General features: G+C 42.0%; 60 protein-coding genes, 2 tRNA genes and 1 riboswitch (2 of these 63 running past the window's edge). Of the genes, 45 read left to right on the forward strand and 17 right to left on the reverse strand.

The window, feature by feature from the left end:
- The 24 genes from ehaB to glnA all read left to right on the forward strand — a co-directional run.
- Positions 1–28, forward strand: the 3' end of a protein-coding gene (gene ehaB / locus MTTB_RS07560; protein ID WP_248564394.1) for a [NiFe]-hydrogenase-3-type subunit EhaB. The gene continues 473 nt to the left of window position 1, outside the view; the window shows 28 of its 501 coding nt (coding positions 474–501); its start codon lies beyond the left edge, outside the window; its stop codon occupies positions 26–28.
- Between the two features lie 5 nt (positions 29–33).
- Positions 34–285, forward strand: coding sequence for a DUF2109 domain-containing protein (locus MTTB_RS07565; RefSeq protein ID WP_248564395.1), 252 nt, complete (start codon positions 34–36; stop codon positions 283–285).
- A complete protein-coding gene (locus MTTB_RS07570; protein ID WP_248564396.1) occupies positions 275–532 on the forward strand; it encodes an EhaD family protein in 258 nt (85 codons plus the stop codon). The genes MTTB_RS07565 and MTTB_RS07570 overlap by 11 nt, the downstream gene beginning before the upstream one ends.
- Positions 529–810, forward strand: a complete 282-nt coding sequence (locus MTTB_RS07575; protein WP_248564397.1) for an EhaE family protein — start codon at positions 529–531, stop codon at positions 808–810. The genes MTTB_RS07570 and MTTB_RS07575 overlap by 4 nt, the downstream gene beginning before the upstream one ends.
- A complete protein-coding gene (locus MTTB_RS07580; RefSeq protein WP_248564398.1) occupies positions 807–1304 on the forward strand; it encodes an EhaF family protein in 498 nt (165 codons plus the stop codon). Before MTTB_RS07575 ends, MTTB_RS07580 begins: the two co-directional genes overlap by 4 nt.
- A gap of 4 nt (positions 1305–1308) precedes the next feature.
- Entirely contained in the window at positions 1309–1986 is a 678-nt protein-coding gene (locus MTTB_RS07585) for an EhaG family protein (protein WP_248564399.1), read from the forward strand.
- A 13-nt stretch (positions 1987–1999) separates the two neighbouring features.
- On the forward strand, positions 2000–2671 hold the full coding sequence (locus MTTB_RS07590) for a hypothetical protein (RefSeq protein ID WP_248564400.1): 672 nt from the start codon (positions 2000–2002) through the stop codon (positions 2669–2671).
- Positions 2672–2677: 6 nt separating this feature from the next.
- Entirely contained in the window at positions 2678–2893 is a 216-nt protein-coding gene (locus MTTB_RS07595; protein ID WP_248564401.1) for a hypothetical protein, read from the forward strand.
- A gap of 15 nt (positions 2894–2908) precedes the next feature.
- Entirely contained in the window at positions 2909–3781 is an 873-nt protein-coding gene (locus MTTB_RS07600) for a respiratory chain complex I subunit 1 family protein (RefSeq protein ID WP_248564402.1), read from the forward strand.
- Positions 3782–3790: 9 nt separating this feature from the next.
- Positions 3791–4030, forward strand: coding sequence for a hypothetical protein (locus MTTB_RS07605; RefSeq protein ID WP_248564403.1), 240 nt, complete (start codon positions 3791–3793; stop codon positions 4028–4030).
- A 1-nt stretch (position 4031) separates the two neighbouring features.
- Positions 4032–4310: an energy-converting hydrogenase subunit EhaL family protein gene (locus MTTB_RS07610; RefSeq protein ID WP_248564404.1), complete on the forward strand. Its 279-nt coding sequence runs from the start codon at positions 4032–4034 to the stop codon at positions 4308–4310.
- Positions 4307–4708 (forward strand): EhaM family protein, encoded by a 402-nt coding sequence (locus MTTB_RS07615; protein WP_248564405.1) that lies wholly within the window; start codon positions 4307–4309, stop codon positions 4706–4708. Before MTTB_RS07610 ends, MTTB_RS07615 begins: the two co-directional genes overlap by 4 nt.
- Positions 4705–5136, forward strand: a complete 432-nt coding sequence (locus tag MTTB_RS07620) for an NADH-quinone oxidoreductase subunit B family protein (RefSeq protein WP_248564406.1) — start codon at positions 4705–4707, stop codon at positions 5134–5136. The genes MTTB_RS07615 and MTTB_RS07620 overlap by 4 nt, the downstream gene beginning before the upstream one ends.
- Before the next feature lie 20 nt (positions 5137–5156).
- Entirely contained in the window at positions 5157–6320 is a 1164-nt protein-coding gene (locus MTTB_RS07625) for a hydrogenase large subunit (protein WP_248564407.1), read from the forward strand.
- 3 nt (positions 6321–6323) lie between these two features.
- Complete coding sequence (locus MTTB_RS07630; RefSeq protein WP_248564408.1) at positions 6324–7331, forward strand: 4Fe-4S binding protein; 1008 nt, start codon at positions 6324–6326, stop codon at positions 7329–7331.
- Positions 7332–7395: 64 nt separating this feature from the next.
- The gene (locus tag MTTB_RS07635; protein WP_428343380.1) at positions 7396–8685 is read left to right on the forward strand and encodes a 4Fe-4S binding protein; all 1290 of its coding nucleotides are present in this window, start codon (positions 7396–7398) and stop codon (positions 8683–8685) included.
- A 2-nt stretch (positions 8686–8687) separates the two neighbouring features.
- On the forward strand, positions 8688–9446 hold the full coding sequence (locus tag MTTB_RS07640; protein WP_248564409.1) for a 4Fe-4S binding protein: 759 nt from the start codon (positions 8688–8690) through the stop codon (positions 9444–9446).
- Entirely contained in the window at positions 9436–10071 is a 636-nt protein-coding gene (locus MTTB_RS07645) for a CBS domain-containing protein (protein ID WP_248564410.1), read from the forward strand. Before MTTB_RS07640 ends, MTTB_RS07645 begins: the two co-directional genes overlap by 11 nt.
- Before the next feature lie 178 nt (positions 10072–10249).
- Complete coding sequence (gene cbiM / locus MTTB_RS07650; protein WP_248564411.1) at positions 10250–10903, forward strand: cobalt transporter CbiM; 654 nt, start codon at positions 10250–10252, stop codon at positions 10901–10903.
- Positions 10900–11184, forward strand: coding sequence for a PDGLE domain-containing protein (locus MTTB_RS07655; protein WP_248564412.1), 285 nt, complete (start codon positions 10900–10902; stop codon positions 11182–11184). The genes cbiM and MTTB_RS07655 overlap by 4 nt, the downstream gene beginning before the upstream one ends.
- A gap of 38 nt (positions 11185–11222) precedes the next feature.
- Positions 11223–12011: a cobalt ECF transporter T component CbiQ gene (gene cbiQ, locus MTTB_RS07660; RefSeq protein WP_248564413.1), complete on the forward strand. Its 789-nt coding sequence runs from the start codon at positions 11223–11225 to the stop codon at positions 12009–12011.
- A gap of 269 nt (positions 12012–12280) precedes the next feature.
- A tRNA-Met gene (locus MTTB_RS07665) sits at positions 12281–12391 on the forward strand.
- 100 nt (positions 12392–12491) lie between these two features.
- On the forward strand, positions 12492–13244 hold the full coding sequence (locus MTTB_RS07670; RefSeq protein WP_248564414.1) for a HesA/MoeB/ThiF family protein: 753 nt from the start codon (positions 12492–12494) through the stop codon (positions 13242–13244).
- Between the two features lie 54 nt (positions 13245–13298).
- Positions 13299–14627, forward strand: a complete 1329-nt coding sequence (glnA, locus tag MTTB_RS07675) for a type I glutamate--ammonia ligase (RefSeq protein WP_248564415.1) — start codon at positions 13299–13301, stop codon at positions 14625–14627.
- Between the two features lie 23 nt (positions 14628–14650).
- Here glnA and MTTB_RS07680 read toward each other — a convergent pair whose 3' ends face one another.
- From MTTB_RS07680 to MTTB_RS08415, 5 genes are all read right to left on the reverse strand, one after another.
- Positions 14651–15775, reverse strand: a complete 1125-nt coding sequence (locus MTTB_RS07680) for an ABC transporter permease (protein WP_248564416.1) — start codon at positions 15773–15775, stop codon at positions 14651–14653.
- On the reverse strand, positions 15738–16526 hold the full coding sequence (locus tag MTTB_RS07685) for an ABC transporter permease (RefSeq protein WP_248564417.1): 789 nt from the start codon (positions 16524–16526) through the stop codon (positions 15738–15740). The genes MTTB_RS07680 and MTTB_RS07685 overlap by 38 nt, the downstream gene beginning before the upstream one ends.
- 46 nt (positions 16527–16572) lie before the next feature.
- Complete coding sequence (locus tag MTTB_RS07690) at positions 16573–16740, reverse strand: hypothetical protein (RefSeq protein WP_248564418.1); 168 nt, start codon at positions 16738–16740, stop codon at positions 16573–16575.
- Positions 16741–16862: 122 nt separating this feature from the next.
- Entirely contained in the window at positions 16863–17579 is a 717-nt protein-coding gene (locus MTTB_RS07695; protein ID WP_345894003.1) for an ABC transporter ATP-binding protein, read from the reverse strand.
- 10 nt (positions 17580–17589) lie between these two features.
- Positions 17590–17766, reverse strand: coding sequence for an ATP-binding cassette domain-containing protein (locus tag MTTB_RS08415; RefSeq protein WP_345894004.1), 177 nt, complete (start codon positions 17764–17766; stop codon positions 17590–17592).
- A gap of 79 nt (positions 17767–17845) precedes the next feature.
- Here MTTB_RS08415 and MTTB_RS07700 point away from each other — a divergent pair, with 79 nt between their 5' ends.
- Both MTTB_RS07700 and MTTB_RS07705 read left to right on the forward strand, forming a co-directional pair.
- Positions 17846–19060: a molybdopterin molybdotransferase MoeA gene (locus MTTB_RS07700; RefSeq protein ID WP_248564419.1), complete on the forward strand. Its 1215-nt coding sequence runs from the start codon at positions 17846–17848 to the stop codon at positions 19058–19060.
- A 15-nt stretch (positions 19061–19075) separates the two neighbouring features.
- Positions 19076–20233: a site-2 protease family protein gene (locus MTTB_RS07705; RefSeq protein WP_248564420.1), complete on the forward strand. Its 1158-nt coding sequence runs from the start codon at positions 19076–19078 to the stop codon at positions 20231–20233.
- Between the two features lie 227 nt (positions 20234–20460).
- Here the strand turns inward: MTTB_RS07705 and MTTB_RS07710 are convergent, their stop codons facing one another.
- Positions 20461–21087, reverse strand: a complete 627-nt coding sequence (locus MTTB_RS07710; RefSeq protein WP_248564421.1) for a cobalt-precorrin-7 (C(5))-methyltransferase — start codon at positions 21085–21087, stop codon at positions 20461–20463.
- A gap of 94 nt (positions 21088–21181) precedes the next feature.
- Between MTTB_RS07710 and MTTB_RS07715 the strand changes: the two genes are divergently transcribed.
- The 3 genes from MTTB_RS07715 to MTTB_RS07725 all read left to right on the forward strand — a co-directional run bounded on the left by MTTB_RS07715 (position 21182) and on the right by MTTB_RS07725 (position 27105).
- Positions 21182–22369, forward strand: a complete 1188-nt coding sequence (locus MTTB_RS07715; protein WP_248564422.1) for a redox-regulated ATPase YchF — start codon at positions 21182–21184, stop codon at positions 22367–22369.
- Positions 22370–22411: 42 nt separating this feature from the next.
- Positions 22412–25141 (forward strand): cation-translocating P-type ATPase, encoded by a 2730-nt coding sequence (locus MTTB_RS07720; RefSeq protein ID WP_248564423.1) that lies wholly within the window; start codon positions 22412–22414, stop codon positions 25139–25141.
- 323 nt (positions 25142–25464) lie between these two features.
- Positions 25465–27105: a pseudomurein-binding repeat-containing protein gene (locus tag MTTB_RS07725; protein WP_248564424.1), complete on the forward strand. Its 1641-nt coding sequence runs from the start codon at positions 25465–25467 to the stop codon at positions 27103–27105.
- 98 nt (positions 27106–27203) lie between these two features.
- Here MTTB_RS07725 and sfsA read toward each other — a convergent pair whose 3' ends face one another.
- Positions 27204–27902, reverse strand: a complete 699-nt coding sequence (gene sfsA / locus MTTB_RS07730; RefSeq protein WP_248564425.1) for a DNA/RNA nuclease SfsA — start codon at positions 27900–27902, stop codon at positions 27204–27206.
- Positions 27903–27967: 65 nt separating this feature from the next.
- Here sfsA and cfbD point away from each other — a divergent pair, with 65 nt between their 5' ends.
- The 8 genes from cfbD to MTTB_RS07770 all read left to right on the forward strand — a co-directional run bounded on the left by cfbD (position 27968) and on the right by MTTB_RS07770 (position 38446).
- Entirely contained in the window at positions 27968–29041 is a 1074-nt protein-coding gene (cfbD, locus tag MTTB_RS07735) for a Ni-sirohydrochlorin a,c-diamide reductive cyclase catalytic subunit (RefSeq protein ID WP_248564426.1), read from the forward strand.
- Positions 29034–30041, forward strand: a complete 1008-nt coding sequence (locus tag MTTB_RS07740; RefSeq protein WP_248564427.1) for a sugar phosphate nucleotidyltransferase — start codon at positions 29034–29036, stop codon at positions 30039–30041. The genes cfbD and MTTB_RS07740 overlap by 8 nt, the downstream gene beginning before the upstream one ends.
- A complete protein-coding gene (gene hisH / locus MTTB_RS07745) occupies positions 30041–30637 on the forward strand; it encodes an imidazole glycerol phosphate synthase subunit HisH (protein ID WP_248564428.1) in 597 nt (198 codons plus the stop codon). Before MTTB_RS07740 ends, hisH begins: the two co-directional genes overlap by 1 nt.
- Positions 30638–30649: 12 nt before the next feature.
- On the forward strand, positions 30650–32005 hold the full coding sequence (locus tag MTTB_RS07750) for an AIR synthase-related protein (protein ID WP_248564429.1): 1356 nt from the start codon (positions 30650–30652) through the stop codon (positions 32003–32005).
- Positions 31995–32423, forward strand: coding sequence for a hypothetical protein (locus MTTB_RS07755; protein ID WP_248564430.1), 429 nt, complete (start codon positions 31995–31997; stop codon positions 32421–32423). The genes MTTB_RS07750 and MTTB_RS07755 overlap by 11 nt, the downstream gene beginning before the upstream one ends.
- Before the next feature lie 390 nt (positions 32424–32813).
- A complete protein-coding gene (locus MTTB_RS07760; protein ID WP_248564431.1) occupies positions 32814–33251 on the forward strand; it encodes a hypothetical protein in 438 nt (145 codons plus the stop codon).
- 117 nt (positions 33252–33368) lie between these two features.
- A complete protein-coding gene (locus MTTB_RS07765; protein ID WP_248564432.1) occupies positions 33369–34529 on the forward strand; it encodes a cobaltochelatase subunit CobN in 1161 nt (386 codons plus the stop codon).
- 77 nt (positions 34530–34606) lie between these two features.
- Positions 34607–38446 (forward strand): cobaltochelatase subunit CobN, encoded by a 3840-nt coding sequence (locus MTTB_RS07770; protein WP_248565317.1) that lies wholly within the window; start codon positions 34607–34609, stop codon positions 38444–38446.
- 846 nt (positions 38447–39292) lie between these two features.
- On the opposite strand, the gene MTTB_RS07775 is transcribed toward MTTB_RS07770, so the two are convergent.
- The gene (locus MTTB_RS07775) at positions 39293–39607 is read right to left on the reverse strand and encodes a nucleotidyltransferase domain-containing protein (protein WP_248564433.1); all 315 of its coding nucleotides are present in this window, start codon (positions 39605–39607) and stop codon (positions 39293–39295) included.
- Positions 39580–39963: a HEPN domain-containing protein gene (locus MTTB_RS07780; RefSeq protein WP_248564434.1), complete on the reverse strand. Its 384-nt coding sequence runs from the start codon at positions 39961–39963 to the stop codon at positions 39580–39582. Before MTTB_RS07780 ends, MTTB_RS07775 begins: the two co-directional genes overlap by 28 nt.
- 845 nt (positions 39964–40808) lie before the next feature.
- Positions 40809–40871, forward strand: a riboswitch (Fluoride riboswitch).
- A 17-nt stretch (positions 40872–40888) separates the two neighbouring features.
- Between MTTB_RS07780 and MTTB_RS07785 the strand changes: the two genes are divergently transcribed.
- The 3 genes from MTTB_RS07785 to MTTB_RS07790 are packed head-to-tail and all read left to right on the forward strand — an operon-like array spanning position 40889 to position 42176.
- Positions 40889–41026 (forward strand): hypothetical protein, encoded by a 138-nt coding sequence (locus MTTB_RS07785; protein ID WP_248564435.1) that lies wholly within the window; start codon positions 40889–40891, stop codon positions 41024–41026.
- A complete protein-coding gene (locus MTTB_RS08390) occupies positions 41023–41370 on the forward strand; it encodes a cation:proton antiporter domain-containing protein (RefSeq protein WP_282570355.1) in 348 nt (115 codons plus the stop codon). Before MTTB_RS07785 ends, MTTB_RS08390 begins: the two co-directional genes overlap by 4 nt.
- Complete coding sequence (locus MTTB_RS07790; protein WP_282570356.1) at positions 41358–42176, forward strand: cation:proton antiporter domain-containing protein; 819 nt, start codon at positions 41358–41360, stop codon at positions 42174–42176. The genes MTTB_RS08390 and MTTB_RS07790 overlap by 13 nt, the downstream gene beginning before the upstream one ends.
- 140 nt (positions 42177–42316) lie before the next feature.
- Here MTTB_RS07790 and polC read toward each other — a convergent pair whose 3' ends face one another.
- Positions 42317–45607 (reverse strand): DNA polymerase II large subunit, encoded by a 3291-nt coding sequence (gene polC, locus MTTB_RS07795; RefSeq protein ID WP_248565318.1) that lies wholly within the window; start codon positions 45605–45607, stop codon positions 42317–42319.
- Positions 45608–45705: 98 nt separating this feature from the next.
- On the opposite strand from polC, the gene MTTB_RS07800 reads away from it, so the two are divergent.
- On the forward strand, positions 45706–45864 hold the full coding sequence (locus MTTB_RS07800; protein ID WP_112094508.1) for a preprotein translocase subunit Sec61beta: 159 nt from the start codon (positions 45706–45708) through the stop codon (positions 45862–45864).
- Between the two features lie 17 nt (positions 45865–45881).
- Entirely contained in the window at positions 45882–47231 is a 1350-nt protein-coding gene (gene purB, locus MTTB_RS07805; RefSeq protein WP_248564436.1) for an adenylosuccinate lyase, read from the forward strand.
- A 12-nt stretch (positions 47232–47243) separates the two neighbouring features.
- On the opposite strand, the gene MTTB_RS07810 is transcribed toward purB, so the two are convergent.
- The 5 genes from MTTB_RS07810 to MTTB_RS07830 form a co-directional block, all read right to left on the reverse strand.
- Positions 47244–49622, reverse strand: a complete 2379-nt coding sequence (locus MTTB_RS07810; RefSeq protein ID WP_248564437.1) for a heavy metal translocating P-type ATPase — start codon at positions 49620–49622, stop codon at positions 47244–47246.
- Positions 49619–50839 (reverse strand): metal-dependent hydrolase family protein, encoded by a 1221-nt coding sequence (locus tag MTTB_RS07815; RefSeq protein WP_248564438.1) that lies wholly within the window; start codon positions 50837–50839, stop codon positions 49619–49621. Before MTTB_RS07815 ends, MTTB_RS07810 begins: the two co-directional genes overlap by 4 nt.
- A 79-nt stretch (positions 50840–50918) precedes the next feature.
- The gene (locus MTTB_RS07820; RefSeq protein WP_248564439.1) at positions 50919–51320 is read right to left on the reverse strand and encodes a DUF126 domain-containing protein; all 402 of its coding nucleotides are present in this window, start codon (positions 51318–51320) and stop codon (positions 50919–50921) included.
- Positions 51321–51328: 8 nt separating this feature from the next.
- The gene (gene truD / locus MTTB_RS07825; RefSeq protein WP_248564440.1) at positions 51329–52570 is read right to left on the reverse strand and encodes a tRNA pseudouridine(13) synthase TruD; all 1242 of its coding nucleotides are present in this window, start codon (positions 52568–52570) and stop codon (positions 51329–51331) included.
- A gap of 175 nt (positions 52571–52745) precedes the next feature.
- Positions 52746–53093: a hypothetical protein gene (locus tag MTTB_RS07830; protein WP_248564441.1), complete on the reverse strand. Its 348-nt coding sequence runs from the start codon at positions 53091–53093 to the stop codon at positions 52746–52748.
- A 322-nt stretch (positions 53094–53415) separates the two neighbouring features.
- On the opposite strand from MTTB_RS07830, the gene MTTB_RS07835 reads away from it, so the two are divergent.
- Together MTTB_RS07835 and MTTB_RS07840 are read left to right on the forward strand one after the other, a co-directional pair.
- Complete coding sequence (locus tag MTTB_RS07835; RefSeq protein ID WP_248564442.1) at positions 53416–54531, forward strand: pseudomurein-binding repeat-containing protein; 1116 nt, start codon at positions 53416–53418, stop codon at positions 54529–54531.
- A 35-nt stretch (positions 54532–54566) separates the two neighbouring features.
- Entirely contained in the window at positions 54567–54734 is a 168-nt protein-coding gene (locus MTTB_RS07840) for a hypothetical protein (protein ID WP_248564443.1), read from the forward strand.
- A gap of 121 nt (positions 54735–54855) precedes the next feature.
- Here the strand turns inward: MTTB_RS07840 and ftsA are convergent, their stop codons facing one another.
- Positions 54856–56103, reverse strand: a complete 1248-nt coding sequence (gene ftsA, locus MTTB_RS07845) for a coenzyme F390 synthetase (protein ID WP_248564444.1) — start codon at positions 56101–56103, stop codon at positions 54856–54858.
- Positions 56104–56130: 27 nt separating this feature from the next.
- A tRNA-Arg gene (locus tag MTTB_RS07850) sits at positions 56131–56202 on the reverse strand.
- A 266-nt stretch (positions 56203–56468) separates the two neighbouring features.
- Here MTTB_RS07850 and MTTB_RS07855 point away from each other — a divergent pair.
- On the forward strand, positions 56469–57671 hold the 5' portion of the coding sequence (locus MTTB_RS07855) for a pseudomurein-binding repeat-containing protein (protein ID WP_248564445.1). It continues 555 nt past the right edge of the window; the window shows 1203 of its 1758 coding nt (coding positions 1–1203); its start codon is at positions 56469–56471; the stop codon falls past the right edge of the window.

Raw genomic sequence — 57671 nt, forward strand, 5'->3', positions numbered from 1 at the left:
GAAGATGAATAGAAAAGTCATCAAGTGATAAATATGATAGAAGAGACGATAATATCCTGTATAGTAATATATATGGTTTTAAGACTCTTCATAACCCAGAATAGGCTGGAAAGGATGCCATACCTTAACGTTATAAACTTTGGCGTGGCAGCAGTTATAACACTTAAAAATCCGTCGCCACTAGGCGCCATAGCATCTATGGTATATTTTATACTCGCAACCGTAGGCGCAAATGCCATAGCATTCACCATAAGTAAGGTAAAGGAGATAGAACATGGTGATTGAATTCGTATATGCCGCGGCCATACTCATGATAGTCGGAGCCCTAGGGGGTGTGCTCCAGACAAGACCCATAGACAAATTCCTAATGTTAGCAGTCCTAGGGGATGGTCTGATTAGTATCGTGGCAACCTTCGGCTACCTTGACGTGGCAATGGCATCATCATTCATGACATTCGTGGGGATAATTATAATGATGATAGGACTAGTTAGAGTGCTTGAAATCAGAAAAATGCGAGGCGAACTAGGATGATATCAGCCACTGGGACGCTCCCATTAATATCATTCTACCTCGGATTAACCCTAGTATTAATCGGTGGTTTAGGTGTTGTATTCGGGCCTAAAACCTCAACAGAGCCCATAGTTAGGATAATAAACTTTACAGTCCCCTCCACCGGAGTGGCGTTGATCTTTTTAAGTTATAATTATACCCTTGCAATGCTAACATTCCTAAGCGTGAACCCAATCCTCTACATTATAATGATAAGGGCCATTATAAGATTAGAAGAAATGGGAGGCTTTACAAGTTGATAGGGAGAATCTTAAATTCCCTAGCCGAGCCTAGGGTTGTCCCGAAGATATTCGCATTGGCCATAGCAATAGTATTAGTTTTTAGTTTGCCTCTCCCATTCCACCTCAACCCAGAACAAGTCTATCCTAAACCCACGCCACAACTCCAGATAGAGTTGGCCAAGAAAAATGTTGATATAAGCTATAACCTCGCCCCCTATAATCGTGGCGGATTACCAGTAGACCCCAACAATAAGGGTATAGTGAAATCACAGTACAGGAGCCCACATGAGGGTTGGATAACAGCCTATCTAACACCATTCTCCCAGTGGATGAAGGATATCTCATACCATCTAGGCACCACCATCGTAGCGCACCCCGGGGGGATACTAGATGAAATACTATACTATACAAGGGGATTAGACACTATACTCGAATCATCCATACTATTCACCGCTTTCACAATAGCATCCTGGGTTATATTAAACAGGACCAGAAAAATGATGGGAGAATAATAAAATGGATCCTAGTTCAATAGTCCCTAATCTCGTGCCCCAGATAATCATAAACTTTTACCCCATAGCAATTATAATCGCCATCTTAACAGCCACCATAGGACTCTCAGGGGTTATAATAGAAAGGGACGATTTCCAAAAGATCCTAATAATCCAGATAGTCACCTATGCCATGCTAATAATCGTGGCAGCTGTGGGAACAGACCTAGCCGAGGCCCTCATCCTCCCAGGGTTAGTTGTATCACTAGCCGAGATACTAGCAGTAACAGAAGTGCTAATCTTCAGAGAATATACAAAAAGGGGAACCAGCTACCCCAAGTTGAAAAAATATAAACCCATCGAAATGGAAATTATAAAAACAGCCATCCCCATAACCTCACTCCTCTGCGTCATATATGGCACCATCCTAACAGGATTTACAGGGGGTGCAGTCGCAGGGGCTGGTATACTCATCTACCTCTTCATAGGAGAACCAAAAGGCCTATCACATGATTTCTGGGAGGAAATGTCAGGAGTCTCAGGACTTGCATGGTGCCTATGGCTTCTAGGATTCCTATTATACTTCCTAAACCCAAGATTATGGCTCGTGGCACTTTTCATGTCAGGTGGTGGGATCATAATCAAAGTAGCCCTGAAATTCGGACTTCTAGGAATACTAAACCGGGAAGAATTCAACAAATAAAGGCGGTTCAACAATGAACGAGATAACCAACCTAAACGGTCCAATAATAGGACACATCCCATTCATGGACATAGTATTATATATAAGCCCATTTTCACTAGCCCTAGTAGCGGTTATAGTAACCTTCACAATATTCCTGGCACTAAGCAAACCAGAACTAAGATCAGTAACAAGATTTGGAGAAGACATAGTAAGAACGACAACCGTAGAGAGAAAAGAAGCCAAGTTCAGGAGATTCATGACAATACTCTGTGGTATCGCATTAACAGGCGTCGTAACCACCGGGGACTTGTTCAATTTCGCATTATTCGTATCACTAACCGGCATCACCAACATGGGAATATTCGCAGGAGTGAAGGACACACACGTCCTCGATGCAACATTCCATTATGGTCTCGTCCTCATGATCTGCACGCTACCCCTATTCGGTGGAGTGGCCATGATACTAGCAAACACAGGCACACTAAGCATGGGCATCCTAGCAAACATCCCCACAAACCCCATATTGAATATGAGCAGGACACTACTCCTCATAGGGGCTATAGGAGAAGGGGCCCTGGCACCGTTCTTCGCAACCAAAGTAGAGATGATAAGAGCAAAGGGAGCCCCCTATATAAATATGATGCACTTAAGCTCCCTAATGGTCTTCACAAGAGTAATAGAAGTCCTATTAATCCTGGGGTGATCCAAGATGAAAAAAGAGACAAAAAATAGTATACTCGCAATAGTCACCAGCCTACCCATCATACTCGGACTTATAACACCCCCATCATTGGCTGTTTCAATCGTGATTTTAACCATATTCATCCCATTATCAGCATATTATATCGGCCTCGTGTTAATGGCACGTGCAAAGACCAAGAAAGATGAGAAAGAGCGCACAAAGGTGACATTCACAGGCTACTAGACTCGGGTGATAAAGATGAACTACCTCTCAACCATCAATTTACCCTACATGCTATTAGAGATAATCACAGCATTCATAATAGGAGGACTGCTATTAGGACTCCAGAGAAAGATTATAGCGAGGATCCAGGGCAGGCCAGGACCACCCATAATACAACATCTCCTCCACACATTCAAATTCTATATAAAGGAGCTTTCAATCCCCAGAACCTCCAGCATGCCATTATACGTGGCGATAGTAATGGCATTAGATGGTCTATGGGTTCTCGCCCTTATCATAGGCCCCATCCTACATGGTCCACTCGGCATTGTAATATTATGTTATGCCATACACAAGGTCTCAGAACATGGGATAGGCCTAGCCTCCGGGTCTCCCTATACAAAAATGGGAAGCTGCAGGGCTGTTCTCTCTGCTACCGCTGAAATGCCCCTAATGGCAGTCATGGCACTAGTATACTTCAAAACCCACACCCTAATCATAAGTGGTATAATCAACTATCAGCTCAACCACGGACCCCTCATCACACAATTACCATTATGTGCATTGGCCGTGTTCATACTATTAGTCTCAAAGGCCCCTTATAGTCCATTTGGGATCGTCTGGGGTAAAGACATAGTATCAGGTTACAAGACTGAACATTTTGGGGTTATAAGAGGCGTTCTAATGATGGGTGAAATCATAGGATACTTTGTACTCCTATGGTGCTTCTTAACCCTCTTCCTCGGGAGTATAATAAACACGCCACTAGAGTATATCATAGGAATGTCCGTCATTACAATCATCTTAGGGTTTATCTGTGCCTTGACGCCAATGGTGGCACCATACCATTCCGTGATGATACAATGGATATTCGCAGTACTGGCCCTCGTAAATGCTGTCCTTGTGTGAGGTGGAATAATGGAAAGATCATATATAATCCTGTCACTGGCGATGATCGGCATCCTTGTCATGGTAATCATCGCAGCTAGTATCATGCAACTAAGGGTCGCGATACTAGCAGCCATAATATTCACAGTACTTGTCTCATTTTTCTTCCTAGGTGAAAGAGTGGAGAAAATTGAAACCATAGCATTCTGGTTTATTATCATCATGTTCATAATCACAGCAGCCTTCATATTCAAGGAGGGGGGCTTCTAGGATGCCATACTTCACCTACCTTCCACATTTGGTCATGTTCGCCATTGGACTGCTAATAGGATTAGAGGTAAGTTATAAGTGGCACGGCGAACCCTTCGTAAAAAAAAGGATAGAACCCATACCCCTTATAGTCGCCTTAATAGGGGGAGGGCTCATGATCATCTACGCACCCCTTGGATTATTCCTCATAGGATTCGTGATCGGGATGAGACCAGGATATGGCGTTTATGAGAGTATAATAGGGATCCTACTCGCATTAATATTATGGGTGACCCTATGACCGACGAGACAATAAAAAAGATAAAACTGTGGAAACTTGAAAGTTACGCCTACAAAGACCAAGTACTGAAGAAACTCGCAGAAACCCTGAAGATCCCAACAGAAAAAGTGGAGGAATTACTAGCCAAGAACCTAGACATGGCAAGGATAGAATCATCCCACTCATCAATGGAACAGGCAATACTTTTCAGACTTGAAAAACAAATAGAACTAGACCTAGGACTAGACTACCTATACCACCTAGAACTCCTAGATAAAGAACAAGTAAAATCCATAAAAGAGGAAATCATAAAAGAATTGGAAGTTTCCGGGAAACTAGAAATCAACCCGGAAGAGTATGAAAAACTGATAGAAGAGGCCAGGAAGAAGATAATAAAAATCCTAGAGGGGAGTGGATGATAAAAGACTTCATAAGGAAAAGATCCATTCACGTTTGCCTAATCTGCACCGGAGGATGCAACGGATGCGACATAGAAGTAGCAGCCCTACTATCAAAAAGATACGACATCGAACAATACGGCATATACCTCCATAACAACCCACGTGAATGCGACGCACTCCTAGTCACAGGCCATGTGGCCAAACAATGGCAAGAAAAACTCATAGAATTATACAACAAGGTCCCGGAGCCAAAGGCAGTCCTTGCAATAGGAGCATGCGCCCTAACCGGGGGAATATTCCAACAAGAAACCGACAAAACAGGAGCCCCAGTAAGCAACTTCATCCCAGTAGACGCCGAAGTACCAGGATGCCCACCAAGACCAGCAGAGATAGCCACAGCCATACTAAAATACGTACCAGCAGTCCTGGCCAGCTACTCAAAATAACCATTATAAGGAGGATAAGGATGACCTATGTACCCATCGGACCAATCCACCCCGGTATAAAAGAACCACTAAGGATAAAACTCAAAACAGAAGGAGAACGGGTAGTGGCCGCCGAAGTCGACCTGGGCTATTTCTATCGTGGCGCGGAACAAATAGCCAAGGGCAAACCATGGCAAAAAGTAGTCTACCTTTCAGAGAGAGTCTGCGGCATATGCTCCCACTTCCACCCAGTAACATTCATCGAAGGCCTAGAGAAAATCGCGGACTGCGAACCCCCACTCAGAGCACAATACCTACGAGTAATAGTAGGTGAACTCAACCGTATACAAAGTCACCTAATCGCCAATGCATTATATTTCCTGGCAATAGAACATGAAACCCTCGCCATATACCTACTAAACACCCGAGAAAAGATAATGGACCTCACAGAGATGATAACAGGCAACAGAGTACACTACGCCTGGAACATAGTCGGCGGGGTTAGAATGGACATAAAAGAATCCCAAAAAAAGAAAATATTAGAAAACCTGGATATCGTGGAACCAGCAGTATACCGCTACAGGAAAATGTTCAAAACAGGACTATTCCTAGGTTTAAGGTCCAAGGATATAGGGAAAATGAGCAAAGAAGATGCAATAGATGTAAGGGCAGTAGGACCCACAGCAAGGGGCTCAGGGGTCAAATTTGACTGGAGACAAAAACATCCAACCTTCACAGACTACTTCGACTTCAAACCAGTCTGGAGAAAAGAAGGTGACAACTATGCAAGGATGATGGTAAGATTCGACGAAATACTAGAATCCATAAAAATCATAAGAAGAGCCATTGACGAACTCCCAGAAGGGCCCATAAGGAAAGAATACAAAATACCCGAGGGTTCAGTTGATAACAGATATGAAGCCCCAAGAGGCGAAGTCACATACATATTTGAAACAGCAAAAAATGGTATTATAAAGGATATAACCATAAGAACCCCGACTATAATGAACCTTGAAGCCTGTGTAAAGCACATGTTCAAGGATTCGCCTACAATAGCAGATGCAGTTGCCATATACCAGAGTATAGATCCTTGCATCGCCTGCACCGAACGTGTAACAATAATCGATGAACACGGACACAAAAAAGACTTTATGGGCATGAACAAGCTTAAGAACATACACCCCCAGGGGGGAGATGAGGGGTAAATAATGTCCTCTGTAATATGGTACATATACGAATTCGCGAGGAAAAAATGGATTAAAAGATTCCTAGATGCTAAAACAGACCCCGAGATAGTTGAGTCACCATCAAGGTTCAGAGATTTCCCACAAGTCCAAAAAGAATTATGCATTTCCTGCGGGGCCTGCGTAGCCTCCTGCCCATCCCCAGGGGCTATAAAATTAGTGAGAGACGATGAAATGGAAATGGCTTATCCGGTCATAAACGAATCAGCTTGTATAAGATGCGGATTCTGCGTGGAAGTGTGCCCAACAGAACCAAAAACCCTCAAAACAGGCGAAAATTATCTTATAAAAGAAGAATATCGGATATTGCCAAAGGAGACCATCTATGTAATCGACGACTACCTCTGCATACGCTGCGAAAAATGCAAAGACGCTTGCAAAGTAGGAGCCATATCATCAACAGATAATATAATCACCATAGACCAGTCAAAATGCGTATCATGTGGGGATTGCGCCAAAGCATGCCCAATAAAAGGGGCCATAAAAGAAGTTTTCATTACAAACATCGACGAACAAAAAGAAATAATTAAAATATTAGTCGAAAGTTTAGAAGAGGCAATAAACCTGGAAGTTGAAAGGGTCAGAAAATTGCCAGATTACGAACCTGAAAAGATTATAAAATTGGAATTCCCCCTATCCAAAATCGTGGAAAAAGCCCTGGGGATACTCCCAGACAAGGAAAAAGTAACCAAGATAATAGAAAATATAACAGACAGACTTAAAATCAACGTAATAACCTGGGATGAAGAAAAATGCAAAGGCTGTAGATTATGCATAGACGAATGTCCAACAGGCGCCCTAACCTACAACAAAGAGAAAGGCATCACTGAAAGAGACCCTGAAAAGTGTCTAAGGTGCAGCATATGCTACCAAACATGCCCATTCGGAGTCCCAGGATTATACACTGCAAGATTCCTCCTAAGAGACGATAAGATTCTCATAACCTTGAAACCATCCCAGATAAGGGGCTGATAAAATCCCAATAATCATTGAAAAAACATACAAGCCAATAAGGGAAGTAGAAGTCCAATATGAGATAGACGACAAAAAATGCAAAGAATGCAAAGATAGGCCCTGCCTCAAAGTCTGCCCAGTGGATGCCATACATGAAATACCACCAGACAACCACATCGAAATAGACGAAAAATGTATAGGATGCATACTATGCAGAGAAGCATGCCCATATGACGCCATAAAAATGAAAACCATCCTATCAGAGCCTATAAGAGAACCAATACCAACCATAAACCCAAAACTTTGCCTAAACTGTGGAGCATGCGTTGCAACTTGTAAAACCGGGGCCATAGAACTCGTAGCCTCTGGTAAAGAGGAAATACACCCAGTGATAGACGAAGAAAAATGTGTGAGATGTGGCTACTGCGCCCGCTCATGCCCCTCAGAGGCCATAAAATATGGTGAAATCCTACCAAGAGCCGTGGCCACAGGAAAAGCCCTAGTCATAGACCCTAAACAGTGCATAGGCTGCATGACATGCACTAGAGTCTGCCCATCCAAAGGGGCTATAAAAGTCGGTAAAGTAAGCAAATTACCCTACATAGACCCTGCATATTGTGCAAGATGCGAAAAATGCATGGACGTATGCCCCTCAACCGCCATCAAATACACCACAAGGACCGCAGCCTCCAGAAAGTTCAATAGGATACATACCACAGAGATCGTCTCAGAAGTTCTAGAAAAAGAAACAGAAAAAATAGCGGAAGCCACAAGCAAAATAAATTCCATCCTAGAAGATATTGCCAATAATATCATCAAAGAACATGACGAAAAAGAGTTTGAAATAGATGTAACAGACCAGATAAAAGAAGAAATCAAGGAAATCATGGATGGAGAAATAGAAATAGATGAAATAGTGGAAATAATCGAAAAAACTAAACCACATAGGGAGATAAAAAGTTTAGAGGAGAAATGTGTTGGTTGCGGGGCTTGCGTCGACGAATGCCCAGTAAAATGCATAGAACTCGAAATGCCAGCCCCAATAAGCATAGGAGAAGAATGTGTATACTGTGGAAAATGCGTGCAAGTTTGTCCAGTAAAGGCAATAAAAATCAGAGAAGAATTCTTCACAGTCAAAGATGACAAGATACTATTTAAAAGAAGGGAAATCAAGGAACCCAAAAGCGGAAAAGTCATCCACGATGATATGATCTGCCAAGCATGTGGCATCTGCGTGAACAAATGCCCAGTAAATGCCCTAAGCCTCAAAGACGATAAGATCATAATTGACCAGGAAACGTGTATCAGCTGTGGCGAATGTGAAAACATATGCCCAGTAAACGCCATCAAACTAATCGAAAATGGTGCATAAAGATGGATATAACATTTAAAAAGAGTAAAAACGCGCTTAAAAAGGACATACAAAGAAGATACATGGAATTAGAGGCCATGGAAGGCCAAAGTCTAGATATTGGAAAATGTAAAATGGAAGGTAAATTCATAACAATCTCTCCAGAGTGTGTGAGATGTAATCTATGCGCTGAGGAATGTCCAGTTGATGCCATAGCCGATGCAAAGGCTACTAGACCTGCTAGATTACTTGAAAATTGTGTGAAATGTGAAATATGCGCCCAGACTTGTCCCATAAGGTGCATAAACGTGGTTGAGAGCGCAGCAACAATAGACGATGAAGTGAAATACCATCTCAAAGACATGAAAATACCCCACAGAACCCTAAAGATGAAAAACATAAAAGTAGACAGTGAAAAGTGTAAAGGTTGCGGTACATGTGTCAGATTCTGTCCAACCGGCGCCATAAGACTCGAAGATGAAACTGCGACCATAGACGCCAGTATATGTATCGGCTGCGGGGCTTGTGCAAATGTGTGTGAAGAAGGCGCGATAAAACTTGAAAGAGAACTCGGACCCGTGATAAAGACAAAAGAACTTCTAATAGACCAAGAAGCTTGTGTCGCATGCCAAATATGTGAAGAAAATTGTCCAACAGACGCCATAAGACTCGAAGACGAGAAACTCATATTTTCAGAAGATAAATGTATATTATGTGAAGTATGCTCTACCAAATGCCCAGTAGGCGCACTAAAATTAAAGAGGTTATCCCATGAAAGTTAAAGAGCTTATGGATAAAAAATTTATAGTAGTAGGCCCGGACGCCGACTTGGATGAAGTATCAGAAAAAATGGAAACATATAAAAGATTCACCATACCCGTGGTAGACGAGGAAAAGAAGCTTATAGGATGGATAACATCCCTTAACGTTATCAGGGGCCTTAGAGAGGGTAAAAAGAGGGTATCTGAGATCATGCACATACCAGAGGAGATCATACACGTCCATGAAAATGACCCGGCAAGACTAGCAGTCCTGGAAATCTCAAAACATAAAGTTGTTAACCTGCCGGTACTAGATGATGAAGGTGTCATTGTCGGAATCGTAAGGGCATTAGACATAGTTAAAACACTTTCCAGTTTATATGAGATCAAAGTTTACAAGATCTTTGAGGCCATGTCCCATGAATTGAAGGGTATAAGCTGGGATGAACTCATGGAAGCTGCTGCCATAATCACAAGAAGAAGAACAGGGGAAAGGATAACAGCAGCAGAATATGAGGAGAGGATAAAAAAGGCAACCTTTGGAGAGGCTATCTGGGCAACTGGTGGGCTTGAAAAATTCTTCGTCGGACTTATAGCAATCGGGGAATTAGTCATAGCCAGAAAGGTTGCAAGGGCCAGGAAATAATCTCCAAAGCACCCATTTTTTAATTTTGAATCTGAGGCGTTTATTCCCATCCCCTTTTTTAAGAAAACTATTATTACCTATTATATAAACGATACAACCGATAGTAATACTAAGGGTAATGTTTATATTATATCACGTATCACATGATCATGTAGAAAATAATGAGGAGGTAGATAATTTGCATATACCAGATGGTTTCATACCAATTTCCCAGTGTATCGTCTACTGGATAATAGCACTAGTAGCCTTGTATTTCAGTGTTAGATGGGCCAGCCAAAAACTCGATGAAAGACAAATTCCACTCTTCGCAGTCTTAGCAGCCGGTATATTCGCGATACAAGCAATGAACATCCCCATCCCATGGGGTACTAGTGGGCACATGGTTGGCGCGGCACTCGTCGCCATAGTATTTGCCAGTCCATGGGCTGCGGTCCTATTGTTATCAATCGTACTTATACTACAAGGTCTAATATTCGGTGATGGTGGAATAACAGCATTAGGGGCTAACATCCTCAACATGGGTATCATCGGAGGATTTGTAGGATACTACCTATTCAAGGGCACAAAGAGCCTAGGAGAAATACCCGCAGTTTTCATAGCAGCATGGGCCTCAATATTCCTAGCAGCGATAGCATGTGCAATAGAAATGTGGATCGCCGGAACATTCCCATTAGATAAAGGACTTGCAATGATGGGATTATACCATGCAGTCATAGGGGTCATAGAAGGAGTCCTAACCGTAGTAATAGTACTAGCAGTTCAAAGCGCCCGCCCAGACCTGTTCTCATTTAAGGATTGGGGTAAAGAAAAGGCCGAGGTGTTATCTAAATGAAGAGCCGAGACAAGAAATTACTTATTGGTGGGGTTATCATAGCCCTCATAATAGCAGCATTAGCACCATTCCTAGCATCTTCAAACCCTGATGGGCTAGAAAGTACTGCTGAGAAGGTTATGCCAAACCCTGAGACCGAACCATTCATAGAATCGCCCCTACCCGATTATACCATCCCAGGACTCGGCAAGGAAGGGGAGATACTCGCATTAGTCGTAGGTACGATAATTGTCCTGATCATAGCCTATGGTATAAGTGCAGCGCTTAAAGCTGGGAAATAACCACCCCCACTTCTTCTATATTTTTTTGAGGGTTTTTTATGGAAGATCTTTTAAGCATAGAAAGAGAAACCTTGAAGGAAAGTCCCATCCATCATCTTGATGGGCGCATAAAGATAATAATAAGTCTAATCATAATAGTCTATGCAGTGAGCACCTCAAATCTTTTAATACTCTTTATAATGGAGGCCTATCTCCTATTTTTATTATCAGTTTCTAGGATACCACTATCTTATACATTAAAGAGGCTATTTCTGATCTTACCATTCGGCGGCTTCATAGCCCTATTCCAATTATTCATAAGAGCTGGTGACATCATCTGTACAGGACCCCTTGGAGTTCATGTGACAATGCAAGGACTCCTATTCGGGATACTATTATTTGCAAAGATAACCGTGAGTATAACAGCCATAATATTACTCTCTTCAACAACACCCATGCAGGAACTTACAAATTCAATGAGGAGAATTGGGATACCACATACATTTATCATGCTCCTGAGCCTAACTATAAGGTACCTGTTCTTTTTCTATGATGAACTAGAGAGGATAAAAAACGCCCAGAAGACCAGATGCTTCGATATATGGAACAAGAACACTGGATACTCATGGAGACTAAGAAAGATCGGGGAAACCATTGCAATGATATTCCTACGCGCCTATGAACAAGGCGAAAAAACATACCTAAGTATGCTAAGTCGCGGATACTCCCAAGAAAGCCAAATGTACCATGAAAAAACTCCACTAAAAAGAGCTGACATCCTATTCATGACCCTAAATATAGCCTTCATAATAGTACTCTACTACATCCAAAACTTCAATCTAGTATAAAAGTTGTGGGAGTTTGCATCCCATAAAAAAGAGTCCATAGCACTCTAATCTATGTGTGCCGAAAAATATTTATAACATGAAAAATGATAGTATGACCTGTCACCCCTCAAATGATTCTAAGAGTCGATAGGAGGGCCTTCAGAGCCTGCACGATCCTCAGAGTCCTTTGATGATAAAAAACCGCTTTCATCAATGTTGGTGGTTCAAGGGTGTGCCAATTCCCAACGAGTACTTTTCTGCCTGGGGGACTGATTTTACTTGTAGGCAAAGCCGGGGTGGCTCAGCTGGTTAGAGCGCACGGCTCATAGGGATAAGATAATATTGCTCTAACCCTTACCTGGGATACCGTGAGGTCGCGGGTTCGAATCCCGCCCCCGGCATAAATTAAAAACAATATTTAGTAATTCTTTTATAGACCTAAAAGGATCCCATAATCTTAGAAAGATTCCCCCCTTTTGGGGGGAGGCTAGGGTGGCATAGATGCCGAGAAGATATGAAGGCTTAACCTATTGGGAGATAATAACCAGACAGATGGGTTTTCTGAAAAAAGATGAACAGTTAAAACTAAAGAAAGGTAAGGTTGCAGTAATTGGATGTGGAGGTATCGGTGGCGCCGCTGTTGAAATGCTAGCTAGAATGGGTGTGGGCTCTCTATCCCTTGTGGATAAGGACACATTCAACATATCTAATATTAACAGGCAACTGATGAGCGATTTTCACAATATTGGGAAGCCAAAGGTGGCCGTTACCCGGGAAAGGATATGGAAAATAAACCCCTTCATAGAAACCAAGACCTTTAATTGTGAAATTAATGAGGAGAATGCCGGCACGATCATAGAAGGTAACGATGTTGTGATTGATGCCATGGACAACATCATATTCAGGGTTATAGTTAGTAGGGAGTGTAGAAGATCAAAGATACCATTTATACATGGTGCTGTGCATGCTTCAATGGGCCAAGTGACCGTATTTGGGGATGGGACACCATCCTATGAGGAAGTTTTTAAATTACCCTCAAAGGGTCTTAGATTAACAAGTGAGGTTAAAGAGAAACTCCAGCGTCTAGAAAGTGAGATTCCCCCGGTTATGGGGCCTGCGCCGAATATTGTTGGTTGTATAGAATCATTTGAGGCTTTAAAGCTTTTAACAGGTAAGGGTAGTGTTATATGGGCTCCTAAGCTTTTAACCTTTGACCTTTTAAAGGATGATCCATTTAAGATTGTGGAATTATAGCAAACTATATATACCACTAGAAGGAAATATACTTCCGGTCAATGGAGGTATTCTATGGACGATAAAATCGAAAAAATCATAGAAAAGATAAACGAATGCGACATAAAATTCGTCAGACTACAATTCGTGGACATACACGGGGCCGCAAAAAACATGGCCATACCCCTCATGAGACCAGACCAAATAGAAGACATAATAAAAGAGGGCATACTATTCGACGGATCCTCAATCGAAGGATTCGTGGATATAAACGAAAGCGACCTCGTGGTAAAACCAGAACCAGAAACATTCTCCACACTACCCTGGAGACCAGAAGAAAAAGGCGTGTGCAGATTCATATGCGACGTATACTGGCCAGATGGAAAACCATTCGAAGGCGATCCAAGATACGTCCTAAAAAGAGTCCTATCAAAATACGAAAAACTAGGATATGAATATAATGTGGGGCCTGAACCAGAATTTTTCATCCTCGACTATGACGATAACGGGAACATAATACCACTTGACACAGGCGCATACTTCGACGTTGAACCAATAGACCAGGGAACAGACTTCAGAAGAAAACTAGTAATGGACCTTGAAACCCTAGGCTTTGACATTGAAGTAAGCCACCACGAAGTGGCCCCAGGACAACACGAGATCGACTTCAAATTCGACAACGCCTTAAAGACTGCTGATGCTGTTATAACATTTAAGCAGGCTATAAAGGCGATAGTGGATAAGATGGGTTACCTTGTAACCTTCATGCCAAAACCATTCTTCGGAGAAAATGGAAGCGGCATGCACTGCCACCAATCACTCTTCAAAGATGGTAAAAACATATTCTATGATCCTGACACCCCCACACAGTTATCAGAGACTGCAATGTACTTTATAGGGGGGCTCCTAGAGCATTCAAGAGCATTATCCGCAATATGCGCACCAACAGTGAACTCATATAAGAGACTAGTCCCAGGGTATGAAGCTCCTGTTTACATTGCCTATGGTTTCAAAAACCGGTCAACACTTATAAGAGTACCCGCATCCCGTGGAAAGGGGACCAGAGTTGAATTCAGAGCACCCGACCCATCCTGCAACCCCTACCTTGCATTCGCCGCAATGTTGGAAGCTGGAATGGACGGTGTGAAAAATAAGATAGACCCTGGAGAACCCGTTGAATTCGACGTATTCAAACTAAGCATGAAAGAAATTGAAGAAATTGGTATAAAAACCCTACCATCAAGTCTATGGGAAGCATACCATGCACTTGAAGAAGACGAAGTCATAAAATCAGCCATCGGAGAACACATCTATGAGAAATTCATGGAAATAAAACATAAAGAATGGGACGAATACAGAATCCAAGTATTCAAATACGAAATAGAAAAATACCTCAACATCTAAAAACCCCAAATCCTTTCCTTTTTTTATAATCTTATCAGACCCTCCCTCTTAAATGAAAAAGTGGAAAATACAAACACTAAAATGGAAAATAGCAATGAAGGCAGCATATCCACGATAACACCCCCAGGGGATTGGCTAGTTGAAAGTTTCACCAAAACCACACTCGGTATAAAATCTATAAACTGTCCCAGGAAATCCACATCCATAAAAAGTGGCACAAAAAGTATAAACGTTGCAATGAAGAGTATGATGGTTATCGCGGAATTAGCCTCCTTCGTACTGTCAACAAGACTCGAAACGAACACACCAACACCAGCAAAACCAAGAGCCATGAAAAAAAGCAATAAAACAATCAATGGCAGATTATATAAGGGTACATGGAGCAAGTACAAGACTAGGATCCACGCCAAACTCTGTAAAACAGAGAATAAAACTATGGGGATTATCTTACCAAGTATTATCATATAAGATGATAAGGGTGTCATCAGAAGCACCTCAAAAGTCTTCCTCTCCTTCTCCCCAACAATACTATCAGTAACAATATTACTCCCAAGGAAAAAGGGTAAAAAAAGTATAAAAGGCACCATAAAACCATACATTATCCCAACAAAATACAGACTTTCAATGGCAACCTCAACCCCCTTATCCTTGTTCACCTCAACTATACTAAGCCTGATAGGCTCCTTAACCTTGTCTATTTCCCCACTTGGGAGATCACCAAGACTCCTCTCTATATTATAAGACTCAGAAGCCCTTCTTATCTTCTCAGATAATATAGTATAGAATATGCTCCCAGCATCTATATTAACTCCAACATCACCATCCCCCATAAGATATACAGTAGCTGATGTTTCCAAACCAAGAGCCCTATTCGCCCCTTGAAGATCACTATAATATACAAGTTTTAGGTTTTCTTCCTTCAAATTCTTTTCAAGGATTGTCCCCCTTATATCCTCGGGCACTCCAACCTTTAAGAATTGGCCCCCACCCCACTTATCTATTAATTCAGGGTCTAATGCAACCGAACTTACACTTGCAAGGGCGAAACTCCCAAGGAGTATTATAACCTGCACGATCACAAGAAATACATACACCCTATTTGTGAGGATATCATACGCTTCCTTTCTTGATAATGCCACCAATTTCATAAATAACTCCCCTCAATAACCTTAGAACCCCTGGACGGGGACCGAATACTATATCATCCCTTTCGAAAAGCCACACCGCCAAAGCATGAAAAATTAAACTACTAAAAACTAACCCAGAAACCGTTGATACTATATCATATATTGTTATATTTTCTGAACTGAGAAACTTTATTATGAGGATCAATGGGCCCATACCACTCTTCTGGGAAATATATGCAAGGGCAGGTACTATAAGAAAACCTATAATTATTATATAGGTCAATGTTATACCTATCCCCGCCTCCTTGTAATTTTTTGAATAAACAGCCACTAAACTTGTAAGGCCCACAACCGGGAATGCTGTTAAGAGAAGAACCAAATATACAATGGGAGCATTAGGAATCTTGAACCAACCCCATATTATTATCATCCATATAAATAATTGGATGGCCATTATCACCATGACCGCGAGAGATTTTCCCAAGATGATGTGACTCCTAGGGATTGGCATTGCAATAAGTGATTCTCCAGTTTTTCTTTCCTTTTCCCCCACGATACTGTCGATGATAAGATTCCCGAACATGAACAAGGGTAGGATGAGGAGTATCGCGACCATAACCTTATTCACAAGCTTTAATGGTAGTGATTCCCCCACAGCTTCTTCTTTAACATTGGGCTGTTCCCTTTCCATTGATGCTATGATCTGATCGGTTATTTTCCTTGAGGATACCTCAACCGCACTTTCCACCTCCTTTTTTATAATGTTCCTCATGGGAGTTGAATAATCCAAGAATAAGCTCGCATTCAATGGTAATGTATTATAGGAGCAATGAACCCCCCCTTGGGGATCTTGCGGTTGTGGGGTGTATCATGACTGCCTTAGGGTTGATCTCATCTTTGATGATCCCAGAAGGGTCATTAACATCTAAGTATGCGAATTCATTAAGTGAAGGGGTTAACGTGACCTCCTCAGTTGTGTTCATCATCTGAAGCACACCATTAAAAATGAAAATTATCAAGAGCAAGGTGACCATCTGGAATATGAAGATGAAGAGGAACTTACGACTTTTAAACGTGCTTTTGATTTCCCATCTTGTTATAGTCCACATCATGAGCCCTTAACCATCTCTATAAAAACATCATCCAAGCTAGTTTCCCTTGTATTCACAGAATAAACATTCTCCCCCAAGTTCCTTATAATAGCGGGGATAATACTCCTATCCTTGAGTGAAATCTCGAGCCTATTCCCATCCAATCTTACATTCTTCACACCACCAATTCTTAGAAGGTTTAGGTCAACTATACTAGGATCGATAAGATCCACCTCCAAAGTAAGATCACCCTTTATCTTCGACTTGAGCTCTTGGGGTGTTCCCACATCTAATATGCGACCCTGATTTAAAATAGCGACCCTGTCACAGAGGTACTCAGCTTCTTCCATGTAATGGGTGCAGAGTATCATGGTCTTATCACCCTTAAGTTCCCTTATAAATTCCCTTATAGAGGCTGCGGTGGCAGGATCAAGGCCCATTGTGGGCTCATCCAATATAAGAATAGGAGGATCATGTATAAGCGCCCTAGCTATCCCAATACGCTGTCTAAGCCCCTTAGAGAAAGTGTTTATCGGGTCAGCCGCCCGCTCCTCCATGCCCACAAGTTCCAAGAGTTCATCGATCCTATTATCAAGAATATCCCCTGGAACCTCATATAATTCCCCAAAATACCTGAGAAGATCCCTTGCCGTGAACCGTTCATAAAGGTTAGGCTCCTCTGGCAGATAGCCTATCATAGACTTAACCCTAATAGGATCCCTCGTAACATCCATCCCAGCCACCCTAACCTCCCCCCCCATCCGGGTGCAGAATACAAGCAATTATCCTGATGGCTGTTGTCTTACCAGCCCCATTAGGGCCTATAATACCTAGTAATTCGCCATCATCCACATGGAAACTGATATCATCCAATGCTATTATCTTCCCAAAAGTTTTTCTAAGAGATTCCACTTCTATCATATCTACACCAGAAAATTCTCGCCTAAAATTATATCTCTCATAGGAATCATAAAAAAATATAAAGGGTAGGTGAACCTTCATGTTCATAAGCGAACTCTTACCAGTGAAAGAAGCCTTCAAATTATTGGACGAGAATCAAAAGCTCACCAGTGAAGAGACCATCGATCTTATCAATGCCCATGGTCGTGTAAACTCTAGAAGGTTAACCTCAAAGTTGGATTCACCACCATTTGATAAGGCTGCCATGGACGGATACGCCATAAAAGCCGAGGACACATTCCAGGCCAGAGCAGATAACCCCATCAAATTAAAGGTTATAGATGCAATCAGCGCAGGCAATGTTTCAAATGTTAAAGTTAGAAATGGTGAAGCCATTAAAATAGCTACCGGCGCCCCCATACCAGAAGGTGCGGATGCCGTGATCATGGAAGAATACACCAACCAAGAAGGGAATGAAATCGAAGTTTTACAACCCACCAGTCCAGGTGAAAACATCGCACCAAAAGGAGAGGATATAAAAGCAGGTGAAACCATACTGGAACCCGGGACTGTGATGCGCCCCCAAGAGCTTGCAATCACAGCATCAGCAGGCTACAACACCATAAAAGTTTACAAGAAACCGAGGGTTAAGATTATCATCACAGGCGATGAACTCATAGAACCCGGGACAAAACCGGGACCGGGAAAGATAATAAATTCCAACAAGTATTCCCTCAAAGCACTTGTTGAAAGTGCTAAGGCATCACCCACAGTCGAACATTCACCAGACAACCCCAAAATATTAAAGGAGAAGATAGAAGAGGCCATCAGAGGATATGATATGATAATAACAACTGGTGGAACCGCCATTAGCAAAGGCGATATCGTAGTGGATACAGTTGACAAGCTTGGCCAGATCATCTTCCATGGGGTTGCCATAAGACCCGGGAAACCATTAGCATTTGGCCTAATAGAAGATAAACCCGTGTTCATGCTCTCAGGGTATCCAGTGGCTGCCATGGTACAATTTGACATATTCGTAAGGTATTATCTCCTGAGGATGCAAAATATCAATTATGAACATGAGCTGGTTGAGAGGATATGTCAACGTAAAACCCCATCTAGGCTTGGACGGACAGATTACATACGCGCATTTACAGATGATAAAATAGCAGAATCAATACTTATAAGTGGCTCGGGGGTCATAAAATCTATGGTCAAATCAAACAGTTACATCGTGATAGAAGAAAATACCGAAGGAATAGATAAAAACTCAAAATGTAATGTAATATTATTCGATTCCTTCAAAATCTAAAAGGGTGTAAAACAGATGAATATCCTACTATTCTATGGGATCGTCTTCGTACTCATATGGACGCTAGCCTTATTATTCAGAGAAAGATTAAAGATCGAAGTCTATGGGCCCATCCTAATGAGAAAAACCAAGAGGATGAGAGGTTTTATCGATAGGATAGCCCAGAGGCACTCCAGATTCTGGAAGTGGAGCGTGAACATAGGCATCCCCATAGCCTTCTTTTTCATGTTCTACATGTTATATGCGATCATAGCATCCCTTAAGGACATTTTCGTGCAACCACAAGCGTCCTTGATCGTCCCAGGGGTGGATATCCCAGGAAGTCCATTATTCGTCCCATTAGCATATGGGCTTATAGGACTCATAATCGTGATAGTAGCGCACGAATTCGCACATGGAATACTAGCAAGGGTTGAAGGGGTGAAAATAAAATCAATAGGCTTGCTCTTACTGGCGATAATACCCGGGGCCTTCGTGGAACCCGACGAAGATGACATTAAAAGGTTAAAGAGGCTCCCAAGGCTGAGAATATATGCAGCAGGATCCATCGCAAACCTTATAATAGCATTCCTATGCTTACTAGTATTCGTGGGTATTGCATCATATGCCGTCCCCTCAACCTTCGAAACAGATGGCGTGCAAATAAAGAGCGTAGTACCCGGCAGCCCAGCCAGTCACATGCTAAAAGATGGTATGGTGATAAAGAGCATCAATGGCAAACCAACCAACAGCATAACCAATTATGAGAAGGCGCTGAAGGATATAAAGATTGGAGAGGTTATAACGATAGAAACAGACCAGGGCGTCTTCCATCTAAAGACTTCAAAAAATCCAAATAATGCAAGCAAAGCCTATATTGGTATAAGAAGCACCAACAACCTAGAAGTGAAAGAGCCGATAAAATCAATATGGGGGAATAAAATCCCCAGCTTACTCCTATACCTCCAGGACCTGTTCTTCTGGATTTCAATTCTAAACTTTGCAGTGGGAACTGTTAATCTCCTACCTGCAAAGCCATTAGACGGAGGCCTAATGTTCGAAGAACTTTTAAAATCCAAACTACCCAACAATATAGTAGATCATATTGTAAGTTCTGTGTCAGTATTCGTAATCCTTATATTGGCAATTAGTATAATATGGGGTACTGGTCGCGGCATACTACTAATGTTCTAAAAAACGCGAACCCCCTGATTTAATATTTTGTCATTGATGGTTAGTCCTATTTACGCTGAGTAGTCCATCTTCACCATTTCAAGGTAATGGTCGAGTAGCCAACAACCACCATATTTAAAATTCACACCCCTGGAAAGTTAACCAGGAAAATTGATCCAACCAAAATAGGCATATGTAATCTGGCCACCAAAGAGCTAGAAATGAGACCAAAATACTTGGGGGATTTTCTAGTAGATTACCATGACACACATATAACTAAATTTTGAATTTTTAACATCTTCTAGTTTCATTTTCATGACACGTTCATCCGGGTAACTCAGTCTTTCACATACCGCCACTTTCCTCTGGGGATCCACACCATTGTCTATTAGGAAAGAGGCTGTTTCACTGGGATTCTTTGAGGGTAGAAGTATGGTGGGCTTCCCATTGTTAATAATCCTGAGTATTTCAGTGTTTTTTCTACCGTGTAATGTTAGGATGTTTGCTTGGTTCCATGGGAGCAGCAGTCGAGCTGCGCACAATTGGATCGAACTAACACCTGGGATAACCTGGACATCCACATTTATATTAAATTTTCTGATGATCTCATTCACTGGCTTCAAAACCCCTGAAAAGCCAGGGTCGCCCGTTGAGACTATCGACACCGTTTCACCCATAGCAGCCCTCTTAACAGCCTCTTCCAGTTTTTCCCTCACATTTTCGCCACTAAATACTATCCTTTCACCCCCTCCCTCAAATAATTCCAAAACTCTTCCACTTCCAACTATTAGATCGGATTTTTTAACGGCCCTTCGCGCTGCTGGTGTGACAAAATCTGGCGATCCTGGCCCGGCACCTACAATATATAACACCAATAAAAGGATCCTCCTAGCTTTTTTTATACCTAATTTTTTATATCTTAGCAATATATTATAGTAGAGGTTATGGGTTTTTAGCTGGTGTGATATGATGATAGAGATTGGAATTACAGGGAAACCTAATGTGGGTAAGTCTTCGTTTTTTAATGCGGCCACTCTTTCAAAGGCTGATGTTGCATCATACCCCTTTACTACCATAGATTCGAATAGGGGGATAGCATATGTAACTTCACAGTGTCCCTGTAGGGAATTTAAAATGAAGTGTAATCCTAAAAATTCTATTTGTGAGGATGGTGTTCGTTTCATACCCGTTGAACTTATAGATGTTGCCGGTCTCGTGCCAGGAGCCCATAAAGGTAGGGGACTTGGGAATAAATTTCTTGATGATCTGAGACAGGCCCGGGTTTTTCTCCATGTGGTGGACGCTTCCGGCTCCACTGATGAGGAAGGAAGACCAGTAGAACCTGGAAGCTATGATCCCATCAATGATGTTGAATTTCTCGAAAAAGAGATTTTAATGTGGCTTTATGGTATAATAGGTAGGAATTGGGATCGACTACTTAGAAAAGCAGCCTCTGAGAAGATTGACATGGCTAAGATAATCCATGAACAATTTTCAGGCATAGGTGTGAGTGTTGAGGATATCATCGAAGCTTCAAGAAAACTTGAAAAAGATTATCAATCCTGGGATAACGAGGACTTATTATTATTCATAGATGAGCTTCTTAAAGTCGCGAAGCCCGGTCTTATAGTCGCAAATAAGGCCGATCTACCAACCGCAAAGGAGAACATAAAAAGATTAAAAGAAAGGTACCCCAATGTTGTCCCAGCATCCGCAGAGGCCGAATTAGCATTGAAAAGAGCCGCTAATGCGGGTTTAATAGATTACAAGCCGGGTGATGATGATTTCAAGGTCTTAGATGAGGGTGAACTCACCAAGAAACAATTAAACGCACTTGAATACATAAGAGAAAATGTCCTAAAAGTTTATGGTAACACAGGCGTACAAGAAGCCCTCAATAGGGCGGTGTTCGATCTACTCGATATGATAGTAGTCTACCCAGTAGAGGATGAACACAAACTATCAGACAAACAAGGTAACATACTACCAGATGCATTCCTCATCCCCAGAGGCTCGAAGCCACGTGACCTAGCATATCTCATACACACCGAAATAGGAGATTCCTTCATGCACGCAGTAGATGCCAGAAAAAAAATGAGAGTAGCATCAGACTACAAACTTCAACACGGAGATATAATCACCATAATATGTAGATAAAACCCCACACTCTAGGCTAAAAACTGCATTTCAAGTATAAATATGAAAATATATCAATTACCTGAAGGAGAAGTCCCCAAAAAATTAAAAACAACAAAAAATGGCCTAAGTCATCCAGAAGCTGAAAGACGCCTAAAGGAATACGGACCCAACAAATTAAAAGAAGTTAAAAAGAAACCCATCATATTCAATTTCCTAGAAAATCTATACAATATCCTAGCCTTGATTTTATGGGCTGCCAGTTCCCTTGCTTTTATATCAGGCACCCCCCAACTAGGGATCGCCATAATCGCCGTTATCATCCTCAATGCCATTTTCAGCTTCTGGCAAGAATATGAAGCCGAAAAGGCAGCTGAGGCCCTTAAGAGCATCCTACCCTCAAAGGCGAAGGTTATAAGGGACGGGGAAGAAATCGAAATATTAGCAGAGAATATCGTCCCAGGAGACCTTCTAATACTAGAAGAAGGGGATAATGTACCAGCAGATGCAAGGCTCATCGAAGCACATGAACTAAAAGTTGACAATTCAACACTAACCGGAGAATCCAAACCAGTAAGGAAAGTATCCCATCCAATAAAAAAATATGACAATTATGTTGAAACACCCAACCTGGTATTCGCAGGTACAAGCATAACCTCAGGTTCGGGCAAAGCAATAGTATACCACACCGGTGAAAATACAGAATTTAGCAAAATAGCCGAACTAACACAAGAAGTTAAAGAAGAACCAAGCCCCCTACAAAAACAAATAGCAAATGTTGCAAGGATAATAGCAATCATCGCAATCCTCATGGGCATAATACTATTCCTCGTCAACCTCTACATTATAAAATTACCACCTAACCTAGCATTTATTTTTGCAATTGGCCTAATGGTGGCTAACGTACCAGAAGGGTTGCTGCCAACAGTTACACTATCCCTTGCAACATCCGCCCGTAAAATGGTGAAGGATAACGCCCTCATAAAAAGATTATCCAGTGTCGAAACCCTAGGCTCCACAACCATCATATGCACAGATAAAACAGGCACATTAACCCGCAACGAGATGACAGTACGCAAAGTATGGATACCCTACAAGATAATCGATGTAACAGGAACCGGCTACGAGCCAAAAGGAGAATTTATATGGGATAAAAAGTCACTCACACACAAGGATATACGCGAAATAAAACTGCTTATGAGGGCAGCATCATTCTGTAACGACGCCAAACTAATACCACCAGACGATAATAGTGGATGGCAGATCATAGGAGATCCTACAGAAGCTGCATTACTAGTAGCCGCGAAGAAGATAGGGTTCGACCGCGACCAAGAAATGAAGAAGATCCCAAGGATAACAGAGCTCCCATTCGACTCTAAGAGGAAAATGATGACTTCAATACACCAGAAACCCCATAAAAAGGTTGCATATGTCAAAGGAGCCCCAAAAAGGATAATATCACTCTCCAAATGGATATCAGTCGATGGGAAACCAGAACCCCTAACCAGAGAAAAAAGAAAAGAAATACTACAAATACATGACGAAATCGCATCCCAAGGCTTCAGAATGCTTGCAATGGCCTATAGAGACCTTCCAAACCAACTAGAAGATTACAAACCGGATAATATCGAAAAAGATCTTATATTAGTTGGGATGACAGCACTCCAAGACCCTCCACGCGAAAACGTTAAAGAAGCAGTTAAAGAATGTCAAAGGGCAGGTATCCGCATAATCATGATAACCGGCGACTATGGTCTGACAGCAGCAGCAATAGCAAAAGAAATAGGGATAATACCTGATGAAAACTATCAGATAATAAAAGGGAAAGAATTGGACAAACTATCAGACGATGAACTTAAAAATATCTTAAAAAGAGAAAATAACATAATATTCGCAAGAACAGTCCCAGAACATAAAATGCGCATAGCAAAGGTCCTAGAAGGCGAAGAAGAAGTAGTAGCCATGACAGGAGACGGGATTAACGACGCCCCAGCCCTCAAAAAAGCAGATATAGGCGTTGCAATGGGAAGCGGAACCGACGTGGCCAAAGAGGCCGCAGATATGGTGCTCATAGATGATAACTTCGCCACAATCGTAAAAGCGGTTAAAGAGGGACGCACCATCTATGAGAATATTAGAAAATTTATAACATACATTTTTTCACATGAAACCGCCGAGATAGTGCCATTCATCCTTATGGTCTTCCTCGGAATACCACTCCCAATTACAGTAATGCAAATACTTGCAATAGACCTCGGAACAGACACACTACCCGCACTAGCCCTTGGCAGAAGCCCCCCAGAAGCTGATGTTATGGATAAACCCCCAAGACCACCACATGAACGACTGCTAAACCTCCCAATTATACTCCGCGGATACTTGTTCATTGGGATTATAGAAGCCATCCTTGTAATGTCAGGCTACTTCTGGGTGCTCTACAATGGTGGCTGGACACTAGGAGAACATTTAGCCTTCACAGATCCATTGTATCTTAAAGCCACTACAATGGTGTTCGCGGGTATAGTAATGGCCCAAGTAGGTAACATCTTAACATGCCAGACCACGAAATCATCAGTTTTTGAAATAGGATTATTCAAGAATCGTTGGATAATCTGGGGGATACTATTCGAGCTTATAATACTATTCTCCATAGTCTATCTGCCTCAACTTCAGCCTATCTTTGGAACCGCACCCCTAGGATTCAATGAATGGTTGTACCTATTATCATTCGTGCCTATAGTTTTCCTAGCAGATGAACTCCGAAAAGCAGTTTTCAGACACTTCAGATTATGAAAGATCAACCTTCTAGGATGTTCCCCATGTCCGTTTTAGCTTCAAAAGTCATCCAATAACAAAAATAGCAACAATTAAGAAATATTATATAAAATGGGAATTTAAGGTTATAAGATATTCGTTATAAGAGTATCAAAGAGTATATGAAAGTTTATTAGAGATTTTTATAAATGCTTTTTGCTTGTCGCATTTTCTATTTTAGCCATATTTTCTTTTAAATGGTCTGAGAAAAGATCATTTCAACTTTTTTCAGCCAAAAAACCCCTAGAAAACAGTAACCTTTATATACTTGTTTTGTTTTATAGGGGGATTATGGTGTTACCATGAAAAAAGCATTATATCTTGGTGTTTTCCTGGCATTAATCCTAGTATTAACTGGCAGCGCCTCGGCGGCTCAGTTAACATACAATGAAATATCCGACGCCTCGAAGATAATAGCTGATCAAGCATCAAAAACAGGCACAATACCATCTCAGGTCACAGTAAACAACAAAAACATAACACTAGACGACTACCTCTACGCAGCAACAACCACAACAATAAACCTAAACACCAACCAAAAAACAAGCATACCTATCAATAATTATAAACCACCAACAGATCCATTAAAGACCACAGCAACCGGAACACTCACAAAAACAACATACCTACAAACAGCACAAAACATCAAAAAATACATGGAAACATACCAACGCTCACCAAACTACGCCACCACAACAATCGGCCGAGTAAACTACCAGAGCCTAATTTACGCCTACGCAAGGATAATAAACTTCTACAACGAAAACCAGAGACTACCAAACTCCGTGACAATAAAAAATGTGAAAATCACCACCATACCAAACACACCAACACCCCAGTTATCATACAATGAAATATCCACTATTTCCAAGGTAATAGCAAGTTATGTAAATCAAAATGGTAAAATACCATCTCAGGTCACAGTAAACAACAAAAACATAACACTAGACGACTACCTCTACGCAGCAACAACCACAACAATAAACCTAAACACCAACCAAAAAACAAGCATACCTATCAATAATTATAAACCACCAACAGATCCATTAAAGACCACAGCAACCGGAACACTCACAAAAACAACATACCTACAAACAGCACAAAACATCAAAAAATACATGGAAACATACCAACGCTCACCAAACTACGCCACCACAACAATCGGCCGAGTAAACTACCAGAGCCTAATTTACGCCTACGCAAGGATAATAAACTTCTACAACGAAAACCAGAGACTACCAAACTCCGTGACAATAAAAAATCTTGGCAGTGCAGACCCGAATAATATAAGGGAAGTCAGGGTGTTAATTTACAGTGGCTATGATGCTTCAACAAATTGTGTGAATGGTATAAAATATTGTCTAGATATTGTTACACTCAATGGTGTGAAGTTCACCTATGCTACGAGTACTGTTATAACTTCGAGTATCCTTGCATCCTATGACGTTCTAGTGATGCCTGGTGGTACTTCTGGTCTAAGCTATCTGAGGAACCCAAATATCAGCGCCTCGGCGATCAAATCATTCGTAAGTAATGGTGGAGGATACCTTGGAATATGTGCAGGTGCATATGCAGCCTCAATAGGAGTTGACGGATACTATGATGGTTGGGGACTTGCAGATGTACGATGTAAGGCTGTATACTATGAAGGTGATCTGAGCATCTCTATCACATCTGCTGGAGAGAAAATTTTAGGCCTCAGCGGAACCCAGACAATCTGTCATTGCAACGGAGCTGCAATGTATACTGTGGGGACAGCAACCAGCCTCGCCACCTATGCCGATAATAAAACAGGATACAAGGGGTATATTGCTGCCGTGGCAGATACCTATGGTTCTGGCAGGGTTATACTATGCGGACCTCATCCAGAATTAAGTCCAAGAATCCCTCAGATGGTTGTTCAGATGATAGCATGGCTCGCGAAGGTAATCCAGAATTCTTAGTTTACTGCCAAGAACACCACAAGCTCATCTAAGAGAGGGGATTTTATCAGGTTATGCAACCATAAAAGCCCCTACCACTTATTAATTTTTTAAAGAACCTATAGGATTGTTTTTATCCTCTTTCCAGGTTTTATTATAAAATCTTTATTTAATCTAGTTTTAAAGGTGACTGGTATGATTATAACACCCTTCTCAGAGGATTCTTTAAGGGTTTTCGCGAACCTTTGGTCTATATCATAGTTTGGGGAAAATATCCTAGCCCCTCTCCTGAATATTAGAAATAGTATCGAACTTTTAAATCCTAATTCCGTTGCTTTCATCAGTTCCTCAAGGTGGCGTTTACCCCGACTGGTAGGGGCATCTGGGAATAATGCCCTATCACCCTTTAAAAGCGTGCAGCCTTTAACCTCCAGGAGCATTTTTTCCCCATCACGGCCTAAAAGGAAATCTAATCTGCTCTCACCAAACTTATATTCTCTTTTAATCACCTTATAACCTTCTAATTCTTTGACAAACCGAGATCCTATGATCTCCATGGCTATGCTATTATGTAAACCGGAATTTATAAGAACCCATTCACCATCCTTAAAGGTGGCTATAACATCAAAACACGTCTTACGATTTCTACCAGCCCGGATATGCTTTAAAAGTAATTTATTCCCCCGATTAAGAAGATCCTCCAATCTCCCAGGGTCTCTCAGATGGGCTCTAAATTTATAACCATCCCTCTCAACCACTACTGTGAAACGGTTAGGCCTCCCAACAAAATTTGCTAGGATAAGATTTTTTATTTTCATACTCTATAATATTTACAGACCCCCCCAAAGTATATAATGGGGAAAATAGATTGAGGTGGAAGTGATTGCATCCCAGACCTAGTCCAATAGCAGCATCCCTTTATACACTCAGGGACCTTGACGTTGATGTGATAGTCATACATGGGCCTACAGGATGTTGCTTTAGAACTGCTAGACTCCTTGAAAATGATGGTGTTAGGGTTCTAACCACAGGAATGTCTGAAAATGACTTCATATTCGGAGCGCATGAGAAACTGGAAGAGACTCTGAAAAAAGTGGAGAAGATGTTCTCCCCAAAACTCGTAGGGGTTGTGGGAACCTGTGCAAGCATGATAATAGGCGAAGACCTTAAAGAGGCTGTTCAGGAGGCTAACATATCCGCGGAGGTGCTTACAGTAGAATCGCATGGGGGATTTGGTGAAGGAGATAACACAGAAGGGGCTATAATCGTATTAGAAGAGGCCTCCAAATCCGGTCTGATAACCTGGGAGGAGGCTGAAAGACAGATAAGGATGCTTAAAAAGGCTACTGAGATAGAAAAGACACGAGGGATGGCACGGGGAGAATACATAAAACCATCATCAGGCGACGATAAGGATAAAGTGGCCCTTGAACTTCTAAAAAGTCTCAAGGATAATGAAAGGGTTGCTATGGTGTTAAATGCGAAAAAAGAGACAGCTTACCTCTTCGCCGACATACTAAAACTACCTCAACTAAACCTTCATCCCCTAGTAATAGCTAACCTCCAGGATGATATTGGACTTCCCAGGATAAGAAAACATGCAAAGAATATAAAATCTGAACTTGAAAAAAATGGGATTAAAATCGATTATCTCACAGGGGGACTAGACGAATACCCCATAACCGGGAAAAGAGTAGGGGAAATCCTCAAAGAAGAAAATGTTGAGTTTGCTGTTATAAGTGGAGTGCCACATGCAGTCCCAATTGAAAAACTGAATATAAGATCAGTAGCAGTGACCGATGGTCCGAGACTCGTCAAACCTTTAAAGGAACTAGGATATGATTATGTTATCGCGGAACTTGACGCCCATGCCAAAACCCTAGGAGTAGATAATATAGTCCAATCAGAGTTTGGTGAAAGTATAAGAAAGAATATGAAGGTGATCCAGAATGGCTAGAACCGTGGGCATGATACTCTGCGGGGGATTCGGCAAACGCCTAAAACCCCTCACAGACAAAATACCAAAACCCCTCATAGAAATAAAAAAAGGTTACACCATACTTGATAAACAATTATTCGATTTTAAAAGTGCCGATATAAACAAGGTATACCTTTTAACGGGTTTCCTTAGTGAAAAGATCGAGGAACGCTATGGTAACGAATACAAGGGCTTGAAGATAGAATATGTAAAGGAGGATGAACCCCTAGGGACATTAAACGCCATAAGATTAGGCATGGAAGCAATAGATGATGACAAACAATGTGTTATAAGAAATGGTGACGTGGTCGCAGACTTAAATTTGAAAAAAATGGTTCGCTTGGGCGAAAAATCCAATTATCCCCTGCTAATATTCATAATAAAGATGAGATCACCCTATGGTATAGTAGAGATAAGCGGGGATAAAATAACTGACTTCAAAGAAAAACCACTACTAGACTATTATATAAACGCGGGAGTATACTTCGCCAAAGAACCAATAGACTTCGGAGACTTCGAAACAGGGGACATAGAAAAGACGGTCTTCCCAATGATGGCTAAAGAGAACAAACTCGGCTTCTACAAAGAAGATGGACTATTCTGGATGGCCATTGACACCTCAAAGGAACTCGAAGAGATAAGAAAAGAATACAAAAACAGAACAGACAAACCATGGGGTTATGAGAAAATCCTCATAAACACAGAAAAATACCTCACAAAAGAACTATTCATAAAAGAAGATTACAGAACATCATTCCACTACCACAAGAAAAAAGATGAAACAATGTACATAATAAAAGGCTCAGGATACATCCAATTCGAAGACAAAAAAGAATACTTCAGCAAAAACGACACCATACGCATCAAACCAAAAACCCCACACTCCATAGTAGCAATGGAAAACACCCTACTACAAGAAGTCTCAACACCCCACCCCAAGGACACCATAAGAATAAAAGACTTCTACGAACGATGGTAATGATAACAATAATAGACTACGGCAGCGGAAACCTAAGAAGCATAAAAAACGCCCTCACAAAAGTAGGAAGCCAAGTAAAGATAACAAAGGACAAAAAGGAAATAAAAAAGGCAGACACCATACTACTCCCAGGAGTAGGGGCGTTCGGCAAAGCCATGAAAAACCTCAAAAATTACAAAAACACAATAATAAAACACATAGAAGCTGATAAACCATTCCTGGGCATCTGCCTAGGACTACAACTCCTACTCACAAAAAGTGAAGAAAGCCCTAACATCCAAGGATTGAACATAATACCAGGGGAAGTTACGAGGATACCAGCCCTCGGAAAAGTACCCCACATGGGCTGGAATCAACTAAACATAACAAATAACTGCCCAATCCTAGAAGGCCTAGAAGACGAATACTTCTACTTCGTCCACTCATATCATGCCAAACCAAAAGAAAAGAATGTTATAGCAGCCACAGCAGACTATCACATAAAAATGGTCGCAGTTTTATGGAAAGATAACATATTCGCCACACAATTCCACCCAGAGAAAAGTGGGAAAGCTGGCCTAAAAATACTCCATAATTTCATCGAATTCTCAAAATAGAAGTGATCAAATATGGACATAGAAGGATTTGCAAGACGCAACATAAACCAGAAAGGATTAAAGGAGATCCTAGCAGAGCGCATACTAGAATTCAAAGATGTTGATAAAGGAACGGCCCTGAAATTAGCAGAAGCTGTTATAGAAGAAGTTAACCACACCCTCAAAATAGAAAAAGAAGAAGACAACTTCCTCAAAGAGATTATAAAGTTCCCCAAGACAAAAATAAGCATGGGCGAAATGGGAGTAGGCTCCAGGGGGGCTGGTGACTTCTTCGTGCACCGGAAAATAGCAGATATAGTCGCGAGCACAAACACCAGAGCATATATAACACCAACAGCCCAAGATGACGGGGGAGTTGTGAAAACACCCATAAAAAAAGACACAGTCTATATTACAACTGCAGTTGATGGTATACACTCACGTCTCAGCGAATACCCCTTCCTGGGCGGATTCCATGTTACAAGAGCAGCCCTAAGAGACGTCTGCGTCATGGGCTCCAAGCCACTCGCCATACTAAGCGACCTACACCTCGCAGATGACGGTGACCTGGGCAAACTATTAGATTTCACAGCAGGTGTTGCGGCTGTCTCAGAACTCGTAAATGTCCCCATCGTCGCTGGGAGCACACTACGCGTCGGTGGAGACATGGTACTGGGCGACCGACTAGTAAGTGCCGTGGGGGCTATAGGAGTATCAGAACACCCACCAACCGCCAGAAAAAGAGCAGAACCAGGAGACACCATACTATTAACAGAAGGGTCCGGTGGAGGTACCATAACAACCACCGCAATCTATCATGGACTATTCGACGTAGTATGGGAGACAATGGACATAAATTTCATAAAAGCCTCAGAAGCCCTAATGGAAGCCAACATACTAGGAGAAATCCACGCCATGACAGACGTCACCAATGGGGGGCTACGAGGGGACGCCCATGAAATCTCATCAACCACCGGAGTGGGCCTAGAATTCTACGAGGATAAAATCATGGCCATGATAAACCCAAAAGTCCTTAAAATGCTCAGAAGACTTGACATAGACCCCCTAGGAGTTTCAATCGACTCACTCATGATAATAGCACCCAAGGAGGTTTCAGACACCATCAAAGACATAATAGAAGGGGCTGGTGTCAAAATAGATGAAATAGGCGAAGTCACAGATACTGGGGAGCCCATTCTTATAAGCGAAGACGGAGAAACCAGACTAGAACCAGCCTTTAGAGAAGCAGCATATACCAAGATAAAAAAAGTAGTAGGCGAAAAAACACCAGAAGACTTCGACAAAATGAAAAAAAGAGTAGAAAAAGCAACAAGCAAGGCCATAGAAAAAAAGAGGAAAGTAGTGGAGGCCATACGAAGTGGAAGATAAAGGTTTCATATACACCCTAGATGCTATAATCGCACTCACCATACTCCTCATAGTTACAGCCTCCCTAACACATTTCCTAACATTGGAACATTACCCCCCATCAGAATACAGAAACTATCATGCCAGAGACATCATAGATCTTATGGCAAGCTATGACACCGGAAACGGCACAGTCCTTGAGAGGATCAGCCACGAACTTAACTCCCATCAAAACCGTGAAGAAGCAATAAGAGAGGCTAACAGGATAGCGAGCGAATTCTTAAATTCAAAATTCCCAAACATAAAATATAATCTAACAGCATACAATGGCATAGAATCTGTTACGATAGCCTCAAATGCTGAAATGTCAAAGGCAGATAATATAAATTCCGCCATCCGAAACTATAACAATTACACATTCCAATTATATGTCTGGTAAAGACCCCATTATGGGACAAACTGTCCTATCCACGATATCATCCCCCAAGTTTTCGACAGACCTGCTCGTATCCATTCATACGTTATAAATTTAACTTAGTAAAAAATCATTCTTGATTCCCCATTTTCTCATACTTTATTTTTAACTCATATATAATCTAGTAATACTTTTTTTATTTTATATAGTAAGATATTTATTTTTGAATCGATGTAATCGTAAATGAGGAGCTTTAAGTAATAATATTTATCTGTCAGCTAAAAGAGCTGGTAGACCTAAGCATTGGACAGGCCAAAATTACGCCTGTGGAGACTGAGTGTCGTTAAAGCAGGAAGCTCCTCGCGGATAGTAAAAATAGTTATAAAAAACCAATTTGAAAGGAGGTGAAATGGTATGGGAAGACAAGTGAAACAACTATTTCTAGTATTAACATGGCTTGTTTTCATCCTAGCATTCACAGGGACCGTGGCAGCAGAAGATTCACAGGAAGGTGCTCAAAACACTAGTGGAGGGTTGAACTCTTCTGAGATACATTGCCTAATATTATCATGGGATACAAGTGCGGGACAGTACCAAATCCCTGCAGAGTATTTGATGAAAGAATATCCTAATGTAAAGATCCAGATTAGAAGTGTTTCACAGGCCAGTCAAAATCTAAGTGAAATCCCAGAACTCATTGATTGGGCACATCTCATCTACCTTAACAATATTCGATCAGGTCCACTGGCTAACACAATCTTAAACTTAAATTCAACTGGCAAGCTTCAGGGAAAAACAATCGTGGCAGAGCCTCTCCCCTACTTTAATACTCCCTTTTTACTCACAAAATAATACACTATTTTTATATCATCCCAAAACTAGTAATACTCTTCAATCAATCTTTAGTAAAATATATGTTCTACTACTTAGACATTAAAACATGAAAAAATGAAAAGGTGGTGAATAGTTATGAGAAAGCATCTGATTACAGTAACAGCAATTCTTCTCATGGTCCTATTTTGCCAGACTGTAGTGGCAGCAAACAACACTACAACAAGCAATACAACCACGATCCTAGTTATAGGTTCATCAAGAGCCGCGAAGAGTTACAATGAAGTGGCACATTCAATAATGAATCTCACAGACAATAACGTCAAATTTCAGATAAGATCCACGAGTCAGATAGGGAACATGACCAGTGATGAAATACAAGCTCTTCTAAACAGCTCACAGATAATATTGGCAGAATGGGGAACCCAATTGGCTGGTAATGGGTCCATGGAATCTGTTATCATAGCAAATCCATCCCTAATTGAAAACAAGATATTCTTCGCATTTGAAAGTGGCCCGACGCTAGTTAAACTGAGCATGATCAACAACACCAAGGTATTTGAAGGAGTCACTGATACAGATATAGGCACTTGGGATAGACCAGGAACACTCATAGGAGCATGCCATGATGGTGATCTATCATCGCTGATGTTCTACAAAGAGAAATATTCAGGTAACCAAGCACTACAATACTGGATAGACTGCGCCAGTTATTATGCAGCTGGGGGTAAGAAAAACATTGAAAATCAATTCAAGTACATCCTTAAACTCTATTATCTCATCAATGGAAAACCATGGAATAGTAGCTGGGATCCAGCCCCTGTTGAACCAGGCCTGCTACTGCAACCAGAGTTCCTATACCGTGATGGTCAGAGATTCAGCCTCCAAGAGTACTTCCAGAAATATCATCTAGACCCTACTAAACCAACAGTAGCAATTCTGACTTACGTTGGCAGCACAGGTGAAGTTGCATATGCTGATGCAATGCAACAGATAATTGACGCATTGACCTCAAAGGGTATGAATGTGATCCCAGTAGTTGGTACATGGTCAAACTATGTGACACTAAATGACACTGCGATGAGAGAGCTGCTCCAGACACTATGCAATCCTAATCAAACATACAATATAACTGCTATAAAGGATATCGGGAATTGCACTGAGAGATCATCCATTCTTGGAGTTAATAGTATCTCCACTGGAAAGGTGTATGAAGTAGACATCTTTGAGAACGGGACCATAGTAAAACACTTCAAGGTTAGCAACGCACAACCCACAAATGTCTATTCGGCCTTGTAAAATTCCTAACAGATGCACAAAATGTTGTACAATATGAAGCATACCCGGAAAGATACCCCATCAAAGCCAATATAATCATAGACCTTTTAACTTTCACCCCGGGATCAACTACCTCAGGTGCCCAAGTTACCAAGTTCTTTGAACACTCAAACGTTCCAGTACTCAGAGCCATGATAACAAGCTCAACATATAGGACAATGGGACAATGGCTTGTCTCAGATGAAGGATTCAGTTGGATGTCAGTATACTGGCAGTGTGCCCAGCCTGAAATGCAAGGACAGATAGAGCCACTAGCAATCGGTGTCGGTGAAATCGGAAGCGACCCCGAAACCGGAGCTCAATGGGATATAACAGTCACAATACCTGAGAGGATAGAGAAACTTGTGAACAGGGTCTACAATTGGATCAAACTCCAGACACTCCCAAATAATGAGAAGAAGATTGCAATAGTCTACTATAATTATCCACCAGGGAAACAGAACATCGGAGCAAGTTATCTCAATGTACCGGAGAGTATCTTTGAGATACTTAAGAGGCTGAAACGTGAAGGCTATAACATAGGTGAGATACCATCTAACGCCGATGCTCTCCTCGACCTGATGGTCAAAAAGGGTATAAATATTGCCAACTGGGCGCCAGGTGAACTTGAAAAACTAGTGAACCAGAGCGATATCATATTATGGCCAGTTGAAGATTATCTCACATGGTTCAATAAGCTAGACCGAATTGCCAGGAAAGAGATGGTTGAAGGGCCAGTAGGCTACATCGAGGAACTAACCAAGGCAGCAGTAGAATACATTAAAAAGGGAGACACAAGGACAAGGGATGAGATGCTTAAAACCCTCAACAGATGGACACAAGAGATGATATCAAATGCTAATACGCACCCAGAAGTTGCAAGCACTGCAATAGACCTCATAAATAAGATCAGCGCTGCTTTAACATCCTATATCCAGGATCCTTCAAATACCACGGCATACGAGACGTTCCTAAAATACAAAGGAGAACTCCTGGCACTTAAACTCCCAGGGATGACAGGATGGGGTGAACCGCCAGGAGACGTTATGGTCGTTGAAAAGAATGGCGAAAAATACATTATTATACCTGGTCTGATGTTTGGGAACGTCTTCATCGGCCCAGAGCCACAGAGAGGATGGGAGGCCGATGCGGCCAACCTTTATCATAGTACAGTTGTCCCACCACCACACTGCTACCTTGCATGGTATGCATGGATAAACACAGTCTTTGAGGCAAATGCACAGATACATGTTGGAAGGCATGCAACTTATGAATGGACACCAAGAAAACAGTACGCTCTTGCCTCATTCGATTACCCGGACATATGTATTGGCGACACACCATCACTATACATCTACATAATGGACGGCGTTGGAGAGGGTATGCAAGCAAAAAGAAGAGGACTTGCAGTAATCATAGACCACCTGACACCACCATTCACACAGACAAAACTCTACGGCGACTTACAGGAACTTGCAGGCCTCATCATAAATTATGAAAAAACACCTGAAGGAAACCCAATGAGAGAAGAGTATGCAAAACAGATCCGTGAAACAATAATAAAAACAGCCATCTACAAAGACATGAACATAGATCCAAACAACATCACAGATGAAGACATCGACAAAATACACGATTATCTCCTAGACATCAAGCGTACATTGATGCCTTATGGCCTTCATACATTCAGTTTAAATTGGACATCTGATGAGATAGCCCTTATGGTCTCGACGATGCTATCACCAGACAGCGACGTTGACCCATCCCTCCAAAAGCTCGTGAGCACAGCAATGGGCTGGGATTTCAAAAATCTCACCTTCGACCAGGCAGAACAGGTGAACGACATATGCATAAACATGATCAAAGATCTTCTCAACGGAAAATCTATAGCAGCAATCCTTGAGAATGTTACAGACCTATCCCTCAAAAAAGCCCTCCAGGACAAACTATCAGTGGCAGTGGAATACATTGCATTGCTAAAAGAGAGCCCAACAAAGGAAATGGACGCCCTAATCGAAGGTCTATCAGGAAGGTTCATATCACCAGCCAAAGGAGGAGACCCTGTCAGAGCACCCTATGCACTCCCAACCGGGCGAAACTTCTATGCACAAGACGACAACACATTACCAACAAAAACAGCATGGGACCTTGGTAAAAGACTCGCAGACATGGCCCTTGCACAGCTTGACACCATCCCCGAGAAGATGGCTGCTGTAGTATGGTGCGTTGAAACAGCAAGAGACGACGGTGCAATGGCCTCATTTGTTCTAAGAATGTTAGGTGTTCAGCCAAAACCCGATGACAAGACTTGGCTCAAAGGAGGAAAATTATCATACATTACCCCAACAAACCTCACAGACCTCCTAAATGACTTGAACAAGATGAGGAATAGTATTGGACTCCAGAACGTCACATCAAGGCCAAGAATTGACGTGATAACCACAACAAGCGGTCTTTTCAGAGATTTATTCCCAAACTTGCTTGCAAAAATGGACATAGCCTACAGGGTTGCACTGGGAGCATCCTACTCAAAGATAGTTGAGGCATATCCACAATTTAAAGATCAGTTGGACCTTGCACTTGATCCACTGATCACAGGAAAGTTCCCACAGGCAAAATCAATGGAAGCCCTTCTCAAAGTTATAGACAAAGGCGACCCAATTGAATTGAATTACGTTGCAAAACATTGGATAGAACTTGTGCAGAGGGGCTATGATGGAGACGCAGCAATAACAAGGATATTCGCCCCACCAGTAGGAGACTATGGCGCTGGAGTTAACCATGGAGTTGAACAAGCATGGACATGGAACAACAGAGAAGAACTGGCAGACATTTACCTTAGAAGAATGAGTCATGCATACTCCAACACACAATGGGGCATTTCGCAAAGAAACCTCTTTGAAGACCTCCTTAAAGGAGTGACAGTAACATACCATAGTAGAAGCACAAACCTTTATGGAGTTATCGACAATGACGACTACTACGATTACTATGGTGGACTATCAATGGCAATCGAAAAAGTGAACAATGGAAGAGCACCATCACTAAATGTCCTTTACTATGCAAACCCAGCTAATCCAGAGGTCCTTTCATTACAGCAGTTCATGAGAAAGGAGATGAGAACACGCTATTTCAACCCCGCGTGGATCCAGGGAATGATGAAAGAAGGTTACAGTGGTGCAAGGGCAATTTCAAACAAGTTCGTCTCATACCTATGGGGCTGGCAAGTTACAACTCCCCAACTCGTACATAACTATGAGTGGAATGAAATTACTGACATTTACATCAGAGACAAATACAATCTTGGAGTTACAAAATGGTTGTCTACAGGTAACAACGCCTATGCAATGATCAGCATAACAGGAACACTCCTAACAGCAGCTCATAAAGGCTTTTGGCATGCTGATGAGGGAACACTCAGGTTGGTGGCTAACACTTGGGCTAAGCTAGTTGCAGGGTATGGTGTTTCTTGTTGTGACTGTAGCTGTGGTAATATTGCTATGATGCAGTGGGCTATGGGTTATGTGGATCCTAACCTTTTAGGTCAGGTAAAAGCGAAAATTTACGGCGCTACAAAGAATGCTGCCTTCGCACCAGGACAACCAGGTGTGCCTGGCGCCCCGGGACAAACAGGTCCTGGTTATACTGGTAGTCAGGGGCATGGTGTGAGTCCCGGTTATACTGGTGGTCAAGGACGGGCAGGTGGACAAACCGGTTCAGAAGCTGGAGTTGCCGCGGCTGGGGGTGCAGGGCCAGGATCATCTGGTAGAGCCTATGAAGTGAGTAAAGTTGGTGGAATGTCTGGTGCAAGCGCTGGCATGCCAATATACGCAGTGCTCGGAGTCATAGTCCTAGTAGCCCTTGTAGGCGCAGGTTACTTCCTAAGAGGAAAACTATAAAAATTCTCCTCCTTCTTTTCTTTCTTTTTGTAATCATTTAGATTAACCGCACACCAAAAAGGAGATAAAAATCTTAGGGAATTTAGCGGACGTATTTTTCAAGACATTCACACGAAACATATCCCATAAACGAAGCCCTTTGCTTTTTTCTCCCATAAGCATGCTGCAGACATTCACACGAAACATATCCCATAAACCGGGACAACTCCTACGCCTAAATGAAGTAAAGGATGATTTGAATGTTATTGCAGAAAAGGTTAGAAATCGGAAGAATCATACACACCAAAACTTTCCAAGGGGGTCTCCATTACCTCATCACCAAAGCAAAAGTGAATGCTTGGGGGGCTGCTTCTTACATCTAAACTATACTATCGAGAAATTTTACAGGACTGGTGAGGCTGTAAAGATTTGTTGGAAGCTTGAACGTTAGACTGAGAGTCCTGAAGATGTGGGGAGTCTCCGTTCCCCCCCGAAAGCCTCTCGATGATTTCAATGGTCTCAATTGTTTCAGAAGTATAAGTTAGAAGGGTCCTGCCTTACATTACAGAAAAGAAAGAACTTGTCGAAGACCTCAATGGTCTTTCTTATGCACCGGAGTTAATTCTACCGGTGGGGAAGCCCCCCGATGAAAGCCAGAAAAGACTCATACACCACAATTTTGATAACAGCAATGCTATGGTTATAAAATCTTCACCTCCTGTCCCGGAAGGCTCGGGGAAAGCTGACAGATAATCTGAGAGGATAAAACCATCCCCACCGGGGCTGGGAACACATCCCAAGCCTGACGCTACAGAGTATACACTTCAAGGCTTCACTATTAAGCAGAAAAACCCAGCGAGGGGGTGTTCACTTGAGTCTTATGCCCTCTTTTATAGCCTCTTGCACTATCCCTATTTCCTTTTTTTTAATTTCGAACTCTTCCGGCGTATAGGGAAGTACATCAATGTTAACCTTTGCATCCCAGTATTCTATGATTTTCTCGATCCTCCTAAGGAAATTCATGTTCCTAAATTTTTCACTGACGATTATAATATCATAGTCACTATCTTCCAAGTGTTCGCCTCGCGCCCTGCTCCCAAATAATAAAATGAGGTCTGGTTTAAACTTTCTTTTAACCTGGGATAAAAATCCCCTTATATCTTCAATTCCTTCCGGACCCATTCCACCACCTTACTTGCGATCTCTAATTTCTCCTCTGCTATTTCCCTGTCATAGAGTTCATATGGAAGTCCCTGGGCAGCATCCGGATAACGTGTGATGATAAAATCTGGATTTAGCTTTCTGAGGCCGCTCATAAACTCCTCTGGCATGTTAAGTTCATTTGCCAAGAAAATCAGGGAATGCGTGGAACCCGGGGATTTCCTCTTTTTGTGGATATAGAGCGCCTTTAATGCCTTTTCAGCAGCCTGCTGTGACAAAAACGCCGTTATATAATATTCCTCGATTTTAAGATTTTTAGCAGCGCCTTCAAGGTCCTTTTCTGCCTGTTTCCACCAATTATAAACTTCTCTCCTCATACTAATAAAATCTTTGACCAACACAATATTAATCCTTTTTCACCTAGCCTACTCCTCCCCCAAAAAATTCAAGAAATAATAGGGAAATTCAATGTCTAAATTCATCTTCCTTGAATGGCCAGAAAAGCGAATGCATGAGGGTCAATAATGTGTTCAAGAACTAAACTCCAAAAAAATAGTATGTAGGACACCATCCCAGTATAAAACGGCCAATACTATGTGAACTACTTCATTTGGGGGTGTTTCCAAAATCCAAGAACCAAGCCTTTTTATGCCTTCAGCTGTTGGTCTGGAATTTCCCCCATCAGGGGGATGAAAGTCCACAAGGGGTGAACTACCCCTCCCTGATGGGATGGGCTTCCTGCTTCAACGACAAGACTTGCCCAGCTAAAGCAGGGGATGCTGAGTAGGGATCTTGCCTCCAACAGGTGCGAATTCGGGTTGTCCCAACCCTACCCATCCAGTCATCACCCACAATTTTAGAGGATGCCAAGGCTATGGATGAGATACCGCATCCCAACCTCCTACCAGGAGGTAAACACAACAAAACATAACAGAAGAACAAAGTGTATAAAATTTTCGGCTTTCATCCCCCATGGGGGTTCCCGCCGAGAAAGTTAAACACCCCCTGATGGGGGGCTTCTAGCCCGTTAGATAAATTAGAACAAAGGATACCATGAACTATCAGTGTTCCTTATAATTCTGGTATTTTGCAATTATAATTGCTTTTGCAAGGATCAGAAGTTGAAGGAACCAGATATTTGGAGAGGATTGAATCAAAGGATTCTAAATCAAATATAACCTCTTAGACAGAAACTTTTATATACTACACTTTAAAGAGGTTCTGTACAAGGGGTGATGGAGTCCACCTTTAACTGCTTTTTTATGCTGATGACTCCTGCAAGATAAGTGTGGGAGGGATATTGTGGAGTATGTTGCATTTAGCATAGCCATTATTATATTACTGGGACTTCTCTTCAACAAGGTATTCAACAAGATAAAACTTCCGGGTATCCTAGGGATACTGATACTAGGTATCATAATAGGACCCCATGGACTTTGATATCAAAGAGTATAATGGATATTTCACCCGATCTAAGGATTATAGCACTTATAATAATCCTTATTAGGGCGGGCTTCGGTATAAACATTGAAAGCCTCAGGAAGGTTGGGATGACAGCAGTTATGAGCTGCATACCTGACCTTATCGAGGGCTTTGCAGTGATGCTGGCAGCACACTACCTGCTTGGATTATCCCTCATTGAAGCTGGAATCCTGGGCTTTGTTATAGCAGCAGTTTCACCCGCAATTATAGTCCCCCAGATGCTTTCATTCATTGAAAGGAGAATGGGAACAGCCAAAGGGATACCCACCATATACTTACAGGGGCTTCAGTGGATGATGTAGTCTCAATAACACTCTTCTCTGTTTTCCTTGGGATATACCAGGGCCAGCAAGTCAACTTCATCGTGGAGATCATTGGAGTGCCTTTATCCATACTGCTGGGCATAATTGCTGGTCTGGGTCTTGGTCTTGCACTGGTCCAACTTTTCAAGAAGTTCAAGATAGGGAACACTGAAAAGACCCTCATAGTCCTCGGAGCAGCCATACTGCTTAAAAATGCTGGGGATATTGTAAGTTCACATGTTCCCGTGGCCGCACTTGTAGGTGTAATGGTCATAGGGCTTGTTATCCTTCAAAGGATGCCCGATACTAGCCTGCAGTTAACTAAAAAGTTCAACAAGGTATGGATCTTCGCTGAGATACTCCTCTTTGTCCTTGTTGGTGCTCAAGTCAATGTTGGGCTCATATTCCATGTTGGATTTGCTGGACTTGCAGTGATAATCCTTGGACTTACAGCAAGGAGCATGGGGGTGCTCCTCTCACTCCTAGGTTCAGACCTGAACCTGAAGGAGAAGATATTCTGCGTGGCAGCATATATACCCAAGGCAACTGTACAAGCAGCTGTAGGTGCAATACCCCTCGCAGCAAGAGTTGCGGCAGGCGAAACCATACTGGCCATGGCTGTACTTGCAATACTATTCACAGCACCCCTAGGGTCCATGGCAGTTAAGTTCACCGGAGAGAAATTCCTGAGCGTCGATGAGGACTACCAGAGGCCACGATTTCCACATCTACCTAGTATGGGGAGGTCAAGATTATCTTTTTTACAATCTCTTGACCTTCCATTCCAAGTTCCCTTGCACTTATAAATTATTTGCCAGTTCAATACTGGAGTTCCCCTCCTCTATTATTGTGATTTTGCACTGGAAAATGCACCCTAACACAATGTAGAGATTGATTGGGCAAATCTCGACTTGTTGTATATTCTATTGGGGGCCCCCTATAACTGTTAAAGGAATAGGTCCAGTGAACTTTGTTTAGATTTGTCACTTTCAAATAGTGAGTTCACACCAAACTCTAGTATGTTGATTCTCTGCATGAGGTAAGGGTCAATAGGATATTTCCCAGCCAGCTCCTTTGATATTTCCAAGTATTTTATGACCGAACCCTTTGATACCGTCAGTACAAGGTTCCCACCACATTCACATTTTCCTGTGAGTGGTATTCGCCTGTATTTCCTGTTACATCTTGTACATCGCACCTTCTGTTTAGTGAATGCCCGGATGTTCCCCATCATATCAGGTAGGAAATGTGAAAGTAGAACTCCCTCCACTACTCTTCGCTGATCCACAGCCCGTATTTTTTCTGCAAGTTCGATCTGTGAATTAACCTTTTCTTTCATTGTGGGTAACATCTTATATAGGCAGGTTTTAGGTCCTGAATTGATATTTGAAGTGTCATGGGAAAACATTAGTCCTTTGTATTGTCTTGGCGTGCCGAGACGTTTTTTAACATTATCAATTAGGCTGGTGACCTTTGATGGTTTGGCATATTCTAATGTTTTCTCATAGAATGTGAGGGGTAATGAGTCCATTGTGTCGATGTTATGTGATTCGTCGTCGATTTCTTCCGGGTCTATCCTTGATGATAGGACGAGTGGCGCGTCCATGCTCCCCCCTCTACTACTCGGGAGGTATGTTTTAGAAAAATTGAGCAGAGCATCTAATAATAATATTATGGCATCCTCGTCACTGTCACAATTCCTCCTCTTGGCTGAGTGGAAGTATGGGTGCGCATAACATGCTGATGCTTCAGTAAAGCCTATTATCCTCCCCAAGACCCCCGCGGAAGTGTGGGGTGCCAATCCGATTATCAGGTGGCCGATTAGATCCTCCCGTCCCCGCAGATTATAGAACCTTCCAAGGCCATAGAAGTTTTCCAGGAGATCGTCGACGAATGATGCAACCTTCATGAGGTAATCTGCACACTCTTTAGATATTACCACATCCTGGACCTTCAATTCTACTATTTGATCCTCATCTTCTAGGGGCCTGCCCTGAAAGTCTGTCTTGTACCCCAATTCTTTTAATTTTTCTATGGTTATGCCGATCTCTGAGGGTTTAAAGTGTGTGAGTGGAAGGTCCGTGGAATCGTGTCTTATAGTAGCATCCTTAAAGGTGAAAACCTCGTTTTTGGCCCTGAGAACGCCCTTTTCTAATGGTTCTGGGAACTTGTCACGGGATATCATCCCCTCAACTCCTTTTATTTCTTCGAGTTTGCGGACTCCCACGTTCTCGGTGGCGTTCTTTAAAAGTTGCACGAGGTTTATGGATCTTTTGCTTGGTTTGCCCATCTCTGTTTTTTCACCGCATTGTGGACACTTTGATTGCATGAAGCTTATTTTGCACCTAGGACACTTCGCACGGCCTATCTCTACTCTAATGTTTCCCTTTTTAGTGGCTTCGATGATGTTTCGTCGGCTACCACCATGTTTACCTATTGGGAATAGCACGTGGGGTGCTGGGCGCATTTTCCTCTCTTTACTTTTCTCGGGTCTCCCAACCCTCGCCCCAATATAAGTGGGGGCCTTTTTCATGATCTTAACAGGGGACACCCTATTTATTGCTTTGATTGGATCCTCTTCTTTTTCTAGGGGTTTTTTGAGGGTGTTTAGGAGTGCGTATGCGTCATCAGCTCCTATTATAACCTTGTCTTTTCTGAGTTTATGGGGAACTCCTAGTATCTCTAGTATCCTCTTTGGGGGTGCTAGTGGCAATTTTAGTTTACCATTTTCCTTTTTTCCGTGTTGTAGCCACTCGTAGAGGTTGTTTAAGTCTTCTGTTGTGACATCATGGTAGAAGTAGGTGTAGCGTGGATGTAATGGCACATCATATTCTATGGAGATTTTAAATGCTTCCTTTGCACCTGGTCTTATCCTATTCCACTGGCCCTTAAACTTTTTAAGGTTTAAGGGGTCTTCTTTGGTATTATATGCCCTTGAGTTGAGGATTGATTGCGCCCACCATTCCTCGCACCATGCCGCGGGCATTAGTACGTGATTGTTCCTTAAAAATTCTCCGAAGGCCACTAGCATGTCACCTAAGAATAGTATCTCCTCTACTTCTGGTTTGATTTTATTGGCTTCTTCAATTGTTTCAATTTTGATTACGTCCCCGTTTTTGAGTTTGACTATTGGTCCTTCGATTGTATCCACTGGCACGACGCAGTTGCCCTTTCCTGGTCTTTCAATTTTCATCTGCGTCCCAACTGCTAGGAATTCTAAAAGTTCCATTGTGGCGGGGTTTATTCCCATGGCCGCTAATCCCGTGTTCCTCGAACGCCCGTATCTCAGCCTGAAGGCCCCTTTTTCTGATGGGCATCCTAGGACCGGTCTTCCCCCTATTATATCCTCTATGTATTTGCTGTCAGCTTTTATGGTGATTTCATCTTTTTTATCAGATTTTAGGGTTTTTGAGAATTTTTCCAGCCAATTCCATCCTCCAAGTTTCAGTTGTTTGGCATATTTAAGCACCTTTGGGGCTTTTTGGATAACACCCTCTACCATTGCCAGTAGGGCTCCTCCACGGATGTGGTTGGTCTCTACACGTTTAAGGTCCCTATGTGAAACCTCTATTTTATCTGTTGGCTCCCCGGTGACCTCCACAGGGATATTCTCAGCGGCTAATCTCACCTCCTCTGGGGTTGGGGAATATTGCAGGTTAGTCACCTCTGACTCATATAATTCCACTTCCTCCACATAACGTTCTATCTCCCTGTCAGTGGGCTTGTAACGGTCCAATCCTATCTTCATCCTTATATAATCTGCTATTAGAACTGCTAATGCCGATGCCGTCCCCCCAGCACTCCTTATAGGCCCCGCAAAGTATACTGCCAGGTAATTTGATTCATCAAAATTGTTTTTGATAGTTACCTTAGCGATTCCTTCTAGGGGTGCTGCCACAACACCCTCCGTCAATATTGCAAGGGCTGTTCTCAGGGCCTGATCCGCGAGTTCCTGTCTCCTAGACCATAACCTGTCCTCGTCTGTTTCGTTTATCCGCTGGGATGCTATCTCAGCAGCTATCTTAAACGCTATCTCCTCTCTACTATACTCCCTCTCCAATGATTTTATCCTCTGGGCAACACCCTCAGGTCCTACTAGTCCCTCAACCCTCTCTGCAAGATCCTTCGCAAGGGGTATTTCAGGTTCTGTGGAAGCATCTAAACCCCTAGCCCTGGCCTTCCAGGCTATCTCATAAAGCCTATTTGTCTCCTTCTCCAATTCCTTAAAATACTCCATCATAATCATAACCCTAAAAAGGATGATTTCCAACAATAATATATTATATCCCTAATGAATATAATCTCTATAAAAGCTTATCCGGGGTGATCAGAAAAATGGCTAAAAAGGATAAAAAAACGCTCCCACCAAGTGGTGCCGGCCTTGTAAGATACTTCGAGGAAGAGACAAAGGGTCCTAAGCTCACACCAGAACAAGTAGTTGCAATGAGTATAATATTAGCCGTATTCTGCCTATTACTCAGGTTCTCAGGTTAAAAACCCTCGGTGATCTAATGGCGATCCACCCCATCGAATTCAGATACGGCACTCCAGAAATGAAAAAAATATGGGATGCTGAAAACAAACTACAAAAAATGCTAGATGTGGAGGCGGCCATAGCCGAAGCAGAAGCCAGCCTAGGGATCATACCAGAACACGCCGCAGAAGAAATAAAAAGAAAAGCCAACACAAAATATGTGAAACTTGAAAGAGTGAACCAAATCGAAAAAGAGACGAAGCACGACATCGCAGCCATGATAAAAGCACTGGCAGAACAATGCGAAGGCGACGCAGGAGAATACATACACTTCGGGGCCACATCAAATGATATAATAGACACAACAAACTCACTACTCTTTAAAGAATCCATAAAAATCCTAAAAGAAAAACTCATCAGACTAATAAAACTCCTTCTAAAATTAGCAGACGAAAACAAAAAAAGGGTTTGCATTGGCCGAACCCACGGCCAACATGCACTACCCACAACCTACGGTATGAAATTCGCACTCTGGGCCGATGAAATGCACAGAAACCTTGAAAGGTTAAAATCGGCCGAGAAAAGATTATGTGTAAGTATGGTGACCGGTGCAGTGGGCACCACAGCAGCCCTAGGTGAAGACGGCCTAAAAGTGCACCTGAAAGTCTCCAAGGTACTCGACTTAAAACCAGTTCTAATATCGAATCAAGTCATCCAAAGGGACAACCATGCTGAATTCATCATGGTATTAGCTAACATCGCCACAAGCCTTGACAAGATAGCCTTAGAGGTTCGTAATCTTCAGAGGACGGAGATCATGGAAGTAGGTGAGAAATTCGACCCCAAAAGACAAGTCGGCAGCAGTACAATGCCACATAAAATGAACCCGATAACCGCAGAGCGCATCTGTGGCCTAGCCAGGATTATACGCTCACATGTGATAACCGCACTAGAGAATAACCTGCTCTGGCATGAAAGAGACCTCACAAACTCGTCTCCAGAGCGTATAATATTCCCAGAATCATGTATACTAACAGACTACCTCCTACACCTAACCACAAACCTAATAGAGAATCTCGTGTTCTTCGATGAGAATATAGAAAAAAACCTCAAACTTACAAATGGTCTTATAATGGCAGAAAGATTAATGGCAGAATTGGCCAAGAGGGGTATGGGAAGGCAAACAGCATACCAGATCGTGAGAGAATGTGCAATAAAAGCCAACAAAGAAAGAACACCCCTCATAAAAGTCGCAGGAGAAAAAAGGGAAATAATGGAATATCTAAGCTTCGAGGAACTTGAAGATATCATGGATCCCCACACATACCTAGGATCCGCCATCAAGATAGTTGAAAACGTCCTCAAAAAATCAAAAGAATGGTTCTAGAATCCCCAACCTCTAATTTCCTTTTTTTACTGGTGGAATGTAGGATCTTAAAAGTAATGATAATGATACAACCGTAACCGAACTTAATGCCATGGCAAGACCTGCTAATTCTGGTCTGAATGTTAACCTGAATATTGGATAAAATAGGCCAGCCGCTACAGGTATGAGAACCATATTATATGCAAAAGCCCAGAATATGTTCCATTTAACGCGTGAAACGACCTTACGGGCTAATTGCATGGCCGCGGGGACATCAACTGGATCATCCTTCACCAGTACTATATCAGCTGCTTCCATTGCAATATCCGTACCGCTTCCAATCGCGATTCCAACATCAGCCGCTGCAAGGGCCGGAGCATCATTTATACCATCACCAACAAATGCCACACCACCCTTTTCACGCATCTTAGCGACTATATTAACCTTATCCTCCGGTAGGACCTGTGAGAGTACTCTGCCTATCCCTAGTTTCTCTGCCACGATCTTTGCCGTTATAGGATTATCTCCCGTTACCATAACAGTTTCTAAACCCATTTCCCCCAAAGCCTTCATAGCCCTTGGGGAATTTTCTTTTATCTTATCCGAGACCGCGATGATCCCCACAGGCTCCTGATCCATTCCAACTAATACTATAGTTTTACCTTCTCCTTGTAATTTTGATATCATATCCTTGATATGGTCTAATGGTATTCTATTGTCCTTGAACAAACTTATATTACCTACCAGGATCCTCTGAGAGTTGGTGAATCCTATCAGGCCCTTTCCAGGGATTGACTTAAGTTCATGAACTTTAATAGAGGGTATGTCTTCTGCCCTTGAAACTATTGCCCTGGCTATGGGGTGTCTTGAATTGGCTTCGATGCTAGCAGCCAATCCTATTACGTCATTTTCATCGCCTTTGAGGGGTACTACATCTGTGATGTATGGTTCGCCTTCAGTGAGCGTCCCTGTTTTGTCAAAGAGCACCGTACTTATCCTTTCAGAAACTTCTAGCGTTTCGCCTTTTTTGATGAGAATACCAAGCTCAGCTCCCCTGCCTATACCAACAGTGACCGCTGTTGGTGTTGCGAGCCCAAGGGCGCATGGACATGCCACTACTAAAGTAGATATAAGGATCGTTAGAGAGAAGAGTAATCCCATACCTTTGAGGTACCAGAATATAAAAGCCGTGAATGCTATTATTAGAACCGTAGGTATGAAATACGAGACCGCCCTATCAGCTATCCTCTGTAATGGTGGTTTAGACCCTTGAGCTTCCTCCACCAATCTTATGATCCTCGCAAGGAACGTTTCTTCTCCTGTGTGGGTTGTTCGGATCTTCATGACCCCATCAGTGTTAATAGTGCCTGCCACTACACTCTTTCCCTTGTCTTTGAATACTGGGATTGGTTCCCCTGTTACCATCGACTCATCAATGTGTGCTTGTCCTTCAATGATAATACCATCTACTGGTATCCTATCCCCAGTTTTTACGAGTAGTATATCACCTCTTTTTAGGGTTTCTACTGGCACTTCCATTTCCTTATCATCCTTAAGTATGGTTGCTGTGTCTGGTTGGAGTTCCATCAATTTTTTGATGGCCTCTGACGTTTTACCCTTAGCCCTCGCCTCAAGGTATCTTCCAAGGGTTAGGAAAGCTGCTAACATTAAAGCAGTTTCATAGAACATAAAATCTTGTGATAGGATGTTGAATGTGCTCAGTACACTGGAAGTGAACGCGACTCCAATACCCATAGAATACATGACATCCATATTGAGCGTTTTGGCTTTAAGTGAACGTATCGCGGCATTAAAGATTGGATAACTTACATATAGGAATGGTAAAATCGATACTAGGAAGAAGATATAATTCATAAAGGGAAATTCTATCCTAGAGTACATTATGATCATAAGGGGAATCGAAACCCCTAAACCCACTATTATCCTCTTCTTTTTAGATTTAAGATCCCCTAGAATCTTTTCATCAACTACTTCCCCCATAGTGCCCAGGAATTGGTATCCGAGCCCTTCTATGACCTTTCTGATATCATCTATGGATATTAGGTCCTTATTGTATTCTATGTATGCTGTTTCAGCTCCTAAATTCACTGTAGCATCTATTATACCTTCAAGTTGTCCTAATGCTGATTCTATTGTCTTGGCGCACATGGCACAGGTCATGCCACCTACTTTAACCTGAATTTTATCATTTAAAACCTGATATCCGGCCTCTTTTATCACATTTTCTATGTCTTTAAGCCCAATCTCCTCAGGATCGTATTCTATAGTGGCTTTTGCCGTTGCAAAATTTACATTAGCCTCTTTAACGCCGCCGATTTGTCTAAGTGCTTCTTCTATTCTCAGAGCGCATCCTGCGCAGCTCATCCCACCGATCCTAATATTAACCCTCATAATACACCTAAAAGATTTTTGAATATCATACCATCCTTTACTACGAGGAGTATGTTGTCAGGGTCTGCAAGGCTCTTTATATCCTCAAGGGGGTTCTCTTTTACAACAATAATATCTGCAAGTTTACCCTTATCGAGACTCCCTATCATATCATCCCATCCAATACACTCCACCGCCTTTAAAGTGGCAGATTCTAGGATCTCACGAGGCCCCATCCCAATATCGGATAAGTATGAAAATTCCTTGAGGTTTTGGCCATGTTCTATAACCCCTGAATCAGTACCCATTACTAATTGAACACCTTCCTCGTAGGCGGCCTCTATATTTTCCCTATGAACTTTAGCAACTTCTATAGCATCCTTCCTGGTGTAACTTGGAAGTTCGCCCTTCTTGGCTTTCCTGGCAAGTTCCGCCGTCACAAGGAGCGTTGGCACTAGACAAACTCCCTTTTCTCGCATTTCAGCCGCTGTCTTCTTGTTAATGTAAGTTCCATGTTCTATCGAATTTATACCAGCCTCTATACAATTTTTTATACCTTCAAGTCCATGAGCATGGGCCATGGTCCTTTTACCCCTGAAACGAGCCTCCTCCACGATAATCTTCAACTCTTTCTTGGTGAATTGGGTGTCATCAGGCTTATCATTGGCACTCATCACCCCACCAGTGGCCATGATCTTTATAACATCCGCCCCAGCCCTTAAAACCTCTCTAGTCTTTTTTCTCACCTCTGATGCGCCATCACATATGCCACTTGGCAATCCAGGATATCTAAGTTCAATATTTAAACCCGATTTCATGTGGAAATCGAAATGGCCCCCTGTTATCGAAAGGGGGGTTACGCTTATCTGCATTCTAGGCGCTGGGATTATACCCTTCTGGGATGCGAGTTTAACCCCAAAGTCGGCCATCCCAGCATCCCTTATTGTGGTGACTCCTGTGTTGAGGGTTGTGCGCATATGGTCGATGGCATTATAAAAATAGAATGAGAATGGAGTTTCTATCCTATCCTCTAATTTAAAACCTTCCTCCATGATATGTACATGGGCATCTATAAACCCCGGGAGGATGAAATAATCACTCGCATCAATTACACGGGCTCCAGTCCCCCGTTGAGTTGAAACGGATTCAATTGTGTTCCCCTTTACTACTATAGAACCCCTAAAATGATCACACACTTCCAAGTCTATTATTTCACCGTTAATTACTAGTTCGCTCATAAGAACACCCAATACTAGTATGTTATCATGTATATGAAATATACGTCTTGGGGGACCGGATGATATTCAGTGAATCACTCTATGGGGTGGTTCTGATAATACCAGAGTATCCGTCGACTTCAACTTCCATAGAATCCCTTATAATCTTCATAACATCCTCTTCTGGCTGATCTACTAGGGGTATGCCCGCCATTATAACCCCAGTGGCTATTATAGGCTCCGCCTGTTTGCATATGATCGCCGCTGGTGCTTTCTTATTCTTTGCTAATTGGAAGATCACATATGAACCTACAGTAGATCCTTTGCCTCCAGGTATTATGAGGATCCTATCCTTAAGGTTTTCGCCATGCAAAGGGTGTCTGGGGTCTATTATAGTCCCCGTTTTAGGGTCCACACCACCAAGAAAACTTAAAGGTTCGGTGGATACAAGGGCCTTCCCACGGCCTATACCCTCTGATAAAACCCTACACTTTATATCCATTTCAAACCCTATATTTCTTTTTTCATGATCTCTCGGAGTACTGATGTCCCATATGATCCCTTCGGTATTGAAAATTCCACAATTAAACCATCATCGGCGGTTTCGACTTTAGCATCCCATATTTTGAATCTTATGGGTCTGCGCATACCATGACTGCCCAAGTGGGGCATTTTATCGCACTTAAAAAGGTCTAATGTCAACCCTTCCTCATCGAGGATCCTTCTTTCGATTTCACCTATTTTGCCCGTGGCAAGGGGGACCTTACTACCATATAATGGTGCTGTTGGATGGGCTTCAAACCTTTTTATCATCTCATCCAATTTTCTAGGTTCCTGGTTATGTATGATGTGTTGTTGGTTGTCAACTATTATATCCCCCGGTATATATTTATTGATACCAAATTTTGCGCGTTCACTGACAACCTTGTTAAATAGATATGATTGGTATGCGTGGACAAACATTCTCTTCAAGGGCTTTGGTAATGTTTGTATTGCACGGGCATAGGATTCCCCAGTAAGGTCCCCTCTTTTCTTTTCTCTTATAAGCCTCCTGAGCATCATCCGCTCGTATCTCATACTCGGCGGCATCAGCTCATAGGCTTCTTCCAGTTCTCCCCTATCATATGCCCTTCTCGCCTCTTTTATATCTTCTGGTTCGTCTTCATAGGGGCTGCCAATATATAAGTCCACAGCACCTTTAAGGTCTCCGAAGATTATGGCCTTGCCTACAAGATGTGTGTTGGCCCTTGGAGTGCCGAAGCGTTGCCAACCATAATAATTTGGCACTCCAATTTTTGATAATTCCTGGAGCGTGCTCTCTGCTTCCTCTTTAGCAGAGGGTTTCACGCCTCTTATCCTTATACGGAATCGGTTACCTACTAATTGGCCCATCCTCAGCTTTTTTTCGTGTCGGGTTATTTTAAGGAATTTAACATTATGTAATCTTTCATCTAATCCCTTGACCTCTTCTGGGTCTATGTTACTTATGCATATCCCTTGTCTTGTGACAGCCATCTTATCCTTCATCCCGGCGAAGCCCATCCTCCAACGTGGCAAACTTAATTCCCTTGCAATGTCTAATAAAACATCTAGGGTTGTTCTACCCTTTTTTTCCATCCAAATCCACGTGTTAGGTCCTCGACCACTGGGTTGGATGAGTGGGATTTCCTCCACATAAAAATCCTCATATTTTACTCTGATCTTGCCACCCGTACCCACACCACTAGTTACATAAGTTTCAACGTTTAACATTTTGGTTTCATCACCCCTTTTTCTTGAATTTAGCATCCTACAGTCCAGGATTTAAAGTTTGGGGATTATGATAAATGGATGCTCTGGTATAACCCTAAAATTTCAAGGTTTCTTCTGGATTAAATATTCAAAAGAAACGGCGAGAAGAATAACTATCAGCTTAATAAAAGCCATTTCATAAATGGCCAGAACCGCCACAAGTGGGGCACATATCCACTACTATTCTCCCATTTTCATCAACATGTTCATTGACGTATCCACTTCCGCCACAGGTGGGGCATATATTCCCTTGACTTGGATTATTTCCTTGGTCTGAGCTGGTCCTATGAGTTGGATTATTTCCTTGGTCTGAGCTGGTCCCATGACCTGAACTACCCCCTTGGTCGGTTGGGACGGATTTGTTTGTATCTATGCTGATTTCATTGAATTTTATATTGTTTTGACTGGCTTCTTGGAAGAATGTATACCCAACAGTCAGCCCAGCTAAAATTACCAAGCCGATAATCAAATATTCTGTATTCATACGGGATCCCTTTCCCCTTCCAAAACCTTTATTTTTATGTTTATTACATCTAGGAAATATTTAACTGCTTCGGCTTGGAAGACTACTTCATAATTTTTTTCCGGAAAAACTTAAAAAAATCTTTAGGAAGCCCCCTTTGAGGGCCCAGTTAATGAAAAGAGGGAAGTTTTCCTAAATTAGTGAATAAAGAGATAATCTTTTGTTTCCCACTAATTTTCTGCCATGGTTAGTTGAAGTAGGATTTATGAATGTTAAGCATGGGAAAAATTTATATAGAATATTCTCAAATAATTGGTGTGATCCTATGGAGGGTTATAAAAAAATGAAAAGGCTTTTATTACCTACAATTATGTTTTTCATTCTCATGAGCAGTGTTCATGGTGCTGATCTTTCCTATAATGAGATCTCCGTAGCCTCCAAGTTAATCGAAAATTATGGCTCATCTAATGGCAAAATACCCAACGGAATCGTCCTAAATAATAAGAGCATAACATTAGACGATTATCTTTATGCAGCAACAACCACAACAATAAAACTAAACAATAATCAGAAAACTAGCGTAACAACCAATAATTATAAACCGCCGATAAGCTCCCTAAACAGTACTGCCACTGGGACGCTCACAAGAACAGAATACTTGCAAGTGGCCCAGAACATCAAAAAATACATGGAAACATACCAACGCTCACCAAACTACGCCACCACAACAATTGGAAAGGTAAATTATCAGAGCCTAATTTACGCCTACGCAAGGATAATAAACTTCTACAATGAAAACCAGAGACTGCCAACTTCTATAACAGTTAGGAGACTCACAAGTTCAGGCACAAGTCCAGAAAATACAACAAATAATAGTGTGGTCATTGGCAGGACAACCTATGGTTTAGTTGTGCGTGAAGGCCCATATGGGAATTCCACTTCCCCCGATAAGGTGGTTTTCATAGTAGGCGTGCATCCCCTAGAGTCACAATCCCATAATGCTATCATCGAAGCTATAAGAGCCTTGAATGGATCTCTTAATAAATGTTACTACATTTACAGGGTGAATGTCACAAAGGATGCGTCTGATTACGAGAAGGGTAGGATCAATGGCGAATTATTGGCTAACCAGTATGTAGTCCCCGAGGTTAAAAGAATGCTACCAAGACTAGTAATTGATGCTCATTCCAATAGAGGCACCTACCCAGCGAAGAGGTTCTTATTCGTCCCCTATAATTCCACAGAAGCCAAAAGGATAGCTAACATGATAAAAGATAAAGCAAGCTGGTTAACGATCTACAATCCACCAACATCAACCAGCGCCACATACGTTACCATACCCTTAATAAAGGCAGGCATACCATCAATAATATATGAAACATACGCATATGATCCATACGCCCAAATATTACAACATGCCACACAAATTGTTTCAATAATAGACAACCTACTCTTTTAAAAGCGGATATTCCTCATAGGGGGTTATAGCTTATCATGTTCACAATCCTGGCCGGGGAAGGTTCATGGAATATAAGCCCAACCCGCGTGTCCCGGGCGAATGTGAGGGTCCCATTGATCGTGGAAGGTTCATGGAATATAAGCCTAACCCTCCCAAGTTCACTATTCTCCCCCCAAATCTCCTACACCTGGACACGGGACTAGAGATTCTCTCATAATCTTCCCACTTATCTTCTGTCAACTATCCTCTTGGGTCTTCCCCTTATCTTGTAAAATTCTAATTCTCCGGGTCTCTTAAAATTAAATAGTATCTCGAATGTACCATCTAGTACGTGTGGTAAAGTTCTTTTTTTTCTTTGAAAAATTTTCTGAGAAAATTTTCTTTTATAAGTTCTCTATCAAATTCTTCTACTTTTCTGCATTCGAGTGATACTTGCATTGTAACGGGTCCTTCGTCCTCATTACCATATAGGAATGCCTCATATTCTCCGGTTAAATATTCCATGTTTTCCCTCTGGAATACTGCCGCTTCAACATCAACTTTATTGAAAGGGTGGCCAGCCACCCATACTGTCTCGGATTCCCTCTCTGGGCTCATTATACGCATATGAGTCCTCCCACACTTGCATTTATCCCTTGATATTACAACTGTGGTATCCTCAGTATCATAATTTAAAAGTAGGATCCCTGTCTTCTCACCCACTGGCAGAAGTGTTGTGAGGACTATCCTGCCACATTCACCATCATCGACAAAATCTTTAAGATGAGGATCATAGACATCAAGGTGGACAAGATCCTCTGGGACATGCAACCCATCCCTTTCTATGCATTCTCCGCACATTGTCCCCTCAGTACTACCATAAGTGTTAAAGACTTCCACGTCCCAAATCTCTTCTATGTATTCCCTTGCTTCTGGTGCGAAGCTTTCACCGCCAACTAGACGCTCTATACTGGGCTCCTTGGGGTCGATACCATGATCTTCCATCCTCCTGGCAAGCCTTAAAAGTTTGAATATGCTGGCAACTATACTGGTTGGCTTATAATTTTCTATTATGCGCACTGGGAATGTGCATTTACCCTCTGGGATTATTGTCATGCCAATCTTATGCGCTGCAAGGGTCATTGTATTGGCGCCAATATTCATCCCATAAGATGCGCAGATAACAACCCTATCCCCTGCATCGAAGCCCTGGGATACAAAGGCCCTCGCATACTTCTCAGCATAACGTTGCCAGTCCCCCCATGTTAAAAAGAAGGATTTCGGACGTCCACTTGTACCGCTTGTTTCATGTATGGTGAAAATATTCTCCCACGAAGTGGCCTTGAACTCGAACCTTTCAGTTTCCGGAGGTTGATTCTCCCTTACGGTTCCCCCATTTATGATTGGTAATTCCCTAAGATCTTCATGCGACCTTATATCAGAAGGTTTTATTTTATGTTCTCTGAACCATCTACTATAAAATGGGACGTTCTCATACGCATATTTGATAGTGTATTGGATGCGCTCTTCTACTATTGCATCAATATCATCACGATCCATTGTCTCAATTTCAGGGTTAAAATAGGATATCATAAAAATCACACAATTATGAAGTTTGGATGCCCTGACCGGGATTTGAACCCGGGTGATAGGATCCGCAGTCCTACGTGATATCCGCTACACTATCAGGGCTCTGCCAAAGATAAATATAACATATATTATTAATATTCTTTTCCCCGCAGAAAAAGGATAAAGCCCAAAGCATTGCACATGAATATTTTTGCTTATAAATTATTAACATTGTACTTTTTCCAGAACCTCCATAGTGTTGCTGAAACTTCAGAAAAAGGTTTTACCAGAAATCAAAGGACTTCTAATTTTATCTGATAATTCACCCCCAACAATAAGAGTAACCTTTATATACTTGTTTTGTTTTATAGGGGGATTATGGTGTTACCATGAAAAAAGCATTATATCTTGGTGTTTTCCTGGCATTAATCCTAGTATTAACTGGCAGCGCCTCGGCGGCTCAGTTAACATACAATGAAATATCCGACGCCTCGAAGATAATAGCTGATCAAGCATCAAAAACAGGCACAATACCATCTCAGGTCACAGTAAACAACAAAAACATAACACTAGACGACTACCTCTACGCAGCAACAACCACAACAATAAACCTAAACACCAACCAAAAAACAAGCATACCTATCAATAATTATAAACCACCAACAGATCCATTAAAGACCACAGCAACCGGAACACTCACAAAAACAACATACCTACAAACAGCACAAAACATCAAAAAATACATGGAAACATACCAACGCTCACCAAACTACGCCACCACAACAATCGGCCGAGTAAACTACCAGAGCCTAATTTACGCCTACGCAAGGATAATAAACTTCTACAACGAAAACCAGAGACTACCAAACTCCGTGACAATAAAAAATGTGAAAATCACCACCATACCAAACACACCAACACCCCAGTTATCATACAATGAAATATCCACTATTTCCAAGGTAATAGCAAGTTATGTAAATCAAAATGGTAAAATACCATCTCAGGTCACAGTAAACAACAAAAACATAACACTAGACGACTACCTCTACGCAGCAACAACCACAACAATAAACCTAAACACCAACCAAAAAACAAGCATACCTATCAATAATTATAAACCACCAACAGATCCATTAAAGACCACAGCAACCGGAACACTCACAAAAACAACATACCTACAAACAGCACAAAACATCAAAAAATACATGGAAACATACCAACGCTCACCAAACTACGCCACCACAACAATCGGCCGAGTAAACTACCAGAGCCTAATTTACGCCTACGCAAGGATAATAAACTTCTACAACGAAAACCAGAGACTACCAAACTCCGTGACAATAGTGAATATAAATCAAGGTCCAATAGCACATGGTGCGATATGGGTCCATGCTTCTATTATGGAGAAGGTTAATTTCACCGCCCTTAAGAATAAGGGTATAACAGACATATTCTTGGAGCAGCAAGCTTTCACCAAGACAGAATATAGAACGGCACTTTTGAACTTCCTTAACGGCGCTTCAAATGCTGGTATCCGTGTAAGTGCATGGGTAATCTGTCTGCGAGAAAATGGTACATGGGTTGATCCCACA

The organism is Methanothermobacter tenebrarum, assembly GCF_023167465.1.
GTDB classification, from domain to species: domain Archaea; phylum Methanobacteriota; class Methanobacteria; order Methanobacteriales; family DSM-23052; genus Methanothermobacter_A; species Methanothermobacter_A tenebrarum.

Coding starts and splice junctions, on each gene's coding strand:
- MTTB_RS07565 (WP_248564395.1), top strand. CDS start 34: ATGATAGAAGAGACGATAATATCCTGTATAGTAATATATATGGTTTTA.
- MTTB_RS07570 (WP_248564396.1), top strand. CDS start 275: ATGGTGATTGAATTCGTATATGCCGCGGCCATACTCATGATAGTCGGA.
- MTTB_RS07575 (WP_248564397.1), top strand. CDS start 529: ATGATATCAGCCACTGGGACGCTCCCATTAATATCATTCTACCTCGGA.
- MTTB_RS07585 (WP_248564399.1), top strand. CDS start 1,309: ATGGATCCTAGTTCAATAGTCCCTAATCTCGTGCCCCAGATAATCATA.
- MTTB_RS07590 (WP_248564400.1), top strand. CDS start 2,000: ATGAACGAGATAACCAACCTAAACGGTCCAATAATAGGACACATCCCA.
- MTTB_RS07595 (WP_248564401.1), top strand. CDS start 2,678: ATGAAAAAAGAGACAAAAAATAGTATACTCGCAATAGTCACCAGCCTA.
- MTTB_RS07600 (WP_248564402.1), top strand. CDS start 2,909: ATGAACTACCTCTCAACCATCAATTTACCCTACATGCTATTAGAGATA.
- MTTB_RS07605 (WP_248564403.1), top strand. CDS start 3,791: ATGGAAAGATCATATATAATCCTGTCACTGGCGATGATCGGCATCCTT.
- MTTB_RS07610 (WP_248564404.1), top strand. CDS start 4,032: ATGCCATACTTCACCTACCTTCCACATTTGGTCATGTTCGCCATTGGA.
- MTTB_RS07615 (WP_248564405.1), top strand. CDS start 4,307: ATGACCGACGAGACAATAAAAAAGATAAAACTGTGGAAACTTGAAAGT.
- MTTB_RS07620 (WP_248564406.1), top strand. CDS start 4,705: ATGATAAAAGACTTCATAAGGAAAAGATCCATTCACGTTTGCCTAATC.
- MTTB_RS07625 (WP_248564407.1), top strand. CDS start 5,157: ATGACCTATGTACCCATCGGACCAATCCACCCCGGTATAAAAGAACCA.
- MTTB_RS07630 (WP_248564408.1), top strand. CDS start 6,324: ATGTCCTCTGTAATATGGTACATATACGAATTCGCGAGGAAAAAATGG.
- MTTB_RS07640 (WP_248564409.1), top strand. CDS start 8,688: ATGGATATAACATTTAAAAAGAGTAAAAACGCGCTTAAAAAGGACATA.
- MTTB_RS07645 (WP_248564410.1), top strand. CDS start 9,436: ATGAAAGTTAAAGAGCTTATGGATAAAAAATTTATAGTAGTAGGCCCG.
- MTTB_RS07655 (WP_248564412.1), top strand. CDS start 10,900: ATGAAGAGCCGAGACAAGAAATTACTTATTGGTGGGGTTATCATAGCC.
- cbiQ (WP_248564413.1), top strand. CDS start 11,223: ATGGAAGATCTTTTAAGCATAGAAAGAGAAACCTTGAAGGAAAGTCCC.
- MTTB_RS07670 (WP_248564414.1), top strand. CDS start 12,492: ATGCCGAGAAGATATGAAGGCTTAACCTATTGGGAGATAATAACCAGA.
- glnA (WP_248564415.1), top strand. CDS start 13,299: ATGGACGATAAAATCGAAAAAATCATAGAAAAGATAAACGAATGCGAC.
- MTTB_RS07680 (WP_248564416.1), bottom strand. CDS start 15,775: ATGAAATTGGTGGCATTATCAAGAAAGGAAGCGTATGATATCCTCACA.
- MTTB_RS07685 (WP_248564417.1), bottom strand. CDS start 16,526: ATGAGGAACATTATAAAAAAGGAGGTGGAAAGTGCGGTTGAGGTATCC.
- MTTB_RS07690 (WP_248564418.1), bottom strand. CDS start 16,740: ATGATGAACACAACTGAGGAGGTCACGTTAACCCCTTCACTTAATGAA.
- MTTB_RS07695 (WP_345894003.1), bottom strand. CDS start 17,579: ATGGATGTTACGAGGGATCCTATTAGGGTTAAGTCTATGATAGGCTAT.
- MTTB_RS08415 (WP_345894004.1), bottom strand. CDS start 17,766: ATGATAGAAGTGGAATCTCTTAGAAAAACTTTTGGGAAGATAATAGCA.
- MTTB_RS07700 (WP_248564419.1), top strand. CDS start 17,846: ATGTTCATAAGCGAACTCTTACCAGTGAAAGAAGCCTTCAAATTATTG.
- MTTB_RS07705 (WP_248564420.1), top strand. CDS start 19,076: ATGAATATCCTACTATTCTATGGGATCGTCTTCGTACTCATATGGACG.
- MTTB_RS07715 (WP_248564422.1), top strand. CDS start 21,182: ATGATAGAGATTGGAATTACAGGGAAACCTAATGTGGGTAAGTCTTCG.
- MTTB_RS07720 (WP_248564423.1), top strand. CDS start 22,412: ATGAAAATATATCAATTACCTGAAGGAGAAGTCCCCAAAAAATTAAAA.
- MTTB_RS07725 (WP_248564424.1), top strand. CDS start 25,465: ATGAAAAAAGCATTATATCTTGGTGTTTTCCTGGCATTAATCCTAGTA.
- sfsA (WP_248564425.1), bottom strand. CDS start 27,902: ATGAAAATAAAAAATCTTATCCTAGCAAATTTTGTTGGGAGGCCTAAC.
- MTTB_RS07740 (WP_248564427.1), top strand. CDS start 29,034: ATGGCTAGAACCGTGGGCATGATACTCTGCGGGGGATTCGGCAAACGC.
- hisH (WP_248564428.1), top strand. CDS start 30,041: ATGATAACAATAATAGACTACGGCAGCGGAAACCTAAGAAGCATAAAA.
- MTTB_RS07750 (WP_248564429.1), top strand. CDS start 30,650: ATGGACATAGAAGGATTTGCAAGACGCAACATAAACCAGAAAGGATTA.
- MTTB_RS07760 (WP_248564431.1), top strand. CDS start 32,814: ATGGGAAGACAAGTGAAACAACTATTTCTAGTATTAACATGGCTTGTT.
- MTTB_RS07765 (WP_248564432.1), top strand. CDS start 33,369: ATGAGAAAGCATCTGATTACAGTAACAGCAATTCTTCTCATGGTCCTA.
- MTTB_RS07775 (WP_248564433.1), bottom strand. CDS start 39,607: ATGGGTCCGGAAGGAATTGAAGATATAAGGGGATTTTTATCCCAGGTT.
- MTTB_RS07780 (WP_248564434.1), bottom strand. CDS start 39,963: ATGAGGAGAGAAGTTTATAATTGGTGGAAACAGGCAGAAAAGGACCTT.
- polC (WP_248565318.1), bottom strand. CDS start 45,607: ATGGAGTATTTTAAGGAATTGGAGAAGGAGACAAATAGGCTTTATGAG.
- MTTB_RS07800 (WP_112094508.1), top strand. CDS start 45,706: ATGGCTAAAAAGGATAAAAAAACGCTCCCACCAAGTGGTGCCGGCCTT.
- purB (WP_248564436.1), top strand. CDS start 45,882: ATGGCGATCCACCCCATCGAATTCAGATACGGCACTCCAGAAATGAAA.
- MTTB_RS07810 (WP_248564437.1), bottom strand. CDS start 49,622: ATGAGGGTTAATATTAGGATCGGTGGGATGAGCTGCGCAGGATGCGCT.
- MTTB_RS07815 (WP_248564438.1), bottom strand. CDS start 50,839: ATGAGCGAACTAGTAATTAACGGTGAAATAATAGACTTGGAAGTGTGT.
- MTTB_RS07820 (WP_248564439.1), bottom strand. CDS start 51,320: ATGGATATAAAGTGTAGGGTTTTATCAGAGGGTATAGGCCGTGGGAAG.
- truD (WP_248564440.1), bottom strand. CDS start 52,570: ATGTTAAACGTTGAAACTTATGTAACTAGTGGTGTGGGTACGGGTGGC.
- MTTB_RS07830 (WP_248564441.1), bottom strand. CDS start 53,093: ATGAATACAGAATATTTGATTATCGGCTTGGTAATTTTAGCTGGGCTG.
- MTTB_RS07835 (WP_248564442.1), top strand. CDS start 53,416: ATGAAAAGGCTTTTATTACCTACAATTATGTTTTTCATTCTCATGAGC.
- MTTB_RS07840 (WP_248564443.1), top strand. CDS start 54,567: ATGTTCACAATCCTGGCCGGGGAAGGTTCATGGAATATAAGCCCAACC.
- ftsA (WP_248564444.1), bottom strand. CDS start 56,103: ATGATATCCTATTTTAACCCTGAAATTGAGACAATGGATCGTGATGAT.